Origin of the sequence: uncultured Methanobrevibacter sp., assembly GCF_905235195.1 — an archaeon.
In the GTDB taxonomy this organism is placed as follows: Archaea; Methanobacteriota; Methanobacteria; order Methanobacteriales; family Methanobacteriaceae; genus Methanarmilla.
Map to the genome: position 1 here is coordinate 1 of NZ_CAJOKH010000008.1, position 53,679 is coordinate 53,679.

Annotated in this window: 39 protein-coding genes, 6 tRNA genes and 2 pseudogenes; 18 read left to right on the forward strand and 29 right to left on the reverse strand. The window is 28.1% G+C overall.

Annotation, left to right across the window (positions count from 1 at the left end; translation table 11 throughout):
- Window positions 1-82 precede the first annotated feature (82 nt).
- Window positions 83-895: a CPBP family intramembrane glutamic endopeptidase gene (locus tag QZ146_RS01190; RefSeq protein ID WP_295721662.1), complete on the reverse strand. Its 813-nt coding sequence runs from the start codon at window positions 893-895 to the stop codon at window positions 83-85.
- Window positions 896-1,179: 284 nt separating this feature from the next.
- Here QZ146_RS01190 and QZ146_RS01195 point away from each other — a divergent pair, with 284 nt between their 5' ends.
- Window positions 1,180-1,983 (forward strand): ion transporter, encoded by an 804-nt coding sequence (locus tag QZ146_RS01195; protein WP_295721664.1) that lies wholly within the window; start codon window positions 1,180-1,182, stop codon window positions 1,981-1,983.
- A gap of 49 nt (window positions 1,984-2,032) precedes the next feature.
- Here QZ146_RS01195 and carB read toward each other — a convergent pair whose 3' ends face one another.
- The 4 genes and pseudogenes from carB to QZ146_RS01210 all read right to left on the reverse strand — a co-directional run bounded on the left by carB (window position 2,033) and on the right by QZ146_RS01210 (window position 7,383).
- On the reverse strand, window positions 2,033-5,236 hold the full coding sequence (gene carB / locus QZ146_RS01200) for a carbamoyl-phosphate synthase large subunit (RefSeq protein ID WP_295721666.1): 3,204 nt from the start codon (window positions 5,234-5,236) through the stop codon (window positions 2,033-2,035).
- Between the two features lie 33 nt (window positions 5,237-5,269).
- Window positions 5,270-6,352 (reverse strand): glutamine-hydrolyzing carbamoyl-phosphate synthase small subunit, encoded by a 1,083-nt coding sequence (gene carA, locus QZ146_RS01205; RefSeq protein WP_295721668.1) that lies wholly within the window; start codon window positions 6,350-6,352, stop codon window positions 5,270-5,272.
- Between the two features lie 537 nt (window positions 6,353-6,889).
- A pseudogene (locus QZ146_RS08810) lies at window positions 6,890-7,036 on the reverse strand (hypothetical protein); the annotation flags it as partial.
- A 116-nt stretch (window positions 7,037-7,152) separates the two neighbouring features.
- On the reverse strand, window positions 7,153-7,383 hold the full coding sequence (locus QZ146_RS01210; RefSeq protein WP_295721670.1) for a nucleotidyltransferase family protein: 231 nt from the start codon (window positions 7,381-7,383) through the stop codon (window positions 7,153-7,155).
- A 181-nt stretch (window positions 7,384-7,564) separates the two neighbouring features.
- On the opposite strand from QZ146_RS01210, the gene QZ146_RS01215 reads away from it, so the two are divergent.
- Together QZ146_RS01215 and QZ146_RS01220 are read left to right on the forward strand one after the other, a co-directional pair.
- Entirely contained in the window at window positions 7,565-8,407 is an 843-nt protein-coding gene (locus tag QZ146_RS01215) for an AAA family ATPase (RefSeq protein WP_295721672.1), read from the forward strand.
- A gap of 485 nt (window positions 8,408-8,892) precedes the next feature.
- Complete coding sequence (locus QZ146_RS01220) at window positions 8,893-10,653, forward strand: hypothetical protein (protein ID WP_295721675.1); 1,761 nt, start codon at window positions 8,893-8,895, stop codon at window positions 10,651-10,653.
- 597 nt (window positions 10,654-11,250) lie between these two features.
- Here the strand turns inward: QZ146_RS01220 and QZ146_RS01225 are convergent.
- The gene (locus QZ146_RS01225) at window positions 11,251-12,261 is read right to left on the reverse strand and encodes a hypothetical protein (RefSeq protein ID WP_295721677.1); all 1,011 of its coding nucleotides are present in this window, start codon (window positions 12,259-12,261) and stop codon (window positions 11,251-11,253) included.
- A 441-nt stretch (window positions 12,262-12,702) separates the two neighbouring features.
- On the opposite strand from QZ146_RS01225, the gene QZ146_RS01230 reads away from it, so the two are divergent.
- From QZ146_RS01230 to QZ146_RS01255, 6 genes are all read left to right on the forward strand, one after another.
- The gene (locus QZ146_RS01230) at window positions 12,703-14,310 is read left to right on the forward strand and encodes an AarF/ABC1/UbiB kinase family protein (RefSeq protein ID WP_295721679.1); all 1,608 of its coding nucleotides are present in this window, start codon (window positions 12,703-12,705) and stop codon (window positions 14,308-14,310) included.
- Window positions 14,311-14,733: 423 nt separating this feature from the next.
- Window positions 14,734-16,251 carry a zinc ribbon domain-containing protein gene (locus QZ146_RS01235; RefSeq protein ID WP_295721681.1) on the forward strand — a complete coding sequence of 506 codons (1,518 nt, stop codon included), beginning with the start codon at window positions 14,734-14,736 and terminating at the stop codon, window positions 16,249-16,251.
- A gap of 400 nt (window positions 16,252-16,651) precedes the next feature.
- Window positions 16,652-17,635 (forward strand): hypothetical protein, encoded by a 984-nt coding sequence (locus tag QZ146_RS01240; protein ID WP_295721683.1) that lies wholly within the window; start codon window positions 16,652-16,654, stop codon window positions 17,633-17,635.
- Between the two features lie 651 nt (window positions 17,636-18,286).
- On the forward strand, window positions 18,287-19,324 hold the full coding sequence (locus QZ146_RS01245) for an aldo/keto reductase (protein WP_295721685.1): 1,038 nt from the start codon (window positions 18,287-18,289) through the stop codon (window positions 19,322-19,324).
- Window positions 19,325-19,520: 196 nt separating this feature from the next.
- Entirely contained in the window at window positions 19,521-20,657 is a 1,137-nt protein-coding gene (locus QZ146_RS01250; RefSeq protein ID WP_295721687.1) for an adhesin, read from the forward strand.
- Between the two features lie 338 nt (window positions 20,658-20,995).
- Window positions 20,996-21,514, forward strand: a complete 519-nt coding sequence (locus tag QZ146_RS01255; protein WP_295721689.1) for a hypothetical protein — start codon at window positions 20,996-20,998, stop codon at window positions 21,512-21,514.
- Between the two features lie 74 nt (window positions 21,515-21,588).
- Here the strand turns inward: QZ146_RS01255 and QZ146_RS01260 are convergent, their stop codons facing one another.
- Window positions 21,589-22,023 carry a GNAT family N-acetyltransferase gene (locus QZ146_RS01260; RefSeq protein WP_295721691.1) on the reverse strand — a complete coding sequence of 145 codons (435 nt, stop codon included), beginning with the start codon at window positions 22,021-22,023 and terminating at the stop codon, window positions 21,589-21,591.
- Window positions 22,024-22,312: 289 nt separating this feature from the next.
- On the opposite strand from QZ146_RS01260, the gene QZ146_RS01265 reads away from it, so the two are divergent.
- The 4 genes from QZ146_RS01265 (at window position 22,313) to QZ146_RS01280 (ending at window position 27,709) form a co-directional block, all read left to right on the forward strand.
- Window positions 22,313-22,708, forward strand: coding sequence for a UPF0146 family protein (locus QZ146_RS01265; RefSeq protein ID WP_295721693.1), 396 nt, complete (start codon window positions 22,313-22,315; stop codon window positions 22,706-22,708).
- A 150-nt stretch (window positions 22,709-22,858) separates the two neighbouring features.
- On the forward strand, window positions 22,859-25,510 hold the full coding sequence (locus QZ146_RS01270) for a cation-translocating P-type ATPase (RefSeq protein WP_295721695.1): 2,652 nt from the start codon (window positions 22,859-22,861) through the stop codon (window positions 25,508-25,510).
- Window positions 25,511-25,614: 104 nt separating this feature from the next.
- Complete coding sequence (gene cobK, locus QZ146_RS01275) at window positions 25,615-26,442, forward strand: precorrin-6A reductase (RefSeq protein ID WP_295721697.1); 828 nt, start codon at window positions 25,615-25,617, stop codon at window positions 26,440-26,442.
- 109 nt (window positions 26,443-26,551) lie between these two features.
- Window positions 26,552-27,709, forward strand: a complete 1,158-nt coding sequence (locus QZ146_RS01280; RefSeq protein WP_295721699.1) for a TMEM175 family protein — start codon at window positions 26,552-26,554, stop codon at window positions 27,707-27,709.
- A gap of 133 nt (window positions 27,710-27,842) precedes the next feature.
- Here QZ146_RS01280 and QZ146_RS01285 read toward each other — a convergent pair whose 3' ends face one another.
- The 7 genes from QZ146_RS01285 to QZ146_RS01315 all read right to left on the reverse strand — a co-directional run bounded on the left by QZ146_RS01285 (window position 27,843) and on the right by QZ146_RS01315 (window position 34,175).
- On the reverse strand, window positions 27,843-28,406 hold the full coding sequence (locus tag QZ146_RS01285; RefSeq protein WP_295721701.1) for a hypothetical protein: 564 nt from the start codon (window positions 28,404-28,406) through the stop codon (window positions 27,843-27,845).
- 337 nt (window positions 28,407-28,743) lie between these two features.
- Window positions 28,744-28,827 (reverse strand) — tRNA-Ser (locus tag QZ146_RS01290).
- A gap of 196 nt (window positions 28,828-29,023) precedes the next feature.
- On the reverse strand, window positions 29,024-29,335 hold the full coding sequence (gene rpsJ, locus QZ146_RS01295; protein ID WP_295721703.1) for a 30S ribosomal protein S10: 312 nt from the start codon (window positions 29,333-29,335) through the stop codon (window positions 29,024-29,026).
- Window positions 29,336-29,510: 175 nt separating this feature from the next.
- Complete coding sequence (gene tuf, locus QZ146_RS01300) at window positions 29,511-30,752, reverse strand: translation elongation factor EF-1 subunit alpha (RefSeq protein WP_295721705.1); 1,242 nt, start codon at window positions 30,750-30,752, stop codon at window positions 29,511-29,513.
- Between the two features lie 210 nt (window positions 30,753-30,962).
- Window positions 30,963-33,155 (reverse strand): elongation factor EF-2, encoded by a 2,193-nt coding sequence (locus tag QZ146_RS01305; RefSeq protein ID WP_295721707.1) that lies wholly within the window; start codon window positions 33,153-33,155, stop codon window positions 30,963-30,965.
- Window positions 33,156-33,180: 25 nt separating this feature from the next.
- Window positions 33,181-33,744 carry a 30S ribosomal protein S7 gene (locus tag QZ146_RS01310; RefSeq protein WP_295721709.1) on the reverse strand — a complete coding sequence of 188 codons (564 nt, stop codon included), beginning with the start codon at window positions 33,742-33,744 and terminating at the stop codon, window positions 33,181-33,183.
- Window positions 33,745-33,749: 5 nt separating this feature from the next.
- Complete coding sequence (locus tag QZ146_RS01315) at window positions 33,750-34,175, reverse strand: 30S ribosomal protein S12 (protein ID WP_016357966.1); 426 nt, start codon at window positions 34,173-34,175, stop codon at window positions 33,750-33,752.
- Between the two features lie 933 nt (window positions 34,176-35,108).
- Between QZ146_RS01315 and QZ146_RS01320 the strand changes: the two genes are divergently transcribed.
- Together QZ146_RS01320 and QZ146_RS01325 are read left to right on the forward strand one after the other, a co-directional pair.
- Window positions 35,109-35,432 carry a hypothetical protein gene (locus QZ146_RS01320; protein ID WP_295721732.1) on the forward strand — a complete coding sequence of 108 codons (324 nt, stop codon included), beginning with the start codon at window positions 35,109-35,111 and terminating at the stop codon, window positions 35,430-35,432.
- A 114-nt stretch (window positions 35,433-35,546) separates the two neighbouring features.
- Window positions 35,547-36,311, forward strand: a complete 765-nt coding sequence (locus QZ146_RS01325) for a HEAT repeat domain-containing protein (protein WP_295721713.1) — start codon at window positions 35,547-35,549, stop codon at window positions 36,309-36,311.
- 190 nt (window positions 36,312-36,501) lie between these two features.
- Here QZ146_RS01325 and QZ146_RS01330 read toward each other — a convergent pair whose 3' ends face one another.
- The 11 genes from QZ146_RS01330 to QZ146_RS01380 all read right to left on the reverse strand — a co-directional run bounded on the left by QZ146_RS01330 (window position 36,502) and on the right by QZ146_RS01380 (window position 46,952).
- Window positions 36,502-36,933: a NusA-like transcription termination signal-binding factor gene (locus QZ146_RS01330; RefSeq protein ID WP_295721714.1), complete on the reverse strand. Its 432-nt coding sequence runs from the start codon at window positions 36,931-36,933 to the stop codon at window positions 36,502-36,504.
- Window positions 36,934-36,939: 6 nt separating this feature from the next.
- Window positions 36,940-37,239 carry a 50S ribosomal protein L30e gene (locus QZ146_RS01335; protein ID WP_295721715.1) on the reverse strand — a complete coding sequence of 100 codons (300 nt, stop codon included), beginning with the start codon at window positions 37,237-37,239 and terminating at the stop codon, window positions 36,940-36,942.
- Between the two features lie 464 nt (window positions 37,240-37,703).
- The gene (rpoA2, locus tag QZ146_RS01340; RefSeq protein ID WP_295721717.1) at window positions 37,704-38,975 is read right to left on the reverse strand and encodes a DNA-directed RNA polymerase subunit A''; all 1,272 of its coding nucleotides are present in this window, start codon (window positions 38,973-38,975) and stop codon (window positions 37,704-37,706) included.
- Window positions 38,976-38,985: 10 nt separating this feature from the next.
- On the reverse strand, window positions 38,986-41,631 hold the full coding sequence (locus QZ146_RS01345; RefSeq protein ID WP_295721719.1) for a DNA-directed RNA polymerase subunit A': 2,646 nt from the start codon (window positions 41,629-41,631) through the stop codon (window positions 38,986-38,988).
- Window positions 41,632-41,670: 39 nt separating this feature from the next.
- Complete coding sequence (locus tag QZ146_RS01350; RefSeq protein WP_295721720.1) at window positions 41,671-45,021, reverse strand: DNA-directed RNA polymerase subunit B; 3,351 nt, start codon at window positions 45,019-45,021, stop codon at window positions 41,671-41,673.
- A gap of 736 nt (window positions 45,022-45,757) precedes the next feature.
- Window positions 45,758-46,003, reverse strand: a complete 246-nt coding sequence (locus QZ146_RS01355) for a DNA-directed RNA polymerase subunit H (protein ID WP_295721722.1) — start codon at window positions 46,001-46,003, stop codon at window positions 45,758-45,760.
- A gap of 69 nt (window positions 46,004-46,072) precedes the next feature.
- Window positions 46,073-46,146 (reverse strand) — tRNA-Lys (locus QZ146_RS01360).
- Between the two features lie 94 nt (window positions 46,147-46,240).
- Window positions 46,241-46,312 (reverse strand) — tRNA-Asp (locus QZ146_RS01365).
- Between the two features lie 136 nt (window positions 46,313-46,448).
- Window positions 46,449-46,522, reverse strand: a tRNA-Tyr gene (locus QZ146_RS01370).
- A 4-nt stretch (window positions 46,523-46,526) separates the two neighbouring features.
- Window positions 46,527-46,601 (reverse strand) — tRNA-Pro (locus QZ146_RS01375).
- A 278-nt stretch (window positions 46,602-46,879) separates the two neighbouring features.
- Window positions 46,880-46,952, reverse strand: a tRNA-Thr gene (locus QZ146_RS01380).
- 469 nt (window positions 46,953-47,421) lie between these two features.
- Between QZ146_RS01380 and thiM the strand changes: the two are divergent.
- A pseudogene (gene thiM, locus QZ146_RS01385) lies at window positions 47,422-48,290 on the forward strand (hydroxyethylthiazole kinase).
- Window positions 48,291-48,367: 77 nt separating this feature from the next.
- A complete protein-coding gene (thiE, locus tag QZ146_RS01390) occupies window positions 48,368-49,012 on the forward strand; it encodes a thiamine phosphate synthase (RefSeq protein ID WP_295721724.1) in 645 nt (214 codons plus the stop codon).
- Window positions 49,013-49,047: 35 nt separating this feature from the next.
- On the opposite strand, the gene QZ146_RS01395 is transcribed toward thiE, so the two are convergent.
- From QZ146_RS01395 to tpiA, 4 genes are all read right to left on the reverse strand, one after another.
- A complete protein-coding gene (locus QZ146_RS01395) occupies window positions 49,048-49,386 on the reverse strand; it encodes a DUF2085 domain-containing protein (RefSeq protein ID WP_295721726.1) in 339 nt (112 codons plus the stop codon).
- A 44-nt stretch (window positions 49,387-49,430) separates the two neighbouring features.
- Entirely contained in the window at window positions 49,431-50,663 is a 1,233-nt protein-coding gene (locus QZ146_RS01400; RefSeq protein WP_295721734.1) for a phosphoglycerate kinase, read from the reverse strand.
- Between the two features lie 224 nt (window positions 50,664-50,887).
- Window positions 50,888-51,523 (reverse strand): MBL fold metallo-hydrolase, encoded by a 636-nt coding sequence (locus QZ146_RS01405; RefSeq protein WP_295721728.1) that lies wholly within the window; start codon window positions 51,521-51,523, stop codon window positions 50,888-50,890.
- Window positions 51,524-51,688: 165 nt separating this feature from the next.
- Entirely contained in the window at window positions 51,689-52,357 is a 669-nt protein-coding gene (gene tpiA, locus QZ146_RS01410) for a triose-phosphate isomerase (RefSeq protein WP_295721736.1), read from the reverse strand.
- A 291-nt stretch (window positions 52,358-52,648) separates the two neighbouring features.
- Between tpiA and twy1 the strand changes: the two genes are divergently transcribed.
- On the forward strand, window positions 52,649-53,572 hold the full coding sequence (gene twy1 / locus QZ146_RS01415; RefSeq protein ID WP_295721730.1) for a 4-demethylwyosine synthase TYW1: 924 nt from the start codon (window positions 52,649-52,651) through the stop codon (window positions 53,570-53,572).
- Window positions 53,573-53,679 lie beyond the last annotated feature (107 nt).

Sequence of the window (53,679 nt, forward strand, 5' to 3'; positions counted from 1 at the left end):
AAAAAAAAAACATAATCTCAATCAATTAGATTATTCAAGACTCGAATCTAATATTAGATAATATACTTTATAAAACCTTAATTTATTTGTTACCTTCTGAGCGTGCTTGTTTTACACCATTAGACAAATAGATAATAATTCCTACAAAAGCTATAATGGAAGCAATTAACATTACAACTGAAAGAGGATAAATAAATAAAAAATTATTTAATTGTAAAAGATCAGTTCCATAGGATAAGGTATTATTTAAACAGTGAATAATCATTGGAATAATTATATTATCTGTTTTTAAATATATAACACACATACATAATCCAAATACAAATGCACTAATCATTCCTGAAGGATCATGTAATAATGCAAATAATGCTGAAGAAATAATCATAGCCCAAATAATTCCAAGTCTAGGTCTTAGACGAGTAAATATTACACCACGGAATATTAACTCTTCAATTATTGGTGCACCAATAATTCCTGTAAGTAAATCTAAAAAGTAATAAATAGGACCTATATCTGCACTACTAAACTCTACTGTTACAGAAGAACCTGGACTCAAAGATATCAATACTGCAGTAAATACTGAAATAACTGCTATTAACATTAATGCAAAAAAGTAATTTAATACAAGTAGATATAATATTTCTTTTTTATTTGAAGGTTTTAAAATATCCCTAAAATTATCTTTCAAACCCACTGTTCCTCTAAGAGCATATATGAAAAATATAAGTAATAATATATGCATTGTTAAAACAAACAAATCATCATATTTTGCATATATAGGTATAAATGTTGCTAAAATTATTGAAATAAAAGAAGCTATAATAATAGCAAGAATAAGTTCGCCTAATCTGATACTTCTTAATCTAAGATTAAAATTATTAACTGAAAAATCCATATTTTTAACCTTGAATTTTATTTAAAAAAATAATTTTTATTAGATATTAAGTATATGTTATTTAAACTAATAAATGTTTTTTATAATTCTATATGAATCAAGAGTTATAGTGAAATTTTTTATAAAAATAAGTATTACTTATAATTAAAGGTAATATTCTCCAGTAAAAATATTTAATAATATCTTAAAATAATATAATAATTAACTATTAATTTTTTAACGAAAATCTAAAAAGATTAAATTCCTATAAATTTAGAATATTTCAGTGGGTAAGTTGATTAATAATGAAAATAGCTGGTAGAGATATAAGTTTAAAATCATTTCTTTTCTATTATTGTTTTAATAGTTTAATAATTTTAGATATGATTCTAATTACTATTGCTCTAGTTTTTCAACTTCCAAAAGATATTGTAACACGAATGGAATATTTTGATTTAATTGTTTGTATAATGTTATTAACAGAATATACAATAGAGTTATACCACTCTTCATCAAAAAAAGATTATATATTGGACCCTATGAACATAGTAGGTTTAATAGCTTCCATACCATTGGATTTTATTTTAATGACAACAATTCCAGGTTCCAACCTTTTAAGATATTTTAGACTTTTAAGATTTATTAGAGTATTCCTTTTATCTCGTAGATTAAAGTTTATTAAGCGGTTCTGTGAAAAAACTGCACTACATAAAATTTTAACAGTAGTATTTGCGATAATAATAATATTCACTTCATTATTTTACCTTTTTGGTTCCAGTTATGGAGGATTTGATTATTTTTATTTCGTTATAGTGACTTTAGCAACTGTTGGATATGGAGATATAACTCCTATAACTTATAATGAAAAAATTTTAACTATAATTTTAATAATAACCGGTATATTTATATTTTCTACAATTACAGCAGCAATGTCTTCATATTTAACTGATCGTATAATGGAAAAAGAGAATAAATACAATGGATTGAAAATTAATGAAAATATAGAGGAGAAAACTGCAAATATTATGAATGAAATACAAATTATGCAAAAAGAAAATCAAGAATTAAAAGAGGAAATTAAGGAATTAAAAAACTTAATTAAAAAATAAAAAATTTTGTGTTTTATAAAAAATAGAAAATAGTTAATGTATAATACATTTAACCTTTTAAGTCCATATTAAAATTTTCACCAGCATACTCATTTAATGATTTAACACTAATATTAGAATTTACTGCAGATTCAATAGCATAAAGTACCGCTCTTGCACCAGCCAATGTTGTAACATATGGTATACCAAGCTCAACTGCAAGACGTCTAATAATATATCCATCAAGAGCAGCTTGTTTTCCATAAGAAGTGTTAATAATCATATCAATATTATTATCTAATATCTGATCTCTAATATTAGGAGTTCCCTGAGAAACCTTTTTAACCTTTTCAACAGGTACATCTTTTATAGACTCAGCTGTACCTCTAGTTGCACAGAGTTCAAATCCAAGATTATGTGCCTTTTTAGCAATAGCACCTACTTTCTTTTGATCCTTATCACGTACACTAATAAAAATTTTACCTGATTTTGGTAAATCCATTCCTGCAGATAATTGTGATTTATAGAATGCCATACCTACATCATCATCAATACCAATCGCCTCACCAGTAGATTTCATTTCTGGTCCAAGAATTGTATCTGCCTCAGGCAATTTTAGAAATGGGAATACTGATTCTTTAACAGCAACATAATCTATTTTGATTTCATTTGTAAGGCCAAAGTCTTTAAGTTTATAACCTGTCATTAGAAGTGTTGCAATCTTTGCAATAGGTACACCAATAGCTTTACTTACAAATGGAACAGTACGACTTGCCCTAGGATTTGCTTCAATAATATATACCATTTCAGTATCTAATTTTACTGCATATTGAATATTCATTAAACCTACAACATTAAGTTCAAGTGCAAGTTTACGAGTATTCTCTTTAATCTCATCAATTAAATGTTTTGGTACATTATGTGGAGGTATTACACATGCAGAGTCTCCAGAGTGTACACCTGCCTCTTCAATATGCTCCATTATTCCTGCAATAAATACATCTTCACCATCAGCTAAAACATCAACATCAAGTTCAATTGCATCTTCAAGGAATTTATCAACTAAAATTGGATGTTCTGGTGAAACCCTTACTGCCTCTTTCATATATTCTTCAAGTTCACCATCATCATAAACAATCTCCATTGCACGTCCACCAATAACATATGATGGCCTTACAAGAACAGGATAACCAATTCTATTAGCCTCCTCTTTAGCTTTCTCATAAGAGTGTACAATACCAAATGGTGCCTGATGAATATCAAGTTTTGAAAGTAACTGTGAAAATCTATCCCTGTCTTCAGCCATATCAATACTATCATATGGAGTTCCAAGAATCTTTACACCTGCATTTGCAAGTGGTACTGCAAGATTAATTGATGTTTGACCACCAAACTGTACGATGACTCCATCCGGTTTTTCTCTTTTTATAATATTCATTACATCCTCATAGTTTAATGGTTCAAAGAAGAGTTTATCTGAAATATCATAATCAGTACTTACAGTTTCAGGGTTATTGTTGATTAATATGGTTTCAATACCTTGTTGTTTAAGTGCAAGTGAGGAATGTACACAACAATAATCAAATTCAATACCCTGACCAATTCTAATAGGGCCTGCACCAATAATGACAATTTTCTTATTTTTACTTGTCTCGACAGTTAACTCATCTCCTATATCATATGAAGAATAGTAGTATGGAGTTTTAGCTGCAAACTCTCCACCACATGTATCAACCATTTTATAATGAGTTATAATGTCTAATTCATCTTGAATTTTATTTATTACATTAGTCTCAACACCTGCAATATTTGCAAGTTTTTTATTTGTAAATCCTAATTGTTTAGCACGTCTAAAGTATGATTCATCTTTAAGTTTGTCTAAACTAATGTCCTTTTCAAAGTTTACAATGTTTTCAATCTTATCTAAAAAGAATGTGTCTATTTGAGTTAAATCAGATAATTCCATTAAATCCATACCATCTTTTATAGCAGAATAAAGTGCCATAAATCTTTCATCATTAGGATTTTCAAGAGATTCTTTAGTATATTCCACATCTTCAAAACCATCATAGCCTAAATCAAGAGATCTTAAAGCTTTTTGGAATGCTTCTTCAAAAGTTCTTCCAATAGCCATAACTTCCCCTGTTGCTTTCATCTGTACACCAATCTCACGACTAATACCTTTGAACTTGTCAAATGGCCATCTTGGTACTTTAACTACAACATAATCAATACTTGGTTCAAATGATGCAGGAGTTTCTTTTGTAATATCATTTTTTATTTCATCTAAGGTTAGACCTAATGCAACTTTTGAAGAGATTTTTGCAATTGGATAACCTGTTGCCTTACTTGCAAGAGCACTACTTCTACTTACCCTCGGGTTAACCTCAATAACCTTATATTCCCCTGTTTCAGGTTTAACTGCAAATTGAATATTACATCCACCATTAATACCTAAAGCTCTAATAATTTTAATAGATGCATCTCTTAATCTTTGTGCATACTTATCCTCTAAGGTCTGTGCAGGTGCAACAACAACACTTTCTCCTGTATGTATACCCATAGGATCTATATTTTCCATATTACATACAATAATACAGGTGTCGTTTTTATCACGCATAACCTCATATTCAAATTCTTTCCAACCAAGAACAGACTCATCAATTAAGACCTGTCCAATAAAACTCATATCCAATCCATGCTGGGTGATTTGAATTAATTCCTCTTCATTATTTGCAATTCCCCCACCAGTACCACCTAAAGTAAATGCAGGACGAACAATTGCCGGATAACCTATATCCTCAATAGCTTCAAGTGCCTCATCAACAGATTCAACAGCGTGACATTTTGGTATAGGTTCATCAAGTTTATCCATAAATAATGCAAAAAGGTCACGATCTTCCACATTTGCAATAGTTTTAACATCAGAACCAAGAACCCTTATCCCATCAAGTAATCCTTTCTCCCCAAGACCAGTTGCAATATTAAGACCAGTTTGACCACCCATAGTTGGAAGTATTGCATCTATATTTTCTTTATCAATAATTTTTTTAACAAGTTCTGGAGTTAAAGGTTCAGTATAAACAACATCAGCCATATCCATATCAGTTTGAATAGTTGCAGGATTACTATTAACTAAAACAGTTTCAATACCCTCCTCTCTTAAAGACTTACATGCTTGAGAACCAGAGTAATCAAATTCTGCAGCTTGACCAATTTGAATAGGACCAGAACCAATAATTAATACTTTTTTAATATTCTTATCCACAGGCATCTTATCACTCTTTATAATCGTAAAATAGTAAATTTAATAATTTACAATAGTCTCCTTAAATTCATCGAATAAAATATTTGTATCAGTTGGACCCGGAGTAGCTTCTGGGTGATACTGAATAGTCTTAATCGGCAACTCTTTATGAACAAAACCTTCAGGAGTTCCATCATTTAGGCTTATCTGAGCAAGTTCTAAATCTGTACCTTTAAGTGAATCAGCATCAACAGCAAAACCGTGATTTTGACTGGTAATATATACTTTACCAGTTTTTAAATCTTTTACCGGCTGATTTCCTCCCCTATGACCAAATTTCATTTTAAAGGTTTTTGCACCAAATGTTTTTGCAATAACAAGTTGACCCATACAAATACCGAAAATTGGAAGTCTATTTGTAAGATGTGAAACATTATCAATTGTTTCAGTTAATCTTGCAGGGTTTCCAGGGCCACATGAAACAAGTAAACCATCAACATCATAATCTAAAATCTCTTGATAATTAGTATCATATGGTACACGTACAACACCTAAATCCCTTTTAAGGAAATCATTAATTATACTTGTTTTAACACCACAGTCAATAATAGCTACCATATGCTTATTATCTTCACCATAAATTTGAGTTTTCTTTGTTGAAACTTCAGGAACAAGATCTCTATCTACAATACTTTTCTGGTTTCTTGCAAGAGTTAAAAGTTCCTCATCACTAATATCTTCTGTAGTTAATGCACCTTTCATTGAACCTTCAGTTCTTATTTTTAATGTTAAATCTCTTGTATCAATTCCACTAATTCCTGGAATTTCATATTCTTCTAAAAAATCCTTTAAAGTTTTTTGAGAAGTGTATCTTGAAGGTTTCCTACAGACTTCTCTTACTATAAATCCATCAGCCTGAATACTATCAGATTGAAAATGCTCTTTAGATACACCATAATTACCCTCTAAAGGATATGTTGACATTAAAATTTGACCCTTAAAGGAAGGATCTGTTAATGATTCAGTGTATCCGACCATACCAGTTGAAAATACAACTTCACCAATCTTGGTAGTTTCATAACCAAAAGATTCGCCTTTTACGATAGTTCCGTCTTCTAAAGCTAATTTGGCCCTATTTTCCATTAAATCACCATAAGCAAATAATATTCATAACCCATATAAAAATAAATTTTTCATAGGTTCATTATATTAATTTAATATATATTCAAATCCTTATTTTAAATTAACTATATATTGAAAATTCCATATAAAAATAAAAAAAATAAATTTTTAAAAATTAAAATTTCACAGATTTTCTTTTAAAATAATATTTGCTATTGAAATAAAATCAAAATAGTGGTAAAATATAATAGAATATTAGAAAAAATCTCTAAAATAAATATTTTGGCAAAATAAAAGAAAAATAGAATATAAGATTAGTTATTAGAAAAATTATGTTTTATGAATCATTGCATAATAAAATGATTGTAAAAATACGAAAAAATAAGTTTATAAAAATTTTTCAGTCTCTGATAAAAATTCCTCGGCATGTACAAGTTCTTTTTGAGCAATTCTTCCCCATAATCTGATTCAACTGTATAATTTCCATCATTTCTTAATGATTGGGCTCCGATAAGATAAGTGAAAATCTCATAATCAAAATCACCCTCATGAACATATTTAAGAGAGAAAAAAATCAATAGTTCCCTTCTGAGTTTTACTTTTAAATCCTAAATTTAAGGTTAAAGCTTTAACTGCCAGATACATCGCATAAAAAGATAAAGGGATAGAGTTTCTATATTGGCCTGCTTCAAATAAAATCTGTGCAGATTTTAAATTATCCTATGCATTATTCATATATGCATCGATTTCATCCAAGAAGAACACCTTCTTGCCTAATATTTTCCATAAATGTAAAATTATTGATTGATTTGATTTGTTTTTCACTCATTAAGTGAAGAGATTAATTCATGTTTTTCAAGGACAATATCTGCTATTGCTTTAGATAAATCAGACCATATTATATTACGAGGATTAGAGACAATTAAAATATCTATATCAGAATCTTCCTTGTCATCTCCCCTAGCCACAGAACCAAATAATACAATCTTATTTATATATTTTGAATTTATAATCTCTGCAAATTCATGAGCAAGTTCTACCCGGTTATTCATATAATCACCAAAGATTATAATTATAATAATTATTATAAATTTTCATAATAAGAAATACTTTGAAAATATGAACTTCCTCGGATAAAATGAAAAAAATATTAGTTTCCACAAGCTCTTGGAATCTTTTTAAATAAATTTATGATTAAAATTTTTAATGTAAAAAAGATTAGGGGAGGTTAAAATGAAACAAAAAACTATTTTTGATGTTATTGAAGAAGAAGGCACTATTTTTAAAAAGAGAGAAGTCTTTACAACAGAATATGTACCTGAATTCTACCAATACCGAGATCATCAACTAGACTCTATGGCATTCCACTCTAGAAGGATTGAACATAATCGTGCACCACACCATATGCTACTTAAAGGTAGAAATGCTACTGGAAAAACCAGCACACTAAAAAGATATTTTCAACTAGTCTGTGAAAGATTTCATAATGTTTTAACAGTATACATAAACTGTAGACTCCATAGAACAGAATATCAAATATTTTCAAAAATATACATTGAACTATTTCACGAAAATATTGCAAGTCTTAATACATATAATTTCTACAATCGTATAATGGACTATTTAATTGAAAATAAGATAATTCTAATAGTTGCACTTGACGAATTCAACAATATTAAAAGTCCAATAGAATTAAATCGAACATTATATACATTATTAAGAGCCCATGAAGAATACCCTAATGTAGAAATATCTGTAATTGCAATTAGCTCAGAGAAAAATATCAGTGCTACAGATTTGAATGTATCAACAATACATCTACCTATTGAAATACGTTTTCCCTTCTACACTCATCAAGAAGTCTACAGTATTTTAAAACAAAGATGTGATCTTGGCTTTTACCCTGGAGTAATAAGTGATAATTTACTTGCAGATATAAGTGAAAATGCATATAGACTTGGAAATCTTCGTATTGGCATTAAAAAATTAGAACATGCTGGAGAAAAGGCTGAATATCGTGGTAGCTGTAAAATAGAAAAAGAAGATATAAACAACTACTTTAAATGGAAATACTAATCATGTAGGAGAGGGTTTGGATATTACTACTTTTTTAAAACTATTTGTAAATAATGAATAAAATAATAAAATAAAATGAAATAATAAAATAAAATGAAATAATAGAATATAATAAATAAAATAATAAAATAAAAAGAATTTAACTGCTTTTAAAATAAACCCACTACAAAAATAAAAAAAATAACTTATTTTAAAGAAAAATAAAGAATAAAAATAAAATATAGAATTTTTCTAAAAAATATTTCACAATGTAAAAATTTACATGAAATTATAATAATAAGACCTTCAAAAGAAAAAATTAAAACTATTTTTCAAAAATAAGATAATAACTGATACTAAAGTTTTATATATTATTACAAACATAAATGAGAGTCATTAAGTATATGCTAAAATACCAGTTATTCATAGGTATTTTTACAAAATAACTGATATTAATACTTATTTTCTATTTTATATATTCTTATATAATTATTTAAAAATGGAGGATGTTAAATATTAAGATTAAATTGATTATTGCAGTAACATTGATTTTAGGCTTATTTTTAGCTTTAGGTCTTGTTTCTGCAAGTGATGTTAGTATGGACGATTATACTAATATAAAAGATAACAATAATAATCTAGAAATCACAACAAACAATAATATTAATGAAAATAATGATAAAGATTTTGGAAATGATAATGTAAATGATAATGTTGAAGGCGTAAATCCTACTACCCCCAGTAATAATAGAGAATCAATTAAAGATAAAACTGCCACTTTAGATTCACTAATCCAAAATAACACAATTACATCTCAAAGTAGTACTGTATCTAAAACATCTACTTCAGCAAAAAAAAATTTAAAAATAGTTAACCATACTAACTTTGTTAAAAATGGAAACGAATATCATCTTTATTTAAGAGATGCAAATAATAAGGGAATAGATAATAAGACACTATACATAAATTTTAATGGAAAAACCTATAAAAAAACAACTGCAAATAAAGGCGCATTTTCAATTTTAATAAACTCAAATAACCCTATTGAGACAATGGATATTACATTTAAAGGAGATAGTAAATATAATAAATTTACTAAAACACTTACATTTTATGTTGATCCATCAACAGCACTCGTTGTGGGAAATAAAAAAGTACTCACTGACGGTTTTCTAAGAATTTATTTAACCAATACTAAAAAGTCAGTTGCAAATAAAACTATTAAAATAAGCATTGAAAACAAAAAATATACTAAAAAAACTAGTGCCGAAGGATTTGTTGTTTTCAAACCTAAACTTTCCGTTGGTACACACAATATAGTGGTTCAATATGGAAAATATGTTCTAATTAAAGCAGTAAACTGTATAAAAGGTACTGTATTAAATCCTCTTGAAAAGGTAATTCCAACTATTAATGGAGTTCCAAATATTGATGTGATGCCAGGACATTATGTTATGGCTAATCCAAGTGGAAAATATACCCTTACAAAAGAACAATACAAACTTACTATACAATTAGACAGTTATTATTTGTTTTTATATAATAAATTATCAAAATACACAACCTTTAAAACAAAAGCATGTCCTACAATCAATCACATTATACAACGTGAAAAATGGAATGTAATTGAAAGAGCACTTAATGTTATGCTTGTTAAAAAGAACAAAAAAACTTATTGGCCTAGCTCAATAACAGTTTCCCTTGCAGGAAAAGCATATACCTACTGTGAAGTTCGTGATGTTCAAAACACAGAATATACCTGTGGTCCTACATCTGCTAGTGTTTGCAGTCAAGCATTAAGAAACTACTATTCTGAATATTACTTCCAGAAAAAAGCACATGTAGTAAGTGGAGTTAATATTCCAGTTCTTAAAAAAGCTATAGAAGATACTGGATTTGCAGCAGAATATTTTTATACCGATTCTTTCAATAGTGCTTTAAAAAAATTAGGCAAAGGTGGATGTGCATTAATAGCTTACTTACCTAACCATTATGTATCTATAATTGATATAAGTAAAGATGGTAAGAAAATTTTAGTTAGTAACTCATATGGAAAGTATAATGAAGGGGGAAAAAATAAAGTTCCAACCGGCTGGGTTTCCTTAAAATATTTCAAAACCAAATTTGCGGGTGTTGGTCTAACCGTTAAACTTAATTACAAAATAAAAAACAAAAAGGTAATACAACGGGTAAAGAATATGTACTTAACTATGGGATCTAATTGGATAAGACAAAATACAAAAGAAAAACTTCTTGATACCAAATAATTATTTTGAAACTTAAGTAGAATGTATTTTTACTTAATTTTCAATACTTTCTTTTTTTTATATTAAAAATATTATTTTTAAATTCTATACAATTCTTTTTTTAAATTAAAATAGATCTATTTTATTTATTTTCATTTTGAATTTTATTTATTTTATTTTATACTGTTTTTTATTTGAATATATACTAATTTAAAAGAAATAAACTTTTTTTAAACAAATTAAATATTTAATAATATACATAAATAAAAATTAAAATAGCTAAAATAAAATAATTAAAAATAGCTAAAATAGACTAAAATATAATGAAAAAATAATAAAAAAAAATTAAAATAGCTAAAATAAAATAATTAAAAATAGCTAAAATAGACTAAAATATAATGAAAAAATAATAAAAAAAGTTAAAATAAAAATAAAATAATTAAAAATAGCTAAAATAGACTAAAATATAATGAAAAAATAATAAAAAAAGTTAAAATAGCTAAAATAAAGTAAAATAATAAAAATGATTAATAATAAAGTAAAATTAAAAAAAGGGTTAAAAAAGTCAATAGGTAAACTTATACTCAATTGACTAAAAAAACTGAATGACTTAAAAGATTATTCTTTTTTAGTGTGATTAACATCTATAGGTTCACGTTCAGAGTCATCTTCTTCTGTGTCAATCCACAATTGTTTTAAATTATCAATCTTATGATCATTTTTAATTTTCAAAATATCAACATTAACATCTTTATCTTCAACAATATCCTCAGGCATATTGATTTTAACCTGTTTGTTCAAGTCACTAGTTGGTATTTTAATTTCAATTTCTTTTCGATTAAAAAGCAATTTCCAAAAACTAACATTTTTAATTTCTTCATTAATACTGTCAACCATATTATTAATATTACTAGCCATAGCCCTATTTCTTTCTGTAACCTCTTTTTCCGTTTTATCTACAGCATTATTAATTTTCTGACGAGTAGTTTTGTTATTAGCATTAATAAGTTTTGTAGTTTCTTTTACAGTATCTGTTATTGCCTCTTCCATTGTTTGATTAATATTTTCCGTTACTTCATACAAGAGTTCATTACGCTGGTTAACCTTATTTTGAAGAGCATATAATTCCTCATTTTGTGAAATCTTATCAGGTAAAAATTCATCACTTGCATTTGAAGATAAACGCTCTGTAAGTATAAAGATTTCATCCTTAAGTGAGGATATTTCTTTGTCTTTTTCACTTAAATCCTTATTATTTTTATCTTTTAATTCTGCAATTTCACTTTTAAGACTATTTATCTCCTTATCTTTAAGGTTCAAATCTTCTTTAATACCATTTAACTCTTCTTCCTTAATAATGACCTGATTTTTAAGATCATTATTATCGTTTTGAGATTGAAGATTTGAAATTTCTTCTTTTAAGTTTTTAATTTCCTGATTTTTATGCTCTATTTCTTTAAGCATTTCATTAATTTTATTAAACTCATCAATTGAAAAATATACTACTTCATCTCCTTTTGAAAATCCGTCTCCAGGTGCAAATATTGCTAATGTATATGATTCAACATCACCTTCAAGAGGGACATCATCAGTTACAGAATAAATTGTTTTAATTTTAGGGTCAGTCATTCATATCACTAATACTATTTATTTATATCCTATTAAATAAAATTTATTAATTTTTTAAAAGATAGAAAAATAGATTTTTATAAAGAAATTACAACATATATTTAAGAAAATGCCTCAATAAATAAAGAAAATAGATTTTTATAAAAATTAGACCATTTTTAAGATAATCGTTGAAATATTTACTTAAATAGGATTTATAAGATAAATTATCTAACGGACTATTAGATAATACTGTAAAAAGTATTAAAAAAACAACAAGATAAATTGAAATAAAACTATTATAATATTAAGCTAAATTAAAAATCTTAAATTAAATAAAATAAAGGCTAAATATAAGGATTTTAAGAACAAATCTTTATAAATTATATTAAAACTTAAAAATATCAAAAATATCAACTAAATCCAAAACTTATATAAATATTATATATAAGATTAATATGTATGACAGAAAATAACAAAGAAAAATCTAGAAGTAGGGAAATTTATGCTGTTGCAAAAAAATATAAATTGGGAAAATTATTTAAATCATCAAGAAAACGTAAAAAAGAACAAGACGATTACGATGAAGAGATTGATGCAAGTAATCTTAGATTAGCATTTGAAGAATTAGGTCCTGCTTTTATTAAATTAGGGCAAATATTAGCTACAAGGCCAGACCTTGTTGGACAGGACATTGCAGATGAACTTGCAAAACTTAGAGATAATACTCCTGCAACACCCTTTGAAGAGATAAAAAAACTCATTGAAGAAGAACTTAATAAACCATTAGATGAAATATACTGCGAATTTGATGAAGAACCTCTAGGTTCTGCATCTATTGGTCAAGTTTATAAAGCAAAATTAAAAGAAAATGGTGAAGAAGTAGCAGTTAAAGTCCAAAAACCCGGTTCCTATGAAATAGTAGTTGAAGATGTAAAAATAATGAAAAAAACCGCTAACTTAGCAGATAAATATATTACAAGTACAAGAACCTATAATTTACCTGCAATTATAGCTGAATTTGAAAGGTCCATTTTCAAAGAACTTGATTATATGGAAGAAGTTATGAACATCCAAAAGATTACTAAAAACTTTAAAGAGGAAACTTATGTAAGATATCCTAAAGTTTATCCTAGATTATGTACTAACAAACTCATTAACATGGAACTTGTAAAAGGATATAATGTTACAGAATTATATGGCAATCAAGTAGAAGGAATTGATAATGTAAAATTAGGTGATGACATTGTTAATGCTTACTTTAAACAAATAATGCTTGATGGATTTTTCCATGCAGACCCTCACCCGGGAAACTTGATTATTGGTGAAGATGGTATACCTTGTTTTATTGATTTAGGAATGATGGGAATTTTAAGTGAAGATTTCAGAGGCAATTTAGCACAATTAATCCTACTTTTATTTGATGGTAATCCAAATCACCTCATAAAACAGTTAACCTATATGAAAATACTCACTCCAGAACAAAACACAGAAGAATTAAATATGGACATTAATGATTTACTAAATCGGTATATGGGTGCCGAATTAGACCAAATGGATGGAGTACTCGAAAAATTAATAGATACAATGATTAAACATGGAGTCACCCTTCCAAGAGAATTTGTTATGATTGGAAGAGGATGTGCACTTATAGAAGACATTGGTTATAATCTTAACCCTAAATTTAATGCTGCAGAAGCATTACAAAGATTATCCAAAAGATTAGTTCTTCATAAATTTAATCCTGCTAATGTTGCAACAAGCAGTTATAATTATCTTTTAGAAGTTGAACATTTAGTTAAAGATATGCCTGAGCGAATTAATTCAACAATGACCAAAGTAGAAAAAGGAGATCTTGAATTTAATATAAATGTAGGGCATTTAAACGAATTTAAAAATCAAATATCAGCATCTTTAATTATTTCTGCATTAATTATTGGTTCTTCACTTGCTATCTTAGCAGATAATGGGCCAAAACTATATGATATTTCTGCAATAGGCCTTGTAGGATTTCTTTTCAGTGCAATAATTGGAGCATACATTGTTGTAAAATATGTCATTAGAGAATAATATTGTATTTTTAAAATACAATATTATTTGTTTATTTAAAAATCATTAGAACATAAAAAAATATTCCCAATTATTATTTTTAATACTCTTATAAGATTTTTAATTGTTATTTTTTCATAAACAGGGCCAAATAGATAAATAAATTTTAGATTAAAAAATATTTTTAATCTAAGTTTATTTTATTATTATAATATCCTATTAAAACTCATTTTAGCTAATTTTAAATACTTAAACTCAATTGATTATAATTTAAATAATTAAACTAATTTTACTCTAATTATAAATATTAAATATAAAAAAGACTGAAAAATAAGTATTTTAATAAAAATTAACTACTTTAATAAAATAAATAATGACCAACAATAATTATAAATAGTATTCAAATATAATATAAATTTATTAATAAATGGTTGGTGCTATTTTTTGAAAATCAAATGTCCTATTTGTGGAACAGAAAATAAGAAGGATAAGACCTACTGTAAGGTATGTGGTGCTAGTTTGAATACTGACCCAGATTATCTTGAAGATACATCAGAGAATGATTTTAGCTTAACCAATGCTCTTAAAGATATGGAAAAATCATCCTCAACATCTTCAAATGACCACAACGATAATGAAAAAATAGCTGCTGAAAAGTATCTAGAAGCACTTGAAGAAGAGCATGGCCTCAGTAGTGAAAAAACAGAAGATACTATTATAGAAGGACAAGCACAAGAGGATATTGATTCTGCATATAGTCAAGAAAACTTAAATAGTTCTTTTAAAGAGAAAATTGAACAATTATCTGACGACTACATCATAGTAGAGCATGCAGAAGAAGAAACAATTGAAGAAGAAAATCTCCAAGAAGAATACGCTCAAACTGAAGATCCAACTTTAGAAGAAGAAACAACACACAAACAACACACAGACACAGAAGAAATCAAAGAAGAAACATACCTCATAGAACACACACCAAAAGAAGCAACAGAAACAAATCATGACCAAGAATATCTCCTTCCAGAATACTCAGAGGAAGAATACATCCAAATAGAACACAGCCCAGAAGAAACAATAGAAGAAGAAACAACAAAAGAATACTACATCCAAATAGAACACACCCCAGAAGACATAGCAGAAGAAGATAAATTCCAAGAGGAAGCTGCAATTCAAGAAGAAATTGAAAAACAAAAGGAGATTGCAGATCAAGATGAAAACTCAGATGAGGATGACGAAGAATATGACTGGGTATACGATATATATCCTGATCATTCCTCTGAAGTTAAAACTGCAGAAGAACATGAAGATAACCGGAATGAAGTAGAGCAATTTATTAAAAAACCTAAAGAAAAAGGGTATAAAAATCTACTTAAATTTGAAACAAAATCTCTTGAAGATAAAAATATAGATAAAAATTCATTTAGATATGTCCATAGGAAAGGAATAATGGTTTTAGGTGTTCTCATACTTTTAGCAATAGTTGGGACAATGACAATGCACTATATTGATGAAAACACCTTAAATTACTTAAGTGCAAGTAATTCAGAACCAGGACAATATACAAATAATATCATATCATTTAAACTACCGGCCACCTGGGAAAAATATAATATTACTGAGAAAAATGTGATTGGTAGTTATAAATCTGAAAAAGATGGACATAAAATACTATTAAGTGTTTATCAATCAAAAGTTTCAGGTAGAACATTAGATGAAATTAAAAGTTCAACCGAAGAGTTAGATATTAGAAGCGGAGCTTTAGTCAATCAAAGCAAAATTGAAAACATTAAACATGTAAAATCATATGATGTTTTAAGTAGAGAAGGTGCTAATGATTATGAATATCGTACAATAGGATTTATTAAAGATAATAAAGAATATGCGTTCCTATTTGTATCTGACGACATAGATACATTTAATGAAGATATTAATGACTTTAAAAAAAGCCTTGAATTCTACTAATAATTAAAATAAATGAACAGATTGTGAATTTAGATTATAATTTAAAAATGAAATTTTTAAATAAACATCTTTTTTAAGTCTCTTCATTAGAAATTAACAGACTTATTTCTAATTTTTTAAAATTTCCACAACATATAATAAAATTAAATATAAAAATAATAGAAATATTTAAATATAATGTAAAATTCATTTAGTATTTATAGAAAGAATAATATAAAATTTTTATTATTAATATATAATAATAAATTTAAATAAGATTATAAATAGCATATTAATGTTATAAGTTAAATTAAGCTTATAATTTAAAATTAATCATTATAAATAATTAAAATTAAAAAGAAAATCATAGTAAATTATATTAAAGATTTTTTTAACAAAAAATGTATTATTTAGGGATATTATGTCAAGGTACTGTCCAAGATGTGGAAAAGAACATATTAAAAATGAGGAATATTGTCTTGATTGTCATACAAGATTGCCTAAAGATGAAATAGAACTTAATGATAAGACCCCTTTAAGTATTTTTAGAAATGAAAAAATGGAAAATGAAAAAATACAGACAGAAAAAAAGAATACAGGTCTTGGAAAAATATTTACCTATGAAAAAGCTCAAAATATTCCAAAAGAAGTGGAACAAACACGGAAAATCGAAAGGACCGCAAAACCAAAAGATACACAGAAAAAAACGCTAAACATTTTTAAAAGAAACACAAAAGAACAAAAAGAAAATATTCAAAAAAATAACGAGAAAAAAACAACAAGACCAAAAACAAATCTAAAAACAGAAAAACCAAAAACCAATACCCAAATTGAAAAACCAAAAACAAAACTAAAAACAGAAAAACCAAAAACCAATACCCAAATTGAAAAACCAAAAACAAAACTAAAAACAGAAAAACCAAAAACCCCAGACAATGCTAAAATTGAAAAACCAAAAACAAAACTAAAAACAGAAAAACCAAAAACCCCAGACAATGCTAAAATTGAAAAACCAAAAACAAAACTAAAAACAAAAACCCCACAAAATATAAAAACAGAAAAACCAAAAACCCCAGACAATGCTAAAATTGAAAAACCAAAAACTAGCCTAAAAACAGAAACCCCACAAAATATAAAAACAACAAGACCAAAAACAAATACCCAAATAGAAAAACCAAAAACAGATTTAAAAACAGAACGAAAAACTAACATAATCAAAACAAGCCCAAAAACAAAAGAAGTCAAAAAAGAACAATCAACTAACATAGACAAAAACATAAAACCAAAAACAGATTTAAAAACAGAACGAAAAACTAACATAATCAAAACAAGCCCAAAAACAAAAGAAGTAAAGACTCCTCAAGGAAATGTAAAAACTAAAGCTAAAGAAAAAACTTTAGTATAAGTGAAGAGGATAAACGGAAAATAATCATTGGAGGATTAATTGTACTTGCAATACTTATCCTAATTATTATTGCAGGAGTATTAACTAATCCTACCCTTAACAATTCTGAAACAGGACATACTAACTATAATTTTACTGATTTTGTTGTAAGTATACCTAATGATTACAAGAAAAACAATGATACTGACTACATTACCGAATTTTCAAAAGATAATGTTTCTGTAAAATTCTATACTTCAAACCTAAAGGGAACTGGTTATCAAGGTACAAGTATTGAAAGTCTACAACAAGCAACGGTCAATAATATTGCAAATAATCTGAATGGAACCATTAGCTATAATGATTTAGTAGATCTTGATAATGGTTATAGAGGATATAATATAACATATAGCTCTGAGGGAAATGTCACAAGAAACATTGGATTTATAAAAGATAATGTAGAATATGATATAATAATCACCACTCCAGGAAATAATACGGAAAAACTTGATAATATTAGCTCAGAGATTATACCTACATTAAAAATCAACTAAAATAGTTTAATATATAAAAAATAATCATTTAAACTATTTTTATTATTTTTATTTATATTGTTTATTTAATTATTTTTAATTTAATTTTTTACATAAGATAAGACTTATAGAGATAAAAATGAGAAAAGTTACACTTGGTAAGACTAAAATATCTGTAGAAAAAAATGGTTTTGGAGCACTGCCTATTCAAAGAATAAGTATAAAAGAAAGTACCTACCTACTACAAAAAGCTTATAATGAAGGAATAGACTTTTATGATACTGCACGATTATATACAGACAGTGAAAAGAAGATAGGTATTGGATTTGAAGGATTTAATAATAAATATCCTCGAGAAAGTATTATACTTGCAAGTAAAAGTGGAGCAAGTAAAAAAGAAGATCTGCTTAAAGATTTAGATGAGTCTTTAAACAATCTTCAAACAGATTACCTTGATATTTACCAATTACACAATCCATCATTTTTACCTAAACCTTCAGAGGATGGACTTTATGATACTCTACTTGATTTAAAAGAAGAAGGTAAAATAAGACACATTGGTATAACCACACACAAATATGAAATTGCTCTTGAAGCTATAAAAAGCCAATTATATGAAACAATACAATATCCATTCTCATACATTAGTGATGTTAAAGATTTGGAAATTGTTGAGAAGGCAAAGGATGCAAATATTGGTTTTATAGCTATGAAAGCTATGGCAGGAGGACTTCTTAGAAGTTCAAAATCAGCATATGCCTACCTTAATGAATTTGATAATGTAGTGCCAATATGGGGAGTTCAAAGAAAAGAAGAACTAAATGAATTTTTATCATATATGAAAAAAGACATTAAACTTGATGATGAGCTTAGTGAAATTATTAAAAAAGAAAGACGCGAATTAGCTGGAGATTTCTGTAGAGGATGTGGATACTGCTCACCATGTAGTGTGGGAATTGAAATATTCAAATGTGCAAGAATGTCCTTATGGATTAGACGTATGCCATCAGAACCTAGTTTAACAGATGAAGCTCAAGAAATGATGATGAAAATAGAAGACTGTACATATTGTGGTAAATGTATGGAAAGATGCCCTTATGAGTTAAATATTCCTGAACTTTTAGAGAAAAACCTTAAAGACTATAAAGATATTTTAAGTGGCAAAGTTAAACTATAATAAATATTATATACTAAACCATAAAGATTATTTTAAGTGGTAAAATTAAACTTTAATAAACTTTATAAAATAATAATCATTAATATAGATAAGTTTAGGGTTTTAAACCTTATATATTATTATAAATTAATATAATTTAATAAATAAAATTATTATAAGAAATGAAACTAAAAGAGAACTAATGTGGAGATAATTTATGAATATTAAAAAAATAGCTACACTATTTATTTTACTGATTATACTACTTGCACCTACACTTAGTGCAGTTAGCGCAACAAATGTGTTTTTAACCTCCGATACAATCTTTGGCCAGAAAGGTGAAGAAGTTAAAATGCTAAATGAAATTAAAACATATATTGAAGAAGAGGATAGTAGTATAAATGTAACAGTAGATTCTGAATCACCAGGACCTGGTGAAGGTACAAGAGCTATGGTATCAGATAGTGATGTAAGTGTCGCTTTTGCATTTGCAGATGCAGCTAATTTTTATGAATTAGCTAAATACTCCACAAAAGTAGATAAACAGGTAATTTACGTTAATGTAGGTTCTCTTGATTTATATAATCTTACTCTTCTTCGAAGAGCATGGGATGATAACTGGTCAGATAAAACTTTCTTATCACTGAAAAATCCTGGAAATTTCTTAAGTAAATCTGGAGTAACTGTCATACAACCAGTACAAGCCCTTCCAGGAAATACTGATAAAGATGGAGACATGTATTATAGTGATAGTGAAAAAAACAAGTATATTGCAAGTCAGATTGTAGAGGCCGTCCATAATTATAATTCATCAAACAAAAACTTAAGGGAAGGGGATATTATACGTACAGAGTTAGATGTAAGTGTAATTGGAGATATATCCCAAGGAATTATAATAAACCAAAAATTAGGCCAGGAAAATGCAATTTATGCTGGATATACAGGCCCTCAAGCATTATACTTATTATCTTCATATCTTTCTGGAGAAGGATTAAATAAACCTGGAGAATTTTCTAATCCAAGTTCCCCTCAAGATTATTCTGTAGGCACTCCGTCAAGTTATAGTGTATATGATTATGAAGAAATGGGAGGAATTGTTAAAAATTATATGGACAAAAATGGTCGTGCACCAGATTCTATACAATATAAGGGTGCAAGCATAGGATATAATGATTTGTTATATAATTTTGCACTTTTAACAGAAGACGATAAAGATGCAAGTAGTATGAACCTTCCAAAAACAAGTGAATTTAAATCAAGTAATGATATGACATTATTCTTCATTGCAATTGCAATAATTGCAATAATTGGTGTAATATTACTATATATTGGAATTCGCAAAAGACGAAGATAATCCATTAAAAAAAAATAATAAATTAATAATAAAATAATTAATCAAAATTAATTAAAGCTTATTATTTTATTTAATTTAATTTTAAATAATAATTTAAAACTAGTAGTTAATTTTAAATGAAATATAATAAAATATTTAATTTTGGTATTATTTATAGAAAATTGATTAGTTAAAGATTATTTAAACCGTAAAATAGCTAAAAGCTAGCAGTCATATAATAAAAAATTACAAAATTAGATACTTTCAAAATTAATAAACAAAAAAATATAAATGTTAACTTTAATATAAATCCAATTAAAAGATATTAAAATAAAAAAATAAGTAGATGGTAGGATATTATGGAAATAAGAAAATGTCCAAATTGTGGAAAAACAGATACTTCAGGATTTGGATTCTGTATATATTGTGGAAAAGAATTTACTCCCGAAAATGCGCCTGTAATCCATATAAATGAACCAGGAATAACTATTCAAAATTTTAATTCAGCTCAAAATTTTGATAATCAAAATATTAATTCTAACTTAACAGCAAATAATGAATTAAAAGGTAATGAAAAATTTACAGATAATCAAAGTGAAAATCTTAATACACCCAGATCATTTGAAATGAACCTTTTAATAATATTTGGATACATACTTACTATTTTAGGAAGTTTCCTTGGATTAATTATAATTATATATCTAATAACACGTAAAGATTATAATATTAAAAGACATGGAGTTATACAACTTGCAATATTTTCATTCTACGTTGTACTTATCGTAATACTCTTTTCAAACGGTACAATAGACATGAATACACTTGCACACGTTGGTCAAATGGAATATAATAATTTAACTAATTTACTGGGAAAATAATTACAATATTCTCTTCTTTTTTTACTTATTTTTATAAATTAACCAATATCTTAAAAATAAAAACTATTTTAATACTATTTAAACTTATAAAACATTATATATGCTGAATCATCATTATCATAATAGTGAGGAACCTTACGATCAATACAAAATCCAAAGTTTTCATAAAACCTTACACTATCATCATGATTTGCATTAACCTCAAGAGATACAAAATCAACACCTACACCTTTAAAAACTAAAATTGCTTTTTTTAAAAGAGAAGTACCTATTCCAAGATTTCTATAATTTTGATCAATAGCCAATGAAATGATATGTCCTTCATTTTCTTCCTTCATCCAAAAAATAATATAACCTACAACATAACCATCAATTTCTCCTACTAAAAAGCCAGAACCTATCTCAAATAGCTTTAATATCATTTCAACACCATAAGAAGAATCGAATGACATGGTTTCTATTTCATGAACTCTTTTTAAATCATTTTCAATAAATTGACGAATAATCATAAGTTAGCCTCAAAAAAATAAGTCTAAATCAAATATGATAAAATATTAATTTAAATTTAATTTAAAGGAGATATTAATTTTAATTTAAATGTGATTTAAATGGATATTAATATTTAATTTAAATTTAATATAAAGGAGATATTAATATTAATTTAATATGATATTAATAAATTTTAATATATATTTTTTTAAATATGAAATAAATTATATAAAAAAGTTAAATATGAAATAAATTATATGAAAAAGATAAAATAAATTAACAATAATAAAACATAGGAAAGAAGTAAAAATGTGGAATGATTTTGGAGAATATATCTTAAAACTAATAGATGGTGAAAAAATTAATGTAGCAGAACTTGCTATAGGCCATTTCTATAATCTAAGCAATATCCTTGAAAAATATGATAATATTAACCTTATTAAAACAGATATTAAACCTAGTAGAGAAGATATTATTAAAGATGATTTGAAAGATCCAGATTATGAATTATATAAAAATATTGATTTAATCTACTCTATCCGACCTCCAAATGAACTTCAACCTTATATTTTTAATCTTGCAAAAAAACTTAAATGTCAATTAATTATTAAACCTTTAACTGGTGAAAACCTAAGTCAAAAATTAAGTTTAATGAAATTAAAAAATTATAAAAAAGCTAGTTTTTATTATTATGACTTTAAATAAAATTTTTAAAAAAATAAACTTAAAATACTAAAAATTATAAAATAAAATACTAAAAATAATAAAATAATAAAATAGTAAACTAAATCAATCTAAAAATAATAAGCTAAATGAAAACCCTTAGATATTACTAATTTTTAAAAAAGTGAAACTATGAATAAGACAGATGAAATATTAAAAAAATATAATTCAAGGATAGATGGGCTTAATAGCCAAGAGGTTCAAAACCGTCAGGAGAAATACGGTTTAAATGAACTTGAAGAGACTAAAAAAACGAGTTCAATTATTAAATTTTTAAAACAATTTACAGAACCACTTATTATACTCCTTATTATTGCTGCAATTGCTGCATATTTCATTGGAGATGTTATAGATTCAATTGTAATTTTAATTGTAGTAAGCTTTAATGCAATTATAGGATATCATCAGGAACATAAAGCTGAAAAGGCTATGGAAGAATTGAAAAATATAGTAACTACAAAGGCAATAGTAAAAAGAGAAGGAAAAAAATCACAGATTGATGGAAAATACCTTACCCTTGGAGACATTGTAAATGTTGAAGAGGGAGATAAAGTTCCTGCAGATATAATACTTCTAAGTTCTGTAGAACTTAAAATTGACGAATCTTCCATTACTGGTGAATCCAAACCAGTGAATAAAAATTCCGATTATAGTGAAAATGATGATATTGAAAAAATTGATGGGGCAAACAGAGATTTTGAAGATAAAATTTTATATATGGAATCAACAGTAGTTTCTGGAAGAGGTACAGGTCTTGTATTTAATATTGGAATGAATACATCCATGGGTAAAATTGCAAAACTCATTCAGGAAGACTCTGATGAAACTCCTCTTCAACAGAAAATTGGTAAACTAGGTAAATATTTAGGTGCAATAGCAGTTATTATTTGTATACTTGTATTTATACTTCAAATGTTTAAGGGAATGGGGCTTGTTGAAAACTTTATGACTGCAGTTTCACTTGCCGTTGCAGCAATACCTGAAGGACTTCCTGCTGTTTTAACATTAACACTTGCACTTGGAATGCAAAGAATGGCTAAATCCAATGCGATTATTAGAAAACTTCTTGCTGTTGAAACCCTTGGAAGTTGTAATATTATATGTAGTGATAAAACAGGTACACTTACCTTAAACCAAATGACTGTTCGTGATAGTGAAATCTACTCCAATAAAGCTTTTGAATGTGCTTATCTTTGTAATAATGCAATTTTAAAAGATGACGATATATTGGGAAATCCTACAGATGGTGCTGCACTTGTATTTGCAGATAAAAGTGATTATCCAACTAGCACTTTAAGTGAAAAATTACCAAGACTTGGTGAAATTCCACTTACAAGTACTCGTAAGATGATGACAACCCTCCATGCTATTAATAAAAACAATGAAAATATAGAAAATAATTCTACTACAGATAGATTAGATGATGGAAAATTTATATCATATACAAAAGGCGCTCCTGAAATAGTTCTAAACCTATGTAAATACATAGATGACAATGGCACTATTAAAATTATTGATGATAAAATCAAGGAAAACATACTCTCAAGAATTGAAGAAATGAGTAACAATAGTTTAAGAGTACTTGCACTTACATATAACAATATAGATATAGATTTACCACAAGCTAATGAAAATAATACCCTAGATTTACAAAGAATAATTGAAGAAGAGACACTGGAAAATGAGCTTACCCTATGTGGAATAATAGGTATAATGGATCCTCCAAAAGAAAATGCAAAAGAAGCAGTAGCAAAATGTAAAAGTGCAGGAATAAGAGTAATAATGATAACAGGAGATCATAAAGATACTGCATCTGCAATTGCAAAAGAACTAGGCATATTAAATAAAGGTAAAGTTTTAACAGGTATCCAGTTAAATCAGCTTAGTGATGAGGAATATTTAAAAATCTGTGATGATGTAGAGGTATATGCTAGAGTATATCCTGAACAAAAGGTTAGAATTGTTGAAACATTAAAATCAAAGGACAATGTTGTATCAATGACTGGTGATGGTGTAAATGATGCACCTGCACTTAAAAAAGCATCAATTGGAGTTGCAATGGGTAATGGAACTGATGTTGCAAAAGAATCAGCAGATATGGTCTTACAAGACAATGACTTTACAACAATTGTAAAAGCAATTGAAGAAGGACGTAAAATATTTGACAATATAAGACGTTTTGTAAAATTCCAGATATCAACAAATGTAGGTGCAATACTTACAATAGTAATAGCAAGTATTTTAAATATGCCACTACCATTTAATCCAATACAAATATTATGGATTAATATTATTATGGACGGCCCACCAGCACAGTCACTTGGAGCTGAAGGCCCAGAGCGAAACATTATGAACCGTGAATCTGAAAATGGAGAAATATTAAATAAAAAAGATATTCTCCGTATACTTATTACAGGACTTATAATGGCTGCAGGTACCCTTTTAGTCTTTGGATATGAATTAAGTGCATATAATAATCTTGGATATAAGTCCTCACTAACAAAAGCAATGACAGTAGCATTTACAATATTTGTAATATATCAATTATTTAGTGCAATAAACAATAGAGCAGATACTGATGAGAAAAACAAAGCATTTACTTCTGCTATAATTGGTTCATTTATACTTCAATTATTAGTTGTATATGTAGGACCTCTCCAATTAATATTTAGAACAACTGCTATTGGACTCATTGATTGGGTTTTAATATTTGTTGTAGCATCAAGTATATTCCTTGGAGAATATATTATGAGAAAAACATTTCTTAAAAATCCTAACCATTAAACTTAATCAGTGAAAATATAAGTTAAGTTTAAACTAATGTTATAAAAAATCATTTTTAGGAAAACTAGACTTATATACTTAAAAGGCAATACGAGTGGAAATCTATGAATATATTTATTATGGGTGGTACAGCTGAATCTATAGAGATAATTAAATATATTAAAAAAAAATATTCTGATATTTATCTTATTACAAGCACCATCACAGAATATGGAGCAAATATTGCAAAAGAAGCAGGAAGTGATGAGGTAATATCAAGACCACTTCCAAAAGAGGATATTCTAAAGGTTCTAGATGATTACAATATAGGCCTTTACATAGATGCCACTCACCCATTTGCTGAGCATGTTACAAGAACTGCATGTAATATTGTAGATGAGAGAAAAATACCATTTATTCGATTTGAAAGAGAGTCCTTATACATTGAAGATATTGAAAACATAAATTTAGATAATGTATACCATGTAGACTCATTTGATGATGCTGGAAAGTTAATAGTTAATAATTCTATTGAAGGAAATGTCCTACATCTTGGAGGAATTAACACAGCAGGAAGTGTATTAAAATATATTCCTCCCCATAAATTTTACATACGTGTATTAACTGTCAAATCATCAATTGATAAATGTAGAGAACTTAAAATAAAAGAAAATCATATATTTCCAATGACTGCAAGTAAAAATAAAAATAAAAAAATCAGTAAAGACGAAAATCTAGAACTATATAAAAAAGTTAATGCAAAAATAATACTAACAAAAGAAAGTGGAGATACAGGAGGATTTAAAGAAAAAATAGAAGCAGCAAATAAATTAAACATAAAAATAATTATAGTAAACAGACCCCAAATAAAAGAATTAAAAGATAAAACTGTCATTAGTACAATTGAAGAGTTTGATAAAGAGTTAAATAAAATTATTTCATATTTACATTAAAATACATTAAAAAAATCTTATCTGAAAAAATTAAATAAAACTATTAGAATCGAAAATACACATATACAATAAAAAATTTTATAATATATAATAAACAAAAAAACCTATTATGAATACAAACAGATTTGAAACTTTTTATGATGCTATTTTGGCCATTATTATAACAGTTTTAGTACTTAAAATTCCACAACCCTTAAATCCCACATGGGGATCTTTTTTTCAAAATTCTTTACATTTTACAACATACCTAATAGTCTTTTTAACAATTATCAATATTTGGTACAGTAATCAGAAATTATTCCAATATATTGATAAAATAAATAACAAAGTTTTATTTGTATATGGAAATAAACTCTTTTTAATTACATTAATTCCATATTTTGCATCATGGCTATCAATGAATTTGTATTCATTAACTGCTGAGACAATATTCGGAATACTTATAATATTTGCAAATATTTCCCATATTATATCCGCAATTGTAGTTTTTGGAGCTAATAAATCCAATGAAAAACTAAAAGAATTAAACGTTAAAAAAATTCATTATATAGGGCCTTTAACCCTTACAGCAATAGGATTTATAATATCATATACTGTATATGTTCCAGGAATATACATAACAAGTCTATTTGCTGTAATTTTAAGTATTTTCTATAATAGAAAATATGGAAAGGAAATTGAAAATACAGAAAGATTTGAAGCACTGATTGATGCAATTATTGCAATCATCATAACAATAATTGTTTTAGAAATCCCAACTGCATTAAATGGTAATCTGGAATCATTAATTGAGATAAAATTTGATTTTATAGCATATATAATTAGTTTTATAGTTTGTTTTAATTCATGGAAAATTACTTATAACATATTTTCAATAATAAATAAGATTAATTTTAAAGCTATCTGGAGTATATCCCTAGGATTATTCTTTTTATCATTTATCCCCTATTTATCAACCTTTGTTGCTATGCATTTTAATGAATTTGTTCCACAATGTATCTACGGTATAAACTTTATTATAATCAACATATGTTATCTTATATCCACATATGAAATAAAAAAAATAGATGAAGACAATTTATTACTGCAAATAGCATTTGAAAACTATAATAAATTTATTATAACTATTATATCCACATGCGTTTTCATAGCTATCGGATACTTCTACTATCCCCCAATAATAATCATATCATGTATATTTTCAATAATAGCATCATGGATTTTCGTGATAGCGAAAATAAACATAATTAATTGTAATTATGATTAATTTTTAATTTAAGATGTAAAAAAAGATTAAGAAAATAAACATATAAACACAAATTAAGAATTACTAAATATCTGAATAGATAATCCTCATATTAATCAGAATTTAAAAAAATTTCCAAATCAACTAAAGCTTACTAAATAATAATCTTATAATCATGATTACAATTGTCTCTTTTTCTTGAATCCATATCAATTAAATCAAAAACAAGGCGATTACGTGCTAAAACCTTCCATATATTATAAGTTTCAAGTATGAAATCCTCATTTAGTTTAATTTTATCATGTACAATAGGACAAGTATATGGAAATTCCTCCTCATCAACAATTAGATGAAACTGACCATCCTTAGAAATATGAGGAATAAGTGGAAAAGTTCTACACTGAATAGGACGAATACTACGATCACATTTAGGAGGATTAGTACATTTAACCAAATAAATTTGACCCCTCCATGAATGAGGATATCTAATCTCTGAAGAATCAAGATAATATAACTGAAAACTGTCACTATCCTCATACATTAACTCTTCACCTGGAAGAAGATATAATGCAAGTTCTTCAGCACCTTCATCCAAATCATAAACACAACAAACTTCACCACAAAGTTTGCCACAATCATAATCAACTGGTGAAACCTTATCTAAACGATCATATATTTTTTGAATATAATTCTTCATCTCTTCTTTTGAAAATCCCATAAATGTATTTATGTTTTTTAAAGTATTTTATTATTTAGTTAATAGTTTTAGGAAAGTTTCATATGTTTACTTATAAATGCATATTAAGAAAAAAGAGACCATAAAAATTTTAAAAACAATACTAAAATAAAAATAAAAATTTTAAATGAATAATAAAAATAAATATAAGAATTTAAATGTATAATAGAAATTAGACTATGAGAATTTTAAAAAAATAATAAAAATTAGAAGTAAAACTTTTAAAGGAATAAAAAAATTAGACTATGAGATTTTAAATGAATAATAAAAATAGAATATAAGAATATTTGAAAAAAATTAGAAAAAATAAAATGAATAACGCCGAGACTGGGATTTGAACCCAGGAGGAGGTTACTCCACAGGATTTCAAGTCCTGCGCCTTACCAGACTAGACTATCTCGGCAAAATAACTAGCAATAAATACAATATATTATAAACTGTATTTTCATAATTATTTAATAAACACATCAAGTGTAAATTAAATTGTATTTAATAATCATTAATTAAAAACACCATAAATGTAATTAAAATATTTAATAAATATCACTAACAAGATATTTAAAAAATAGATTAATATTGTAAATTATTAATATATTTAATTAGCTTTTAAGTTCAATTTCAATACTTACTTGATCAGGTACTTTGACTTTCATAACTTGTCTCATAGCCCTTTCATCAGCACCAATACTAACTAAACGTTTGTGAATACGAAGTTCCCATTTTTCCCAGGATGATTTTCCTTCTCCATCTGGAGATTTTCTTGTAGGAACAACTAATTTTTTAGTTGGAAGGGGAATAGGACCAGAAATGTCTACACCAGTTCTTTCTGCAATTTTTTTAATTTGTTCACAAACATCTGAAAGGTCATTAGGATCAGTACCAGTAAGTTTAATCCTAGCTTGTTGATTCATTAATTTTCCTCCAAAATAAACAAAAAAAATACTGTAAATAGATTATAAAATTTTTTAAAAAATAATTTCTAAAATTTAAAATGAATAAATTATAAAAAATTATGTTTTAAAAAAAATGAATTAAGTTTTTTTTAAAGTATTTAACTTTAAAAACTTAATTTTAGATTAAATCTATCTATTTAGCTGGTTCAATACCGGTACATAATCCAGCTGCAACAGTTTGACCCATATCACGGATAGCAAATCTTCCCATTTGAGGAATAACTTTAGCATCTTCAATAACCATAGGTTTAGTAGGTCTAACTTTTACGATAGCTGCGTTACCAGTTTTTAAGAAGTCAGGGTTTTCTTCGTCAACTTGACCAGTAGATGGGTTTAATTTTTTATTTAATTCCAAGAAAGTACATGCAATTTGTGCAGTGTGACAGTGGAATACAGGAGTGTATCCAACAGTAATAACACCAGGGTGTTGTAAAACAACAATTTGTGCATCAAAGGTTTTTGCTACAGTAGGAGCATCATCAGTGTGTCCAGCTACATCTCCTCTTCTAATATCGTTTTTACCTACACCTCTTACATTGAATCCGATGTTATCACCAGGTTCAGCAGATTCCATAAACTCGTGGTGTTCTTCGATAGATTTAACTTCTCCAGAAGCTCCAGCAGGTTCGAAGATAACATTTTCACCTTGTTTCATTACACCAGTTTCTACTCTTCCAACAGGAACAGTACCTACACCAGTAATAGAGTATACATCTTGAATAGGAACTCTTAAAGGTTTGTCAATTGGTTTTGGTGGTACAACTAAGTTGTCTAAAGCTTCAATTAAGGTTTCACCATTATACCAGGAAGTGTTATCGGATTTCTCTTTAATATTATCTCCTTCAAATGCAGATAATGGGATGAAAGGTACTTCATCAGGTTTGTATCCGATAGATTTTAATAAATCAGTAGCATCTTTTTTAATTTCATTAAATTTGTCTTCAGAGTAATCGACAACATCAATTTTGTTAATAGCAACAATGATTTGGTTTATACCTAAAGTTCTGGATAAAAAGATATGTTCTTTAGTTTGTGGCATAACACCATCGTCTGCAGCTACTACAAGTACAGCTGCATCAGCTTGGGATGCACCAGTAATCATGTTTTTAACGAAATCTCTGTGTCCTGGGCAGTCTACAACAGTATAATCATATTTATTAGTGGAGAATTTTTGGTGAGCTAAATCGATAGTTACTCCTCTTTCCCTTTCTTCTCCTAATTTATCCATAACAAATCTGAATTTGTTTTCTCCATCATCTAATTGTTGTTCAGCGATTGCACCAGCTTTTAATAATAAATGTCCTACTAAAGTGGATTTTCCGTGATCAACGTGTCCAATAAATGCTAAATTTAAATGTTCTTTCTCTTTTGCCATTTTTTAACCTCCGTTAAATATTATAATCATTATTTTTAGCTTATTAATATAGCATAATTTAAAATTGTACTTTCATATATAAAAACATAATGATTTTTTTACATACTTTTTAATTTTATTTTTAATATTAAAAAAATAATTTTAATTTTTTTAATTTTTTAATTTTAAATTTTGAAATAAATAAATAAAAAAATAAATTTAATTATTTATTTATTCTAAGTAATGAGATGCACCATAAGGTTCTTCAGATAATCCTTTTCTTTGTCTGATTTGTTTTATGATATTTTTCTGTAATTCACCAGGTAATCTTTCAAATCCACAGTTTTCAGTAGACCATAAACATCTACCTTCTGCTGCAGAACGGATATCTCCAGCAAATCCAAACATTTCAGCAACAGGTACTTTAGATTCAATAGTAACCATATCGTTATTTTGTTGCATATCTACAATGTTACCTCTTCTGTTTTGGATTTCTCTGGTACATGCACCCATATAATCTTGTGGTACATTAATAAATACTTTTTGCATAGGTTCAAGTAATGTTGGTTTAGCTAACATTATAGAACCAAAGATTGCTTTTCTAACTGCAGGTAAAACTTGTGCTGGTCCTCTGTGAACAGCATCTTCGTGAAGTTTTGCATCCATTAATTTGAATTTTAATCCCATACAAATCTCGTTTGCAATGGGACCTTGATCCATTGCAGATTCAAATCCTTCCATTAATAATTCTTTTACCTCATCTAAGTATTGTATACCACGAGTCATATTAATGAACATACTTTTACTGTATACACCCCAAACTCTTCTAGCTTCTTCTTTATCCATTCCATATTCCATGAAAGTATTTGCTTCTTCTTTAGATTTAACACGGCCTTCTTTAATGTCACCAGCTTGATAAGCAGCAAATAATTCTTCTTCCATAGGTTCAATTTCAATATAGAATCTGTTATGTTTGTTAGGGGATTTACCTTCAACAGGTCCAGCAGTACCAGCAACAGTTTCCCTGTATACAACAATAGGTTCTGAAGTAGTAATTTCTACACCTTTATCATTAATCCTAAATGTAATAACTTCAAGGTGAAGCTCTCCCATACCAGATACTAAGTGTTCACCAGTTTCTTCGTTAATATTAACTTTAATAGTTGGATCTTCTTTTGCAACTTGTCTTAATACTTCAATTAATTTAGGTAAATCTTTAGTATTTTTAGCTTCTACTGCAACAGTAACTACTGGTTCTGAAATATGTTCTAAACCTTCAAATTCTTTGATTTGATCATCAGGAGAACATAAGGTTTCACCAGCAATAGCTCCTTTTGCACCAGCAACATAAACAATATTACCTGCTGGGACTTTATCAGTATTAACTCTTTCAGGTCCAAAGTATACACCTACTTGTTGTACCCTACTTTTAGCATGAGCACCAACTAAATATACTTCAGTACCTTTTTCAATAGCTCCTCCATAAACCCTACCAGTTGCAATTTCACCTGCATGTTTATCTACAGATACATTTGTAACCATTACTGCAAGTGGTCCATCAGGAGAAGTATTAATCATACATTCACCAGCTGGAGAATCTGCATCTCCATCCCATATATTAGGTACTCTGTAAACTTGTGCTTCTTTAGGAGAAGGTAAGTGTTCAACTACCATACCGAGTAATACATCAGATAAAGGTACTTTTTGAGCTAATTCTTTCTGATTATCATTATTACAATAATCAATAATATCATTAAAGTTTACTCCAGTTTCTTGCATAGTAGGTACATTAATAGCCCAGTTATGATAAGCAGAACCAAATGCTACACTACCATCAGTAAAATCAAGAGACCATTCTTCTTTTTTCTCTTCAGGAGCCATGTTTTTAATCAATTTATTAGCTTCCATAAAGATTTTTAAAAATCTATCTTGTAATTCCTTACCATCTAATTTTAACTCATTGATTAAACGGTCAACTTTGTTAATAAATAAAACTGGTTTAACGTTTTCTTTTAAAGCTTGTCTAAATACAGTTTCAGTTTGTGGCATAATACCTTCTACTGCACAAACAACAACAACTGCACCATCTACAGCTCTCATTGCACGAGTAACGTCTCCACCAAAGTCAACGTGACCTGGAGTATCTATTAAATTGATTAAGTATTCATCCTCTTTATAATCGTGAACCATAGATACATTTGCTGCATCAATAGTAATACCACGAGCTTGTTCTTGTTCATCAAAATCTAAGAATCTTTGATCACCTGCTAAATCCTCAGAAATCATGCCTGCACCTGCAAGAAGGTTATCAGATAAAGTGGTTTTACCATGGTCAATGTGAGCACAAATACCAATATTTCTGATTTGATCAGGTTTAAACATTAATTCCTTAATTTTTGCAATCATTTTGTCTCGTCTACTCAAAGAAATCACCTTATGAATATAAAATCTAGTGAGCAGCTTTAGCTACTCTTTCTTTCTCTTCTTTTTTCTGTAATGCAAAGCTTCTTGAATCTTCATTAGAAGCAAGGAGTAATTCATCTGCTAAACATGCACCTGCAGATTTTCTATTTTTAAATGCTGATCTAAAGGTTCCTCTTGTAATGAAACCTAAAGATAAATCTACTCTTCTTTGTGGAGATATATCTACAGCAACTTGATAACCAATTCCCCCATATTTAATACGAGTAGTTTCTTCACGAGGTGCAGTGTTTTCAATTGCAGTTACTAAAATTTGAACAGGATTTTTATTAGTTTTTTCATTAATAATCTCTAAAGCTTCTTTAACAATAGCATATGATTTATTCTTTTTACCTGCATTTTTTTTAGATTTCATGATTTTGTTCATTAATCTCTCTACAATAGAAACTTTTGATTTTGCAAATTGTCTTTTTACATGTCTGCCTGAAGTGTGAGGCACATCATTACCATCAAGACAAATATATTTTACAAGTCCGAGATCACTTACTTCTACTTCAGATAAATCCCATTTATCAAATAATAAATCAGACATAATATTCACCTTACTGGTTTTTCTATTTTACCTGAAACCATTTCAGATAATGCAACATTGTTTACTTTAGAAACTTTCCAACGAACCCCTGGAATATCTCCCATAGACCTTCCAGACGGTCCTCCAATTCCTTCAATCATCACTTCATCGTGTTCATCAATAAATCCAATTGCTCCATCACCTGGTGCAAATGCAGTTAATTGTTTACCGTTTTTAATTAATTGAACACGTACACATTTACGAATAGCGGAGTTAGGCTGTTTTGCTTCAATACCAACTTTTTCAATGACAATTCCCCTAGCTTGAGGAGCTCCTTCAAGAGGATCAGCCTTAACATCTAAACGTAATGCTTTCCTTTTATAATCTACATCTTTCCACTTAAAATTTTGTCTATTCTTTTTAAGCTTTCCTGCTGCAAAAAGTCCTGGCATTATATTTACCTCTTTTAATTTTTATTTCTTGATACAACTAGGATTTAACCTAGAATTTATTTGAATAATTGACTTGAAAACTAGATATTAACCATTAGGACTTTTAGTTTTCAAAGTATGTAAATATTAACAAACTAAATAATTAAAAATCCACCGCTGCGATTTGCATTATATTGATGAGACATAATGCAATCTAAATTTTTAAATTATATAGAATTATAATAAAAGATAAAAGAATTAAATTAAACTAGTCCGGATAAATTAATAATAATTGTAATTGAATATTTTAAGAATTATAACTAGTAATTTTTAATTTATTGCACACATTACTAGATATAATACAAAGATTATGATAAAAATTACAATTTTTAATTTAATTGCTATTTATCTATAGATAGTGCTAACTAATAGTAATAAATTCTCTATAGCCAAAAAACATGATATAGCCATAGTTTCTATGCATAATACAATTAAAAACTCCTAGAACTTGATTAAACAAATTCCTAAGAAAAACAACATAGAGATATTCCAAGCAATATCTATTAGTATAAATTATATACATTACCCTTTATAAAGCTAATGTTTTTTATATCTAAAAACTAAAATTATTGAAATTTTAAAAAATATTTTTTAAAAAAAAATACATAAATCAAGTTAAAAATAATCAGTTAATATATCCCAATAATATATAATATAACTAATTAGTAAAATAATTAATAAAATTATATAATAATAAACATATTATGTAAAAAGATTTTGAATAATTAATTTAATCTAAAAGTATTTAAAAAAGGAGATAAACAATGACAGATGAAACTAATGGAAATCGTATGAGTAACTGAATATTATCTCAAAATTGCTTTTTCTGTATCAAAAAGAAGCACATGTTTAAAAAGATGATATGGTGCTGTAATAGTCAATAATGACGAGATAATAAGTACAGGTTATAATGGAAATCCACGAGGAAATGAAAACTGTTGTGATAGAGGAAACTGTCAAAGAATGAACCTTCCATCTAAGTCAGGTAACTACAATGATTGCTATTCAGTTCATGCAGAACAAAATGCTATGCTTAGTGCAAGTAGAAATGAAATGATTGGCTCAACCATTTATATAGCTGGAGAAAAATATGATGATGGTAAAGGGGTAGAAATAGACGATACAGAACCATGCCCCATTTGTTTTAGAATGATTAAAAACTCTGGAATTGATAAGATAGTTAGTAAAAAAGGGACATTAAAATTAGATGAACTTTAAAATGAATTTAATATTATAAATACTTTTAAAAAAATGAGCTTAAAAGGAATATAATAGTATAAATAGTTTTAAAGAAAAAATAAAATAAACTGTTTATATATTAAAGGTGTTATTATGGGATTATTTGACAAATTTAAAAAATCTAAAACTAATGAAAATAGGGAAAATGAAAATGAGAAAATAAAGCTCAATGAGATTAATGATGATAAAGATCTTTTTGAAATTGTAAATAACAATTCCTCATCTAAAATTCGTCTAGAAGCCGCAGGAAAAATAAAAGATGAAGAAACACTTGAAAAAATTGTTTGTGGAAATTATGAATGGATCTTAAGAAAAAAAGCACTTGAAAATATATTTGACAGTAGTATAATAAGTAGTATCTTAAACAATACAAATGAAGACTATCTTAAAAAGCAAATAATTACCACAAAAGAAATAGATAATAAGACTCTTGAAGAAATAGGATTAAATGACAGAGATAGTAGTGTTCGTATAGCTGCAATTGAAAAAATAAACAATAATGACATATTATATGAAATTATAAAAAAAGAGTATAAAATAAAAGACATTGATACTAGTGAAATATCTCTTAAATCCATAGAAAAAATTACAGATACAAATATTTTAAAGGCAATTGCAAAAAATGAAAGCTGTAAACACCTATCAACACGTGCCCTATTAAAAATCACAGACAATGACTTTTTAAAGGATATTGCTAAAACTCATTCAAATGAATCTGTACGTATTGCTGCAATTAATAAGATAAGTGATGAGAAAACCTTAAAGGATATTGGAAAAAAGGATCCCAATAGTAGAGTTAGAAAAGCAGCACTAGATAAAATCCATGATAAAGACTTTTTAGTTAAAAATATTCCGTAAATTTAGTTAGATTAAATGATCATAATACATACTATTATAAAAAAACTGAAAACTTTAGTATGATTGAAAAACTTGAATAAAATATCACAAGTTAAAAATAGAAAAAATATAAGAACAATTTATGTATAAATCATCCTTATTTTAGAAAAAAAATAGAATACTAAAAAATAATAAAAATAGTTTGAATTAACTATTTTAAAATTATATTACTAATATTATGTTGTCTGTTTGCAATAAGTTTAGCCCTTTCAATGTTAGCTCCACCTTTACCAATAGCAATACGTTTATTAGTATTATCTGCAGTAACTGTAGCAACACTTTCTCCAGAATCTTTTTTAAGAACTTTAATAGATTGGAGTTCTGCAGGAGCAAGAAGATTTTTAATAAAGACAGTTGGATCTTCACTGTGTTCTACAATTTCAACACCTTTATCAACTGCTTTTTTAACTTTATTGACAGTACTTCCTCCTTTACCAATAGCTAAACCCATATCCCCATTCTTGACAACAAATGTAACCTTAGCATGGTCATCATCTATAATACAGTCACGAACCATAGCTCCAGTCATACTTTCAAATAATGCAATATATCTAATTTCATTAGAATTAAATTTAATAGACACTAAAATCTACCCCATTACTTCTAGTATAGTAGAATCTCCTGGATCGTTAATAACTAATGTAGCTACAGTAAATGGTTTACCACAAACAGAACCAAGAGTTACACTGGTACCATCATACACATAGTAAGGAACATTAGAAAGGTTAGAATAGTATTCTACATCTTCAAGAATATCTTTAGGACTGTTTTTTGCAACAATAACAAGTTGACCTTTTCCTAATTTTAAAGATTGAATTGATTTTTCAGAGCCAAGAAGTACATCACCTGTATCTACTGCCACTCTGATTGCTCTATCTACGTCCATCATCTGCCTCCTTTAATATTTTATATTTTTCGACTTTGGTTTATTTATTAACCAAATGTAACAGAGCTTAATTAGAGTCTGTAAAACTATTAATCTTAAAACTTAAATTTAAGATTTAATAGTTGTAAATTGAATAAAAATTCAAAAGCTAATATTTATTTATTCTTCAAATATAATCTATAAGCTTATGATTTTTATATTTTAAGATTTTGCAAAACCATTAATTAAATAATCAGTTTTACATATGAAAATAATAAAAAAATAATACAATCTAAGATTATATTACATACTTAATAAATGTAATGAAAATCTAATATGTATTTTAGATTAGGAATTTAAAAAATTTAAAAAAAAAATTTAATAAATTGAATAAATTGTATTAAACTATTAAAAAATAAATAATAGTTAATAATAATCAAGAATCCATTGATTAGTATTAAACTACTCAAGGACCAAGAATCATTAACTTAATACATACTTTTTGCTCTTTCTTTTTCAATAGCTTTTAAGGTCTTTTTAGCCTTTGTTCTATTAGATTTTGTAGTAGCTTCATCCTGTGATTTATCCATAATAATATCAACAGAACCTGTACCTAATGGTATAGGCTGACCTACAATAATGTTTTCAATAACACCTGTAAGTTTATCTGTTTCACCACGAATACTTGCAGTTAAAAGGTGTTTACCAGTTTCCTCAAATGCTGCACGAGCAAGAACAGAAGACTTTTCACCACCGATACCATGACGACCAATAGATTTTACAATACCCTCAGAGGTCATCATATCAGCTACAAGCATAATATGCCTAATATCAACTGAAAGACCTTGTTCTGATAATGTTCTTAAAGCTTCATGAATAATAGCATTACGTGCTGCTTCAATACCTAATACCATATAGATTTCATTAATATTGTTAGTTGTTGTTCTAACATTATCTATTCCATCAATTTTAAGGATTTCTTTTAAGTTTGAACCTTCAGTATGTATAATCCATTCATCTTCTTTTCTAATAATAACTTTACCAATATTTTTTAAACCACTAATTTGTGTATCTCTTACTTTATCTGCAAGTAAACGTAATTCACGAATTGATTTGTTAGATGGTTCAAAGGTAAATTTATTATCATCGATTTTAACTTTTTTATGTGCATTTTCGATTTTATCAATTACTTCATCATAGTCTAAACGTTTTTCAGCTAATTTATCTTTATTAATAACTGCATCAACTTTCATTTCAGCATAATTCATGTTAAAATCATCAAGAACATCATTGATTGTAGATTTACCAATTTGGTTTGCTAATTTACGTACAAATTCTTCATTTTGATTAGGTGCAATACCTGTATCCTCATCCACCTCACTAGATAAGTATATGTCCATTGTAGGTGTTGAAATTGATTTTCTTGCATCTACAATTTCAATAAGACGTGGTAAACCTAATGTTACGTTTAACTCCGCTACCCCTGCGTAGTGAAAAGTACGCATAGTCATCTGAGTACCAGGTTCTCCAACAGATTGTGCTGCAACTGTACCTACAGCTTCACCTGCTTGAACAAATGATCTATGATAAGCTTCCTCCACTTTATCAATTAAGGTATCAAGTTCATCATCACTTAATTCACGTCTAATATATGCACTTGCAATTTCTTCAACATAACTTGGAGGAAATGAAATACCTTTACTGTTAAGTACATTTTCAACTTTTACAATTACTTCTTCATTTGTTAAATTTTCTGGCATATTATCCCTCCTATTTTTTTACCCTCATTTGATCAATAATTTTATCAAGATTTGCTACATGACCATAATCACTTTTAGCAGGGTCTACACCATCTTCACCAAATAATGTTTGTATAACCATACCACGATTATCAGTAACAAGTCCATTTGATTTAACTTTTAAATCTTCAAGAGCATTTACAAGTCTTCTTTGCATATAACCAGATTGTGCTGTACGAATAGCTGTATCGACCAATCCTTCTCTTCCCCCCATAGCGTGGAAATAGAATTCTATAGGGTCAAGTCCTCCTTTATAGGAAGAGTGTACAAATCCTTTTGCTTTTGCACCTAATTCATTTTTCCTAAAGTGAGGAAGGGTACGTTCAGAGTATCCTCTGTGAATACGTCCACCACGAACAGATTGTTGTCCTACACAAGCAGTAATCTGAGTTAAGTTTAACATACTTGCCCTTGCACCAGTTCTTGCCATTACAACAGAGTGGTTAGTCATATCGAAGTAACTTTCTGCAATTTCTCCTGATTTATCCCTTGCTTCACCAAGAACCTGCATGATTTTCATCTCAAGAGTTTCTTCTAAGCTTCTACCAGGTAATGCTTCAAGTTCTTCATTTTCATATGCTTTAACAAGTTGATCTACCTTTTCTTCTGCTTGTTGCAAGTGTTCTTTAATACGTTCTTGTGCCTCGCTTGGAATTTCTTCATCATTTGTACTGGTAGTAATTCCAGTTTTCATAATTCCACATATAGCCATATCAGTAGACCTGTCCAAGAATGTTTTAGCTGCACTTGGACCATATTCTTTTGTAATAGTATCTAAAATATTACCACTAAATGATCCATATGCTTTCTCATCTATTGCACCATAGATTAATTCACCATCTTCGATTACAACATAAGCATTGTTTTCACATTCTTCCTTAAGACATACATCACATTTTTGACAGACTTCTCCTTTATATGTCATATTCAAGTCATCTGGAAGGAGAAGTGAGAACAATTCTTTACCAGTCCAATCTTCATGGTCTTTACGTTTAGCCATTAATTTATCACGTTTAACTTTAGACAATATTTCGAGTAAATGAGATTTACGAATAACTTGAAGAGCTTGTTCTTCTGTGAAAACTGAACCATCACGAGTAAGTAAGTATCCTCCAGAAATGTGGTCGTGAATAGCTCCAATAATTGGTCCACCAAACCTTGGAGATAAGATATGTTCCTGTACCCTCATAAGAGATTTAGCTTCTGCTCTTGCCTCATCAGTTTGGAAAATGTGCATGTTCATTTCATCTCCATCGAAATCTGCATTATATGGAGGACATACACATAAGTTTAATCTAAATGTTTTATATGGAAGTACCTTTACTTCATGAGCCATCATACTCATTCTGTGAAGGGAAGGTTGACGGTTAAAGAGGACCATATCACCATCATGAAGATGACGTTCAACAATAAATCCTGGTTCTAACTGTTCTAAGATTTTATCTTTAGTCTCTTCATAGATTCTGATTTTTCTACCATCAAGTCTAATAACATAATTAGCACCTGGATGTTTATCAGGCCCATTTTGAATGTACTGTCTCATTTCATCAATATTCCATTCATTAACATAAGTCGGTACGGTTACTTCTTTTGCAATCATTTCAGGTACACCAACTTCATTAATGGATATGTTTGGATCTGGTGAGATAACTGTACGAGCAGAGAAATTAACCCTTTTACCTGAAAGATTACTTCTAAACCTACCTTCCTTACCTTTAAGCCTTTGCGCTAAGGTTTTAAGTGGACGACCTGATCTGTGTCTTGCAGGAGGTACACCAGATGCCTCATTATCAAAGTAAGTTGTAACGTGATACTGTAAAAGTTCCCACAAATCTTCAACAATAAGTTGTGGTGCACCAGCATCCATATTCTCTATTAATCTTTGATTGATTCTTAAAATATCTACAAGTTTGTGGGTTAAATCATCCTCTGACCTTTCTCCAGTATCCAGAGTAATAGATGGCCTTACGGTTACAGGAGGAACAGGAAGTACAGTTAAAATCATCCATTCAGGACGTGCTACTGCAGGGTCAACACCTAATACATATGAATCATCATCAGGTATTTTTTCTAAACGTTCCCTTACTTCACTAGCAGTTAATTTATAGTCACCTTGAGTAATAGTAGTTGGTTTATCGATTTTAATATCCTCTTGTTCTGCACCACAATGAGGACAGGTATCTTTTTTAGCAACTTTCCATACCTCTTTAATAACATCATTAATGTTTTCTTCATGTTCTTTACAGAAATCGATTTTTTCTCTGAATTCTTCGATTTCAACCTCATCTAAAAGTATACGTCCACATTCATTACATGATGCACGTAATATTTTATGAATAGTATTTCCAAAACCTGTGTGCATAACTGGTCTTGCAAGATCTATACTTCCAAAGTGACCTTGACAATCTCCTCCTCTAAATCCACAAGTACGGCATCTTAAACTTGGGTCAATAACACCTAAATGACGATCCATTAAACCATTTTCAATTGGATAACCATCTTCATCATAAGTATCTGGAGTTTCAATTTTAACTACAGACATTTTCCTAATTTCTTCTGGAGACATTAGTCCAAAGTCAATTTGTTTAATTTTTTTAATAATTCCTTTATCGCTCAATTTATTGGCTCCTTAATAAAATTTTAAATTCAACAGCTCCTAAACTTTATCTCGTAAGACCAATTTAGGGAATATACATAAACTTTTAAGTTCGTCAAGCAATAATTTGAATGCATAAGAGATTTCAATAGGATATGTTTCAGAATCTCCACAAATAGGACAATATGTTTTGTCTCTCATTTTATCATATACTGCTAACATACCACAATTACTACAGACAATAGCTTCAAATATATCTGATTCATCAAGTAATCTTTCTTTAAGTGCAAGTGCTGCACCATGAGCAATAAGACAATCTCTTTCCATTTCACCAAATCTTAAACCACCTTCACGTGCTCTACCTTCAGTAGGTTGACGTGTAAGTACTTGGACAGGACCTCTAGAACGAGCATATACTTTATCAGAAGTCATGTGGTGTAATTTTTGGTAGAATGCAACTCCTACAAAAATTTCTGCTTCTATTCTCTCACCAGTTACTCCACTGTATAATGATTCACATCCTGCAGATTCAAATCCATAGTCAAGTAAGGTTTGTTTAATGTTCTTTTCAATTTCACTGTTAAATGGAGTACCATCTATACGTTCACCATTTAAACATCCTGCTTTACCTGCTACCATTTCAAGTACCTGTCCAACAGACATCCTTGATGGGATAGCATGAGGATTTACAATAATATCAGGTACAACTCCGTCTTCAGTAAATGGAATATCTTCTTGAGATAAAATAAGACCTACTACACCTTTCTGACCGTGTCTTGATGCAAATTTTTCAGGTTGTCTTGTATCACGAACACGAATCTTAGCAAGACGACTTCCTTCAACAGTCTCGGTTAAAAGTACTGCATCAACAATACCTTTCTCACCATGACGTACTGTAACTGAAGTTTCTCTACGTTTTTCAGCACTTGCACCAAATTCATCAATTTCTTCTAAGAATCTTGGAGGAGATGTTTTACCAATAAGTACATCACCAGATTTGACTACACTTTCAGGATTAACAATACCACTGTCATCTAAATGTCTATATGCTGCATCAGATCTGTAACCTTTTACACTTTTAGATGGAATTTCAAATTTATCTTCCTGACCACCAGGATATTTTTTCTCTGATGTGTCATAAGAACGGAAGAAACTACTACGACCTAAACCTCTTTCAAGTGAGGATTTGTTTAAGACCATAGCATCTTCCATATTATATCCTTCATAACTCATAAGTGCAACAACAAAGTTTTGACCAGAAGATCTTTCATCATAATGAGTAGAATCAATAATACGTGTTTTTACAATAGGTTTTTGAGGGTGATGTAATAAATGTGCCCTTGTATCTGTACGTAAACCATAATTAGAAACATATAAACCTAATGCCTGTTTTGTCATACCGGATTCCATAGTATTCCTTGGTGAAGAGTTATGATCTGAGAAAGGAATAATTCCAGCACAAATACCAAGCATAGTTGCAGGGTCAATTTCTAAATGAGTATGGTCTTCATTTAAATCTGCAATTGTCATTGCAATATAAGAGTTTTCTTCTTCTTCTGCATCTAAGTATTCAATAAGACCCATATCAATTAAATCATTCCATTTGAGTTCGCCATTGGAAACCTGTTCAAGATGTGTTTTACTTAAAAGAGGTTTACCCTCTTCAACAATAATTACAGGTCTTCTTGCACGACCCGGATCATCGAAAATATAAACCTCATTAGTATCATCATAATAGGTAATGTTAACTTCAGATGAAAGATCTCCTGATCTTCTTTTTTGCCTTATATCAAGAGTAAATTCTTCTGGATTTTCACAATAATCAATAAGTTCTCCATTAAGGTAAACTTTAGCACCAATTACATCTTGATTTAAAACTCCCATACTCCTAATTGTTTCAATAATTTTTTCAGTCTCACTACCTTCAGAGATTTTACACATTAATGCTAAGTTTTTAACAAGACCACAGTTTGGTCCCTCAGGAGTTTCGTTTGGACAAATTTTACCAAATTGAGTTGGGTGCAAATCCCTTGCTTCGAAGTGAGGTTGACTTCTTGTAAGAGGAGATACAACACGTCTAAGGTGAGATAAAGTACCCATGTAAGAGGTCCTATCTAAAAGTTGGCTTACACCAGCTCTTCCACCAACCCAATTACCAGTAGCAATAGCGTGTTTAATGTTTTCTGTTAAAACATCACTTCTAACTGCCTGTTTAATAGATAAATCTTTACCACGAGAAATACTACGCTCTAATTGATAACTCATATCACGAGTAAGAGAAGTAAATGCAACCCTAAACAAGTCTTCCATTAAATCTCCAGAAACTCTAAGTCTTTTGTTAGTATAATGATCTTTATCGTGAGGTTCACGTTGTTCATCAATAACTTGAAGTAACATTTCAGTCATTTCAGCTAAATATATTGCTTTAGAGTGACGTTGTTCTTCTTCAATACCCATATGAGGAAGTAAATATCTGTCGATAACATCTTCAGCACGTTTAACACGGTATTCTTCAGTCATACCTTTTGCAACACGATTACCAATATATTTAACTGCAGCTAAACGGAGATATTCTTTACGTTCTTCATCAGACATTTTTTCCATTTCATCTTTATCAAGTTTAAGGTTAGCTTCAGATACTTGAATATCATCTGCAATCATCATCTGGAAGTTGAAATCATTACTGATTGCTGTGATAATTTCTTGATCTGTAGATAATCCTAAAGCACGTAAAAGGATTACAAGTGGAATTTCACCAGGAACATATGGGAATGAAATTCTTAAAAACACACCACTTTTTCTAGGTTTTTTATATTCGAGAGTAATTCTTGCTCTAAACCCACTTTTAATTGAAGTAACAATAGCCTTAGCATGTCTATCTTCAACTTCACCCATACGCTCTAAGATGATTTTATTCGGAGCAATTTCCTCCATTGTAACAACAGCCCTTTCAGAACCATTTACAATAAAGTATCCGCCTGGGTCTTGAGGATCTTCACCTTTATCAAGTAATTGTTCTTCATCTAAATTGTCTAAATGACAAACATTAGATTTAAGCATAACAGGTAATTCCCCTATATACACATTTTCAAATTCAGATTCCTCCTCACCTTCTTCATCAAGTGCCATTTCCAAATACATATGAGCTGAATAATTTAAATTTCTAAGTCTAGCTTCAGTAGGATAAATACTAGTTTTAGAACCATCTGCTTCTTTAGTAAATGGTGGTTCAATATGTACATCTCCAGTACGAACCTTATATTTACCATTTTCTAAGCTTATTTCATCCGTAAATTCTATAATTTTTTGTATACGGTTATTTACAAAATCGTTGTATGATTTAATATGATGATCTACAAGGTCATATTCATCAAAAAATGCATCAACCAAATCCCATGTCTCTTCTGTCATGGACTTCCTCCATAGCTTTATGTGAATTTTTAATTAAAAATATAAAATTTATATTTTAACAACTTAAACAAGTTTAAATTTAAGTTTTATATTAAATTTGAGTTTAAATTTAAATTTTAAATAAAAACTTAATTTAAATTTAATTTTAAATTTGATTTGAATTCTAATATGAATTAAATTAAATTAAATTTTTTAAATTTAGAATTTTATCCATTTTAGATACAAATTAACAGAATTTAAGTGAAGAATTGATAAATAATTATTATTGAATTTTAGAATTAAATTTAGATAATCTTAAATTAATAATGAAATAATAGTAAAATTATTATAAATAATCAATAATAGCTAAAATTATTAAATATAACTAATAACTATGCTATGATTATAAATCTTAATATGCTCTTTATTAAATTATTAATTTAAATTAAAGTTAAATCATTAAATTTATTCATAAATTAAGTTTATATTAAATTTCTTGAGTTAATCCACACATGATTAATCCATTAAATTAAGTTTATTTAATTTATTTATTTTTATTAAGTTTATTAAAGTTTATTATTAATTAATCTCAATTTTAATCATAATACGAATTACACTTTTAATTAATGTGATAATTATAAGCACTTTTTAGTTTAAAATAAAATATGGACAAATACTCTTTATTTAAATCCACTAAACTAAAAAATAATTAAAAATCAGTTTTATGCTTATTATTATTTATCAAAATTTTTTAAATTTAGTCTGCTTCTTTATCTACAACCAAACGATAGGTTTCAAAAACCCCTGCAGTTTGACTGTCACGAGTGATTTTAAGAATATCTCCTTCTTCTGCACCTATATATTTTACTACAGGATCTTTTAAAAGGATTTTAGGAAGATTTTCTTTATCATATTCTAAATTGTTAATAAATTCTTCTTTTTCTTCATCGTTTAAAATTTCATGTTTCGGAACTAAATGATGTTCTTGGATATCCAATTTCAAATTAATTTCCTCCATATTGAAAAAGATTATTGAAAAAATTGATAAAATTTATAATAAAAAACAAGAAAACGGGCCCGACGGGAATTGAACCCGCGGCCGCTTGGTTAAAAGCCAAGCGCTCTGCCAGACTGAGCTACGAGCCCTTACAAATAATAAATTTTGGAATTTTCCAATATAAAAATTTATAATACATATATTAATCTTAAAGAAAAAAACCCTATGAAATTAATCTAAAAGCGCCTTGGCCGGGATTTGAACCCGAGTCGCGGGCTCGACAGGCCCGCATGATAGCCCCTACACCACCAAGGCACATACAGAAATAATTTCACACATTAGATTAAATAATATGTAACATAAAATACTTTTGTTAGCCTCATATATAAAGGTTTGTAATTATCAGAAAATTAAATAATTTTCTAAAAAATTACAAAAAACAAAAGTAAAATCCCGCCTGCCGGACTTGAACCAGCAACATTTGGATCTACAGTCCAACGCTCTGCCAAATTGAGCTAAGGCGGGACAGTGGGACCACCCGGATTTGAACCGGAGTCTCAGGCTCCCAAAGCCCAAAGGATCGACCAAGCTACCCTATGGTCCCATATTAAATTATAAAAATATTACTTACAGCAATATAATTACTATGGTATGTAAGTCTAATATTATATATAAAGCTTATGATTTTATAGAAATTCTTATAATTTATTTAAAAAATATTATTTTTAAAACAAAAAAATCATATGAAACTTAACATTCATTATTTTATAATTAAACAGAAATAAAGAAATACTATTTAACTAAAAATAAATGATGTTAATTGAATATTGAAGAAAAATATTGATTACATTATAATACATTATATAAATAAGCAATATTATAAGCCTCAGGGGGGAATTGAACCCCCGACCACCAGATTACAAGTCTGGCGCTCTACCGACTGAGCCACTGAGGCACAATAATATATCAACATACAAATTTCTATAAATTTTTACATATAAAGCTTACGATAAAATAAGTATTTTATTATGAATTTTTTAAAAATTAGAAAAATTAACTATTAATCATATGATAAAATTTTTAAAGAAAAATAAAATTATTCCTATAAATGGTAAAAATTTCTTATTAATGGTAAAAAAGCATCTAACAAAATGTAAAAGGTTCTAATAAAATGTTAAAATAAAAAACCCCATGAAAAATATTGAAAATAAGAAATAAGTTTTATAACTAATTTAAAGAAAATATAATAGAATAATAAGTAAATAATCAAAATATAATTATTGACAAGTGATTTTAAAATTTATTATTAAAATATTTATATTATACTCAATATATCCATAATAAGATTTAAAAAAATATTAAATTTGATTTTAAATAATTAAAATAATATCTTAAAATCATAAAATAAAAAAATAGATGATAAAATGAGTGATATTGAAATATTAAATAAAATCCCGCAGGTATTAAAAAATTTAAAAGAAGTAAATCCATTAACACAATGTATTACAAACTATGTAACAGTAAATGACGTTGCAAATGCATTACTTGCAATAGGGGCAAGTCCACTTATGAGTGAAGAGGCTAAAGAACAAAAGGATATAGTAAATATTGATAATGGACTTGTAATAAATATTGGAACCTTAACCAAAAGTCAAATAGAGGGAATGTACGAAGCACTTGATGAAGCAGATAACATATATAAACCTATTTTACTTGATCCGGTAGGAGCAGGAGCAAGTAGTCTTCGAACAAATACTGCACTATTTATGCTTAAAAATTATAATATAACTGTTGTTCGTGGAAACATGTCTGAGATAAAGATCCTTGCAAAAGAATATAATATAGAGATAGAAAACAATGAAATTGTAAAGGGGGTAGATGTTGCAAAAGAAGATATAATCTCAAAGGACAATATAAAAGTAAATGGTAAAATTGTAAAAGAATTTGCAAAAAAAACTAATGCAATCGTTATGGCATCTGGCCCTATCGATATAATATCAGATGGTGAAGATGTTTACTCAATAGTGGAGACCCTCTTATGAGCCATATTACTGGTTCTGGATGTATGTTATCCGGAATTATTGGAGGATTTATAGGTTCTAATGAAGATAAATTACTTGCAACCATAGCAGGTGCACTTTCAATATCCATAGCTGGAGAAATTGCAGCAGAATACATAAAAAATAATGATTTAGGCCCCGGATCATTTAGAACCTCACTTATAGATGAACTATATAAATTAAATAGTGAAATTATATTAAAACGAGCAAATATAGAAAAAGTAGAAATATAAAGACTAATCTACTTGCTTAATAAAAACTAATACTAAAAATTGTTTAATAAATATTATAAGAGCTTAGAGAGGATAAAATGGAGAATATTAACTACCCACTATATCTTGTAACAGATAGTAGTGGAAAAACTGATGAAGAATTTTTAACTGTTATTGAAGAAAGTCTTAAAGGTGGTGTAAGTGTAGTGCAGGTTCGTGAAAAGGAACTTGAACTTATACCATTCTATGAAAGAGCAAAAGCAGTTAAAGAATTAACAGACAAATATGAGGTACCTCTTATAATTAATGATAGAATAAGTGTATGTATTGGTCTTGGAGCAGATGGTGCACATATTGGCCAAAATGACTTAGATGGAGAAATTGCAAGAGACATACTAGGACCAGATAGAATACTTGGAATTTCTGCATCAACAGTAGATGAGGCAATAAAAGCTGAACGTGATGGTGCAGACTATATAGGATGTGGAGCAGTATTTCCAACATCAACTAAAGATGATGCAGATAGTGTTACAATAGAAGAATTTAAGAAAATAAAAGAATCAGTTAATATTCCAGTACTTGCAATAGGTGGCATCAGCGAAGAGAATGTATGTGAACTTGCATCTACAGATGCAGATGGAATATGTGTTGTATCTGCAATAATGAACTCAAAAGATCCAAAAGAATCAAGTGAAATATTACTTAAAGAGTTTAAAAACTTATCTAAATATACAAAAAAATAGTTAATGAATTTAATAAACTTATAATCAATTAATGATTAGATAATTAAGAATATTTTTATAATAAAAGTCATAGCTATGATTAAACCAATACCTCCAATAACACCTGTTACAAATCTTAAAGTATTAAAACTTTCCCTTAAACCTAAATATTGTGTAAAACCATCAATAAAAGCAGGTATCATTAAACTCAGAGATATTAAAAATAGATTGAAATTTAAATCAACAGGATTTAAAAGATTATAAATTTCAAATAAAATTAGACCAGTGTAAAATCCAGTACACCTGGCACAAACAGGAAAATAATGACCTTTATACGAAAATGTCCTATCAGGACGTCTATGACAAATATACTTTGTAATGTCAGTAACTTTCATAAAATAAGTATAAATTAATAAATATATAAATTTAATTAAAATTTCTAGTTATGAAACTTTTTTCTATTTTCTATTAGTGCTTCAACAGCATCAAGTTTTTTACCTGCAAGTAAATTAATACATGCTCCACCACCACTACTAACATGGTCCACCTTATTTTCATAACCCATACCTATAGTCGCAGCACCAATATGGCCCCCACCAATAATAGAATAAGCATCACTAGATGCAATAGCATTAATAATATCCTCTGTACCTATGGAGAATTTAGGGTCTTCAAATACCCCTGCAGGACCATTAGCAAATATAGTTTTAGCGTTTCTTAAACTTTTAGCATAACTAGCACTTGTCTCTTTTCCAATATCAAATATAGGATTATCACTAATATTATCAACACTAACATCAACCCTTTCCCCATCAATTTCAAGGGCTACATCACTTGGTATGATAATCTGATCTGAAAACTCCTTAAGTAAACCTTTACATTTTTCTATTTGATCTAAATATCCTTGAGATTTAATTAAATCCATATTAGGCACACCAATATTATATCCAGCCGCTACTAGGAAAATATTAGCAACAAGTCCACTAGTTAAAACATAATCTGCAGTACCATTTCTACATACATTTTCACATACCATAATAGAATCATCAGCCTTCATACCCCCAAGTGCAAATACACAAGGAGATTCAACATTATCTAAAGTATTTAGAATAGTTTTAAGCTCATATTCCATAACACGTCCTGCAGCAGAAGGAGTATTAACAGTAAAACCTATAAGTGAGACCTGACCTCTATGTGCTGCTGCAAAAGCATCATTAACAAAAAAATCAATAAGAGGACTTAAATATTTAACCATCATAGAATTGGATTGTTCTTCTCTAGAACGTTTAAGGCTTTCTTCTGAAAAGAATCTAGCATTTTCAAGAAGTAAAACTTCACCCGGATTGAGATTATTAATAGCCATAATAGCAGGAGTAGAAAAAATAGAATCAACATAACGGACCTTACGATTCAATAGTTGAGTTAATACTTTTGAATGCTGTCTTAATGTAGTAAAATCCTTTTTACCCGGTCGAGATTGATGAGCTAAAAGAATCACTTTAGCTCCTTTTCTTGCAAGTTCTGAAATAGTGTTTGCATGTAATTTCATACGATTATCATCTAAAATCACACCACTATTTGGATCAACAGGAGAATTAATATCAATTCTCAATAAAACAGTTTTACCTTCTACATCAAAATCATCAATTGTATTAAAGTTTAAAGCCATTATTCTCACTCAATATAAATAAATTATTTATAAGATATGTTAATACTATTTAATAAAATTTAGTAATTTTATTTACAAAAAAATTAATGATAATATATTTAATAAACTAAAATTTAATGATAATATATTTAATAAACTAAAATTTAATGATAATATATTTAATAAACTTATCAAAATCAGTGATTGCTAGTAAAAGTGAATATTATCTAGATATAAAGTTATAAGCATTAATATAACATAGATGCAGTTCTACTAGATAAAGCAATATGCTGATTTGCATTAGCTTCCACATATGGACCGTGACCTGTAAAAAGATTTGAAACATCTAAGTCTGCAAGCCTTTTAAGTGATTTGTTCAAATCTGTTTGTGAACCTGTTTTAAAGTCACTACGTCCAAAACTTCCATCACTAAAGACAGTATCTCCAGATATTAGTGATTGACCATTATATAAACATATGCTCCCATGAGTATGTCCTGGAGTGTGAAGTACTTCAAAGTCATAAAACTTATCACCTTCTTCAATGATTTTAACATTAATATCGGGTACACTACATCCAAAATGACTTGCAACCGTCTCTTCCCCATCACGACGGATTATAGCATCTGCATCTAATTTATGTAAATATACTTCAAGGCCGAATTCTTTTTGTAAATACTCGTTTGCACCAGTATGGTCAAAGTGACAATGAGTATTAACAATCTTATTAATATTATCAATTGATAAACCTGCAAGTTTAATATTTTCAAGCAAATAGTCAATATTAGAAGCAGTTCCCGGATCTACTAGAATATCATTGAAAATATATGCATTTGAATTAAAATCCCTACTTATAATCGGAATAATATTATCTATTTTTTCCATCCCATCACCAATAGATTAAATAATTATTTAATATTTTAAAAACGCTTAATTTTAAGTTAGAAAATAAATTACCTATTACTTTAATAAAAATAAAAAAATTTTAAAAAAAAATAAAAAACGAATAAATAAGTAAATAAAAAAACTAACTAAAAAACTAAATTAATATTATATTTTACTTACTAAATCCAATAAAGCATCTTTAGGATTATCCGCTTTAACTATACCTGATGCAAGAAGAACTCCTTCAGCACCTAATTCAAGTGCTTGAGCCATATCCTCACCAGTAGATATACCTGCACCACATAAAACTTTAACATTAGAATTAATTGCTTTAACCTTATCTACAGTACCTTCAACAATTTCAGGTTCTGCCTGTGAAACACTTATACCTGAACCAATTAATTCTGGAGGTTCAATAGCAACAATATCTGGATTAAATGTTGCAGCTGCAACACTTGTTTCAACATTATTAGTACATATACATGAAATTAAATTATTGTCAATTAATTTTTGATTAACTTCTTGTATATCTGCTAAAGTAAGTCTTTTTTCAGAATGATTAAGCAAAGATCCATCTATTCCAGAAGCAAGTACTCCTTCAAAGAGTGTAGAACCCGTGTTACTTCCAGGTGTAATTGCATCAATATGTTGAGATAAAACATCAATAGAAGTTTCATTTTTTATTCTATAAATATCACATGCCTGTGGACAAGCAACCATTTTAATTCCAGTTTCTTCTTGAACACTTTGTAAAGCTTTTGCTAAATTTAATGCATCATCTCCACAAGACTCTAAATAAGTTTTAAAATTTAAAATAACGATTGGAGTTTTTATTTTGCTCATAAAATACCTCACTAAATTTAATTATGAATTTAATCAAGATGTTAATAGTAGTTATATTAGATTAATAATATAAATATTTTTTAAAAATAAAAATTATAAAAATATTTAATAATAATAATTAATGAACATTAAATTTGATTAAATTTAGAAAATGATTATAAAAATTTAATAAAAATAAAATACAAATTAGTTTTTAAAGAAAAATACATTTTTTAAATTAAATATTAAATTAAAATTAATTTTAAAAATAATTAAAGTAAAACAAAATTTATTCATGATAATATGTCACTTACTATAGATGAACAAAAAATACTAGAACATAGTGGTTATCGTTTTGTAGGCAAATATGGACATGCAGCATGTAAAATATGTCATTGGACCAGGGAAAGTATAATTAACCGTGGAGTATGTTATAAGGAAAAATTTTATGGAATTAAATCCCATAGATGTCTTCAAATGTCACCTGCAGTACCATTTTGCCAACAAAAATGTTCATTCTGCTGGAGAGACTTATCACTTACAGAAACAGAATGGAATGGTCCTTATGATGACGTTGAAACCATTATTGATGAGGCAATAGAAGCACATAATCTACTTTTATGTGGTTATTATGGAAATGATAATGCAGATAAAAAGAAACTTGAAGAATTAAAACAACCAACAAATGCTGCAATTTCACTTGCAGGAGAACCAACACTATATCCAGATATTGATGAGCTAATAGGAGAGTTTAACCATAGAAATTTCTCCACATTCCTTGTATCAAATGGACAGTATTATAAAAAACTTTCAAATTTAGAAAATGAACCTCGACAAACCTATCTTTCCTTAGACTCACCTAACAGTATTGTATATAATGACCTATGTAACCCTCAAATAAAAGAAGGTTGGGACAATTTAAACAAATCACTAGATATTCTTAATAGTTTTTCAAACAATACTGCTATACGAATTACCCTCGTTAAAGGAAAAAATATGATTTCACCTGAAGAATATGCAAAACTTATAGAAATTGCAAACCCAGATTATGTTGAAGTAAAAGCCTATATGTGTGTCGGATCATCACGTGAAAGATTAACTCTAGACAATATGCCAACAATTGAAGAAGTTGAAAACTTTGCAAATGAAATTGGCCTAAATTGTGGACGTAGCGTAACTGATAAGTCAGATATAAGTCGCGTAGTACTACTTACACCCGATAAGTAATTAAATTGGTTTAGGGGTCTGAAATCTTCTGAATAAAATTCGGGCTGAAATCTCTTATTTTTTATATTTATCATATTCATTTATAATTGTTTGTAAAAATACAATTT

Excerpts from the sequence above, each read along its gene's own strand:
- QZ146_RS01350 (WP_295721720.1), bottom strand. The coding sequence starts at position 45,021 with ATGACAGAAGAGACATGGGATTTGGTTGATGCATTTTTTGATGAATAT.
- tuf (WP_295721705.1), bottom strand. The coding sequence starts at position 30,752 with ATGGCAAAAGAGAAAGAACATTTAAATTTAGCATTTATTGGACACGTT.
- QZ146_RS01190 (WP_295721662.1), bottom strand. The coding sequence starts at position 895 with ATGGATTTTTCAGTTAATAATTTTAATCTTAGATTAAGAAGTATCAGA.
- QZ146_RS01220 (WP_295721675.1), top strand. The coding sequence starts at position 8,893 with ATGTTAAATATTAAGATTAAATTGATTATTGCAGTAACATTGATTTTA.
- cobK (WP_295721697.1), top strand. The coding sequence starts at position 25,615 with ATGAATATATTTATTATGGGTGGTACAGCTGAATCTATAGAGATAATT.
- QZ146_RS01405 (WP_295721728.1), bottom strand. The coding sequence starts at position 51,523 with ATGGAAAAAATAGATAATATTATTCCGATTATAAGTAGGGATTTTAAT.
- QZ146_RS01310 (WP_295721709.1), bottom strand. The coding sequence starts at position 33,744 with ATGTCTGATTTATTATTTGATAAATGGGATTTATCTGAAGTAGAAGTA.
- rpoA2 (WP_295721717.1), bottom strand. The coding sequence starts at position 38,975 with ATGCCAGAAAATTTAACAAATGAAGAAGTAATTGTAAAAGTTGAAAAT.
- thiE (WP_295721724.1), top strand. The coding sequence starts at position 48,368 with ATGGAGAATATTAACTACCCACTATATCTTGTAACAGATAGTAGTGGA.
- carB (WP_295721666.1), bottom strand. The coding sequence starts at position 5,236 with ATGCCTGTGGATAAGAATATTAAAAAAGTATTAATTATTGGTTCTGGT.
- QZ146_RS01315 (WP_016357966.1), bottom strand. The coding sequence starts at position 34,175 with ATGCCAGGACTTTTTGCAGCAGGAAAGCTTAAAAAGAATAGACAAAAT.
- QZ146_RS01210 (WP_295721670.1), bottom strand. The coding sequence starts at position 7,383 with ATGAATAACCGGGTAGAACTTGCTCATGAATTTGCAGAGATTATAAAT.
- carA (WP_295721668.1), bottom strand. The coding sequence starts at position 6,352 with ATGGAAAATAGGGCCAAATTAGCTTTAGAAGACGGAACTATCGTAAAA.
- QZ146_RS01260 (WP_295721691.1), bottom strand. The coding sequence starts at position 22,023 with ATGATTATTCGTCAATTTATTGAAAATGATTTAAAAAGAGTTCATGAA.
- QZ146_RS01395 (WP_295721726.1), bottom strand. The coding sequence starts at position 49,386 with ATGAAAGTTACTGACATTACAAAGTATATTTGTCATAGACGTCCTGAT.
- QZ146_RS01245 (WP_295721685.1), top strand. The coding sequence starts at position 18,287 with ATGAGAAAAGTTACACTTGGTAAGACTAAAATATCTGTAGAAAAAAAT.
- QZ146_RS01230 (WP_295721679.1), top strand. The coding sequence starts at position 12,703 with ATGACAGAAAATAACAAAGAAAAATCTAGAAGTAGGGAAATTTATGCT.
- QZ146_RS01335 (WP_295721715.1), bottom strand. The coding sequence starts at position 37,239 with ATGATGGACGTAGATAGAGCAATCAGAGTGGCAGTAGATACAGGTGAT.
- QZ146_RS01215 (WP_295721672.1), top strand. The coding sequence starts at position 7,565 with ATGAAACAAAAAACTATTTTTGATGTTATTGAAGAAGAAGGCACTATT.
- QZ146_RS01195 (WP_295721664.1), top strand. The coding sequence starts at position 1,180 with ATGAAAATAGCTGGTAGAGATATAAGTTTAAAATCATTTCTTTTCTAT.
- QZ146_RS01325 (WP_295721713.1), top strand. The coding sequence starts at position 35,547 with ATGGGATTATTTGACAAATTTAAAAAATCTAAAACTAATGAAAATAGG.
- QZ146_RS01285 (WP_295721701.1), bottom strand. The coding sequence starts at position 28,406 with ATGGGATTTTCAAAAGAAGAGATGAAGAATTATATTCAAAAAATATAT.
- twy1 (WP_295721730.1), top strand. The coding sequence starts at position 52,649 with ATGTCACTTACTATAGATGAACAAAAAATACTAGAACATAGTGGTTAT.
- QZ146_RS01255 (WP_295721689.1), top strand. The coding sequence starts at position 20,996 with ATGGAAATAAGAAAATGTCCAAATTGTGGAAAAACAGATACTTCAGGA.
- rpsJ (WP_295721703.1), bottom strand. The coding sequence starts at position 29,335 with ATGAATCAACAAGCTAGGATTAAACTTACTGGTACTGATCCTAATGAC.
- QZ146_RS01250 (WP_295721687.1), top strand. The coding sequence starts at position 19,521 with ATGAATATTAAAAAAATAGCTACACTATTTATTTTACTGATTATACTA.
- QZ146_RS01270 (WP_295721695.1), top strand. The coding sequence starts at position 22,859 with ATGAATAAGACAGATGAAATATTAAAAAAATATAATTCAAGGATAGAT.
- QZ146_RS01225 (WP_295721677.1), bottom strand. The coding sequence starts at position 12,261 with ATGACTGACCCTAAAATTAAAACAATTTATTCTGTAACTGATGATGTC.
- QZ146_RS01280 (WP_295721699.1), top strand. The coding sequence starts at position 26,552 with ATGAATACAAACAGATTTGAAACTTTTTATGATGCTATTTTGGCCATT.
- QZ146_RS01265 (WP_295721693.1), top strand. The coding sequence starts at position 22,313 with ATGTGGAATGATTTTGGAGAATATATCTTAAAACTAATAGATGGTGAA.
- QZ146_RS01240 (WP_295721683.1), top strand. The coding sequence starts at position 16,652 with ATGTCAAGGTACTGTCCAAGATGTGGAAAAGAACATATTAAAAATGAG.